This is a genomic window from Streptomyces mayonensis (assembly GCF_018982965.1).
Taxonomy (GTDB): domain Bacteria; phylum Actinomycetota; class Actinomycetes; order Streptomycetales; family Streptomycetaceae; genus Streptomyces; species Streptomyces mayonensis.
The window spans coordinates 1-45,324 of sequence record NZ_JACBYP010000065.1 but is presented as its reverse complement, the minus strand read 5'-3'; the positions used below and the strand labels follow the sequence as shown (position 1 = coordinate 45,324).

The following is a 45,324-nucleotide window of genomic DNA, read 5'->3' as shown; positions in this document are numbered from 1 at the left end:
GGGATCGGGGGGACATGCGGGGCCTCCCGGTGGGGGTCGGTGAGGTGTTGTAGGCATGACAGTGATCTGGTCCAGACCTTTCGTCAAGAGGTCCGTACCTGAAAGGCCGTCGGGATGAGTGCCCGAGGTGCGGGAACCCGGCGGAATGCGGAAGGTGAGGTTCCCAGGGTTTCCACCGCACGGACAGGGCGAGGACGAACAGTCATGGCTGAGCAGAAGTCGGCGCAGACACTCCCGAGGCCGTTGCACGCGGCGGCCTCCGCACTGCGGAAGGTGCCGGGTGCCGGGACGGTCGGCAGGGCCGCCGAGGGCGCGTTGGACCGGATCGGGGCGGTGTCGCCGCGCGGGCGGCGCGTGATCGTGTACACGGGGGCCGGGGTGCTGGGGGTGGCCGGGCTGGTGGAGTGGCCCGTCGCGGCCACCGGAGCGGCGGTGGCCTGGCTGACACAGCAGCGGGGGAAGGGGCAGGCGGGCGGCGCCTCTTCGCGGGCGAACGGTGCCGCTTCGGCTGCCAACGGCGCCTCGTCCTCGTCCCGGGGAAGCGGTGCCTCTTCGGCGGGGGCGGGCGGCGAGTCGGCTGCCGCCCGGTCGACGCCGCCGAAGCCGGCCGCCGCCAAGTCAGCCGCCGCCAAGCCGGCCGCCGCCAAGCCGGCCGCCGCCAAGTCGGTCACTGCGCGGAAGGGCACTGCCAAGTCGCCCGCCGCGAAGAAGGCGACGGCGAAGAGGGCGACCGCGAAGAAGACGGCGGCGAAGAAGACGGCGGCGAAGAAAACGGCGAAGAAGGCGACCGGGGCGAACGCGACCGCGACTGCGAAGAGGGCAGCCTCGACGAGCACCGCCGCGAAGAAGAGCACCGCTGCGAAGAAGGGCACCACCGCCAAGTCCGCCGCCAAGAAGACGGCGTCACCCGCCCGGACCAAGAGCCGGTCGGCGGCCAAGGCGTCATCCAGTCGGCCTTCCCGGAGCAGGAGCCGCACGGCGGCCTCCGCCTCCCGCACCCGAACGGCGGGCTGAGGGGCGAGCGATGGTCGGTGTGCTTCTGACGCGGTCCCAGGACGCCGTCTCCGGGTTCGTGCTGGCCGGACCCCGCCTGCTCGCGCGCGGCACCGCCCCCACCGTGGGCGCCGCGGCCGGCGCGGTCGCGGGCACCGCACGGGCCGGTGTGCGCGGTGCCGACTTCGCCGCGCGGGCCGCCCGGGTCGCCCGCGCCGCGCTGCCGGGCGGCAGCCGGGAGTGGCGGGCCGGAACGCGGGCCCACCTGGCGCTCGGGCCCGCCCCGGTGGACGGGGTGCGCCGGGCGGGCGGCACCGAGCAGGCGGCGCGGCGGGTGGCGGAGGAGCTGGCCGAGCACCCGGACGTCCTGCTCGCCTACTGGGACACCGGCCTCGCCAGGCTGGTGGTGACCGCCACCGAGGACGCGCTCACGGATCGCGTCGTGGACCGCGCCACCGCCATCGCCGAGCGCCACGGACTCACCCGGCCGGAGCAACAGGGGCAGCAGAGGCAGCAGGGGCAGGTGGAGGGTGGCGCGGGCGACGAGCCGGACCATCCCGGTGACCCGGTCTCCGTGCGGGTCGCGGCGGCCGCGCTGGGGGCAGACGCGCTGGGCGTCGCCGCCGCCGTGACCGGCGCGCGCCTGCGGCTGCCCGCGTCGCCGCGTCTGGTCACCGCCGTGTCGACGCTGCTGCGCGAGAACCCGGCCTTCCGCGCCTGGCTCCGCGAGCGGCTCGGCGACCACCGCATGGAAGTGGCCCTGGCCGCCGCCAACGCCGCCGTGCACGGTGCCGGACAGAGCCCCACCTCGCTGGTGCTCGACGGGGCGTTGCGCGCCTGCCAGTTGGCGGAGGCCGTGGCGCGGGCGGCGGCCTTCGAGGCCGTGCACGACCGGCTCTGCGTACCCGGTCGCGGCAGCCTGCCCGCCGGAGGCGCGCTGCGTCCGCCGCCGCGCACCTCCCCGGCCCAGGACTACGCCACCCACGCCTCGGCCGGCAGTGTCGCGGGTGCCGTGGCGACCCTGCTGGTCAAGCACGACCTGGCCGAGGCGGCGGAGGCGGTGCTGTCCGGTTCGCCCAAGGCGGCGCGTTACGGGCCCGCCGCCTTCCACGCCGTACTGGGCGCCGCGCTGTCCCGTACCGGCGTGCTGGTGCGCGATCCCGCCCGGCTGCGGCAGCTGGAGATGGCCCGCACGGTCGTCCTGCACCCCAGCGCGCTGCGGGCGCCGGGCGCGGGCGCGGACCCGTGGACCGAGGACGTGCTGGACGCGGCGCGCCGCGCGGGCCTGCGCGTGGTGATGGTCGAGGACCCGGCGCTCGCCGACTTCACCGGCCTCGCGGACCAGGTAGTCGACGCCCGGCGCCCGCTCGCCGAGGTCGTCGCCGGCCTCCGCGCCGAAGGCGGCGGTGTCGGCGGCGGTGGCGACAGTGGTGTCGGCGGCGGTGGCGGTGTCGTCACCGTCGTACGGCCGCAGGCCGGGGACGGCCCGGAGGTGTCGGCCGGGCTGCTCGCCGGGGACGTGGCGGTCGCGCTGGCCGACGGCGACGGCCCGGTGGCGTGGCGTGCGGACGTGATCGCCCCGCAGGGGCTCGCCGACGTGTGGCGGCTGCTGCGGTCGGTGCCGGCGGCCCGCGCGATCGGGCGCCGGTCGCAGACGCTGGCCCGGTCCGGGGCCGCGCTGTCCGGGCTGCTCGTGGCGGTCGGCGAGGCCCGCGGCAGGCGCCGGGGCGGCGTCTCGGCGCTGCTGGGAATGCGCCACGCGCCGGTGGACGCGAGCGCGGCGGTGGCCCTGCTGTCCGGGACGCGTGCGGCGCTCGGCGTGGCGATGGCCCGCGCCCCGCACCCGCGGCCCCGGGTGGCGTGGCACGCGCTGGAACCGGACGCGGTTCGGGACCGGCTGGAGCGGGAGGGCACGCCCGAGCCGACCGCCACCGAGCAGGCCGCGGCGCGGTTGAGAGCGGCCGCGGACCGGGCGGGCCGGGTGCGGGTGCTGGCCCCGGCACGCTGGTCGTGGCAGCTGGGCCGGGCCGTGCGCGGGGAGTTGGACGACCCGCTCACCCCGGTCCTGGCGGTCGGCTCGGCCGCCTCCGCGATCCTCGGGTCGGTCGTGGACGCGCTGCTGGTGGTCGGCGCGCTCGACCTCAACGCGCTGGTCGGCGGCTTCCAGCGGCTGCGGGCCGAGCGGGCGCTGTCCGGGCTGCTCGCCGAGCAGAAGCAGAAGGCCCGGGTCACCGGGGAGCCCTCGCGGGAGACCGGCGAACTCTTCGGCCAGAACGAGGAGTCCGGGCCGGAGGGCGAGCCGCGGATCATGGACGCGGCCAAGCTGCACCCGGGGCACGTGATCGAACTGCAGGCGGACGACGTGGTGCCCGCCGACGCGCGGCTGCTGTGGGAGGACGGTCTGGAGGTCGACGAGTCCGCGCTGACCGGTGAGTCGCTGCCGGTGGACAAGTGCGTGGACCCGGTGCCCCGTGCTCCGGTGGCCGAGCGGTACTGCATGGTCTTCGAGGGCACGACCGTGGTGGCGGGGCGGGCCCGGGCCGTCGTCGTCGACACCGGCGACCACACCGAGGCGGCGCGGGCGGTCGCGCTGGCCGCCCGGACCCCCTCGGCGGCCGGGGTGCAGGCCCGGCTCCAGGAACTGACCCGCAAGGCGCTGCCGCTCACCCTGGCGGGCGGCGCGGCGGTGACCGGTCTGTCGCTGCTGCGCGGGGCGCCGGTCCGGCAGGCGGTCGCGGGCGGCGTGTCGGTGGCCGTGGCCGCCGTGCCGGAGGGGCTGCCGCTGGTCGCGACGGTGGCGCAGCTCGCGGCGGCCCGCCGGCTGAGCCGCCACGGCGTGCTCGTCCGCACCCCGCGCACCCTGGAGGCGCTGGGCCGCATGGACACCGTCTGCTTCGACAAGACCGGCACGCTCACCGAGAACCGGCTGCGGCTGACGCGGGTCGCGGGCCCCGACGGCACGGTGCGCAGGGTGGGGGACCCGGACACCGCCGAGGCCGTACGCGTCGCCGCGCGCGCCTGCCCCCGGCTGAACGGCGACGGCGCCCGGCCCACCCACGCCACCGACGAGGCGGTCCTGGACGCGGCCGGGGACGACCCGGAGTGGACGCAGGAGGAGGGCCTGCCCTTCGAGACCTCCCGCGGCTACGCGGCCGCCGTCGGACGCGCCGGTAGCGCCGGTAGTGGTGGCAACAGTGGCAACGGTGGCAGTGGTGGTAGCGCAGGCAGTGGTGGCAGCGGCGGACCCGCGGTGCTGGTGGTCAAGGGTGCCCCGGAGACGGTGCTGCCCGCCTGCGCCGGGCTGCCCGCGGGCACCGCCGAGGTCGCGCAGCGGCTGGCCGGTGCCGGGCTGCGCATCATCGCGGTGGCGCGGCGCACCCTGGCCGACGGCGAGAAGGCGGCCGACGTCATCGAACGGCCGCCGTCGGGGCTGGAGTTCACAGGACTGCTGGCCCTCGCCGACGTGCCCCGCGAGACCTCCCCCGCCCTGGTGCGCGGGCTGCGCGAGGCAGGCGTACGGCCCGTGGTGCTGACCGGCGACCATCCGCAGACCGCGCGTGCCATCGCCGTGGACCTGGGCTGGCCCGAGGACGCCGTCGTGGTCACCGGCGACGAACTCGCCGCCGCCGACCGCACCTCGCGCTCCCGGCTGCTGCGCGACGCGGACGTCGTGGCCCGGGTGGCGCCCGAGCAGAAACTCCAGGTCGTCGAGTCGCTGCGGGACGCCGGGCGGGTCGTCGGCATGGTCGGCGACGGCGCCAACGACGCCGCCGCGATCCGGGCCGCCGACATCGGCGTCGGGATCAGCGCCCGCGGCTCGGCCGCCGCCCGCAACGCCGCCGACCTGGTCGTCACCGGTGACGACCTGCTGGTCCTGGTGGAGGCGGTCCGGGAGGGCCGGGCCCTGTGGCACAGCGTCGCCGACGCCATCGCCATCCTGATCGGCGGCAACGCGGGCGAGGTCGGCTTCGGGATCCTCGGCACGGTGCTGGGCGGTGCGTCGCCGCTGTCGACCCGGCAGATGCTGCTGGTCAACCTGTTCACCGACCTGTTCCCGGCGATGGCGGTCGCGGTGACACGGACGGGCGACCCGGAGCAGGAGGCCGCCGACGCGGGCGCGCCGCTCGGGGCGGCGGTCCTGGGCGAGCCGCTGCTCCGGGAGATCCGGCACCGGGCCCTGACGACGGCGCTCGGCGCGACCGCAGCCTGGCTGTTCGGCCGCTTCACGCCGGGCACCCGGCGCCGCTCCACGACGATGGCGCTGTGCGCGGTCGTCGGCACCCAGCTCGCCCAGACCCTCGCCGACCGCCGCGAGAGCCGCCTGGTGCAGGTGACGTGTCTGGGCTCCGCCGCCGCGCTGGTCGCCCTCGTGATGACGCCGGGCGCCAGCCGCCTCTTCGGGTGCACGCCGCTGGGTCCGGTGGCCTGGACGGGCGTGGCCGCGGCGATCGTCCTGGCGCTGGCGGGCCAGCGGGCGCTGCCGGGAGTGGAGGGGGCGGTGATGCGCTACTGGCCGAAGGTGGCGGAGCGACTGCCGGGCGCGGTGCGCTGACGCACCTCTCTCCGCCCCGCCCGGGGGTGCCGGGGGTGGCGGAGGTGGCAGGGGCGCCGGGAGTGCCGGGAGTGCCGCTCATGGTCCCGTGCCTACCAGCCGCGGTTGGCGTAGCGCTCGGTCTCGGGGAGGGTGTCGCAGTTGATGCCGACCATGGCCTCGCCGAGGTTGCGGGAGGCGTCCGCGACGATCTTCGGGTCGTCGTAGAAGGTGGTCGCCTTCACGATGGCGGCGGCGCGCCTGGCCGGGTCGCCGGACTTGAAGATGCCGGAGCCGACGAAGACGCCCTCGGCGCCGAGCTGGCGCATCAGCGCGGCGTCGGCCGGGGTGGCGACACCGCCGGCGGAGAACAGCACGACCGGCAGCCTGCCCAGCTGGGAGACCTCCTTGACCAGCTCGTAGGGGGCGCGCAGCTCCTTGGCGGCGGCGTACAGCTCGTTGTTGTCGCAGCCGCGCAGCCGGGCGATCTCGTTCTTGATCTGGCGCAGGTGGCGGACGGCCTCGACGACGTTTCCGGTGCCGGCCTCGCCCTTGGAGCGGATCATCGCGGCGCCCTCGGCGATGCGGCGCAGGGCCTCACCGAGGTTGGTGGCACCGCAGACGAAGGGGGTGGTGAAGGCGAACTTGTCGCTGTGGTTGACCTCGTCGGCGGGGGTGAGGACCTCGGACTCGTCGATGTAGTCGACGCCGAGGGACTGCAGGACCTGCGCCTCCACGAAGTGGCCGATGCGGGACTTGGCCATCACGGGGATGGAGACGGCGCCGATGATGCCCTCGATCATCTCCGGGTCGGACATCCGGGCCACACCGCCGTCCTTGCGGATGTCGGCCGGGACCCGTTCCAGGGCCATGACGGCGACGGCGCCCGCGTCCTCGGCGATCTTCGCCTGCTCCGGGGTGACGACGTCCATGATCACGCCGCCCTTGAGCTGCTCGGCCATGCCGCGCTTCACACGGGCGGTGCCGGTCTCGGTGACCTGGGTTTCGGAGAGCGTGCTGGACACGGGTACCTCGCTTGCGGGGAAGGGGTTCCTGCCGCTTTCTGCGGCTTTCTGCAGCAACGAGGAAACGTGAGTCGAGCAGGCCACAGCAAGGGCCAATGCGAAGGCGGTGGATCGTTTTCCGCGCGGGATGCGCTAAGCGGCACGCTCGACCAGGGCGGCCGGCGACTCGTCGTCCATCTCGAAGGCCAGCGGGAAGGGCGCGTGCCCGGCCAGGCGGAACCAGCGGACCTTGCGGTGCTCGCGCAGCCTGCGGGCGGCTCCCACGGCGTCGTTGTGGAAGCGCCGGGCCATCGGCACCCTCCGTACCGCCTCGGCCAGTTCGTCGGCGGCCGCCTCACCCCCGGGCGCCTCGCGCAGGGCGTCCACCTGCTGCGCGTCGGCGAACACGGCGCGCAGGGCCTGGCTCAGCTCGCTCTCGGCGACCTCCCGCAGCTCCTCCTCGGCCTGCCGTGCGGCGTGCGCGGCCTCGTACAGCACGATGGAGGCGGCGGGGTCGAGCACGCCGGAGGTGGCCAGTTCCTGGGCCACGGACGCCCGGCGCAGCAACTGCGCGTCGAGGGCGGCACGGGCGGCATCGATCCGCGCGTGCAGCCGGTCAAGACGGCCGGCCGTCCAGCTGAGGTACAGGCCCACGGCCACGAGGACGGCCAGGATCCAGATGAGGGTTGCGGTCACGGGCCGAAACCCTATTCCAGAGTTCCTCCGCGATCAGCGCCGCTGCCCGGCATCGCTCGCCCAGCCGCTTCCTCGGGCACCTCCGGCACTGCTGAAGTGACGACGACGCTCCGGCGGTCCCGTGCCGTCGAGCGCCCGTTCAGCCGGAGGCCGCGACCGGGACCCGCAGTCCGAGCCACTGCTCGGCGTCCCAGGCACGGAACCGCTCCACCTCGGTGAATCCCAGCCTCGCCGCGAGGCGCATCGAACCGACATTGGCCACCTGGGTGGCGAGCACCACCGGCTCACCGGGAAGGACACCGTCGAACCAGTCGAGTGCCGCCGCGCACGCCTCGGCGGCGTACCCGAAGCCCCACGCCCGCGGCAGGAACAGGTAGCCGAGGTCGGCCTTCCCGACGGCGGCGGGGCGGTGCCGCTCCGAAGCCCTCCTGAGCAGGATCTGGCCGATCATCGTCCCGTCGAGCTCGACGACGAAACTCCCCGGCCACCGCTCGGGCACCTCGGGCAACTCGCGCTCGAGCCCGTCCCGCGGCCGGGGCCCTCCGAGATGGGTGTGCACCTCTGCCGACGCCAGCAGCTCGATGAACACCGCGCGGTCCCGGGCCTCCGGCTCACGGAGCACGAGCCGCTCGGTCCTGATCGGGGCAGGCGGCCAGGCGACGGCTCCCAGATCGGTCATACCGGGAGCCAATCAGGAGGCAGGGAGGCAATCAAGGCCTCCCGGAGCACCGCCGGTTCACCGGTCCCCCGGGCACGGACGCCGGAGACCCGCATGGCTGCTCGGCCCTCCGAGACGTCCGTCGACGCGCGTGCCGGGCCCGGACTGTCCCCGTGCGGGGCGGTGCGATGCGACGGATCGACGGATCAGTCCCTGGCGAGGCCGAAGCGGGCCCGCAGGCGGGTCGCCCGGTCGTCCGTGGCCACTGCCGCCGCTCCGGCCGTGACCGTCTCGTAGACGGAGAGGATGTCCGCACCGACCGTGGACCAGTCGAAACGCCGTACGTGGGCGCTGCCCCGCTCCCGCAGCACCGCCCGGCGCTCCGGGTCGGCCAGCAGGCGTACGGCCGCCGCGGCGAGGGCGTCCGCGTCCTCGTTGGGGAAGAGTTCCCCGGCCGCCCCCTGGTCGAGGACCTGGGCGAAGGCGTCGAGGTCGGAGGCGAGGACGGGGGCCCCCGCCGACATGGCCTCGACGAGGATGATGCCGAAGCTCTCGCCGCCGGTGTTGGGCGCCACGTACAGGTCGACGCTGCGCAGGAGGCGGGCCTTGTCCTCGTCGCTGATCATGCCGAGGAACTCCACGCGGGAGCGCAGCTCCTTCGGCAGACTCTCGACGGCCTCCTCCTCGTCGCCCCGGCCGGCGACCAGCAGCCGGGTCTGCGGGCGGGCGGCGAGGACGGTGGGCAGGGCCCGCATCAGCACCGGGAGGCCCTTGCGTGGTTCGTCGATGCGCCCTATGAAGCCGATCGTGTCCCCCTGCCACTCGGGCCTCGGCGCGGCGTCGGCGAAGAAGCCGACGTCGACTCCGTTGGGGATGACGACGGCGTCCCCGCCCAGGTGCTCGACGAGGGTGCGGCGGGCGTACTCGCTCACCGCGATCCGGGCGCTGATCTTCTCCAGGGCCGCCTGGAGGATCGAGTACGCGGCGATCATCGCGCGGGAGCGCGGGTTGGAGGTGTGGAAGGTGGCCACGATCGGGCCCTGCGCCGCCCAGCAGGTGAGCAGGCCGAGCGAGGGCGAGGTCGGCTCGTGGATGTGGATGACGTCGAAGGCGCCCTCGTGCAGCCAGCGCCGGACCCGGGCCGCCGACAGGAACCCGAAGTTCAGCCGGGCCACCGAGCCGTTGTACGGCACCGGCACCGCGCGGCCCGCGGAGACGACGTACGGGGGCAGCGGTGTGTCGTCGTCGGCCGGGGCGAGCACGGACACCTCGTGGCCGAGGCGGACGAAGTACTCGGCGAGGTCGCGGATGTGGAACTGGACGCCGCCCGGCACGTCCCACGAGTACGGGCAGACGATGCCGATCCTCACGACGCGCCGCCCTGTCCGGCGGCCGTTCCCGGCGTCGTCCCGGGCGCCTTGGCGGGGTCGAGGTCCTTGAGCCACAAGCGCTGCAGCATGTGCCAGTCCTCCGGGTGCTCGGCGATCCCCGTGGCGAAGGCGTCAGCCAGCGCCTGCGTCATGACAGACGTCTTTTCGGCCCGGGTGCCTGACTCGGGCACCGCGACCGCCGGGTGCACCCGTCCCTGCATGACGGGCGAGTCGTCGTACCAGAGGGTCACCGGCAGCAGCAGCGCGCCGGTCTGCTGGGCGAGCAGGGCGGGGCCGGCCGGCATCCGGGCCGTCTCGCCGAAGAAGCCGACCTCCACGCCCGAGGCGGACAGGTCGCGGTCGGCGACCAGGCAGACCAGGCCGCCGTCGCGCAGCCGCCGGGCCAGCGTGCCGAAGGCGCTTCCGCCGCTGTGCGGCAGGACCTCCATGCCGAGTCCCTCGCGGTAGGCGACAAAACGGTCGTAGAGGGTCTCCGGCCTGAGGCGCTCGGCGACCGTGGTGAACGGGATGCCGAGCCTGGTGGTGACCCAGGCTCCCGCCAGGTCCCAGTTGGCCAGGTGCGGCAGGGCGAGGACCACGCCCCTGCCCGCGTCCATGCCGTCCGTGAGGTGGTGCAGGTCCTTCGGGGCGAAGCCGCCCTTGATCCGCTCCGTGCTCCACGCGGGGAGCCGGAAGGACTCCATCCAGTAGCGCAGGTACGAACGCATGCCCGCGCGCGAGAGGGCGGCCAGCCGCTCGGGACCCGCGCCGGGCACCACGCGCGCGTAGTTGCTCTCCAGCCGGCGCACCCCCGCGCCGCGCCGCTTCCAGGCGAGGTCCGCGACGGTACGGCCGAGGCGCACGGCGGCGGGCTCGGGGAGCTTCTTCACGGTGCCCCAGCCGGCGCCGTACAGACCGTCGGTCAGCCGGTCCCGTGCGCTCACTTGGCCGCCTCGGTGCCCTGGTTCTCCTGGGCGGCGTCGGCCTCGGCGGCCTCGCGGCGGACCGTGACCACACGCTGGACCAGCGTGACGAGGCTGCCGACGGCGACGGCCCACAGGGCGACCGGCAGCAGGTACTGGATGCCGGGCACGCCGAACTTGTGCAGCCCGGCGAATCCGGCGGCGACCAGCGAGACGACGAGGCGTTCGGCACGCTCGACCAGCCCGTTGACCGCGACCGGCAGCCCGATCGCCTCGCCGCGCGCCTTGGTGTACGACACCACCTGGCCGCTGGCCAGGCAGAAGATCGAGACCGCGCACAGGATGTTGTCGTCGCCCGACCCCGCGTACCAGAGGGCGAGGCCGCCGAAGATCGCTCCGTCGGCGACCCGGTCCAGGGTCGAGTCCAGGAAGGCGCCCCAGCGGCTGGAGCGGCCCAGCTGGCGGGCCATGTTCCCGTCGACCAGGTCGGAGAAGACGAAGAGCGTGATCACCACCGTGCCCCAGAAGAACTCACCCATGGGGTAGAAGACCAGCGCACCCGCGACCACACCGGCGGTGCCGAGGAGGGTGACCGTGTCCGGGCTGACGCCCCGGCGGATGAGAAACGCGGCGAACGGTGTGAGGACACGCGTGAAGAATGCACGCGCGTACTTGTTCAGCATGGCCTTCCCGACGGTCGGTGTGGCGCCGCGGCCCCTGCTGGCCACCGGCTGGCCCATCGTAGTCACGCGCGCGCGTGGGCGAGGGACGGGCACCCTCGGCCACGGACGGGCGGCGGCCGGGCGGCGGGATCGGGCCTCTCGTATGGACGTGGCGTGACGGGAGTGGAAAGCTCGAAGGACCGCGGGCGTCGCCGGAGCCGCCAGTGCACGCGGTCCCGCGTCCGCGCCCCCGACGACCTCACCGTGCACGGGAGGCAAGGACATGGGCGACAAGGCACACACCCATACCGGAGCCGCCGGAAGGGCAACGGCGGCCGACCACCCCGCGTCCGTACGGAACGTGGTGCTGGTCGGCCACTCCGGTTCGGGCAAGACGACTCTGGTGGAGGCTCTCGCGCAGACCGCGGGAGCGGTGAACCGGGCCGGCCGCGTGGAGGACGGCGGCTGCGTCTCGGACTACGACGACATGGAGCACCGGCAGCAGCGCTCCGTACAGCTCTCCCTGGTGCCGGTCGAATGGGACGGCATCAAGATCAACCTCTTGGACACTCCCGGGTACGCCGACTTCGTCGGTGAGCTGAGGGCCGGTCTGCGCGCGGCGGACGCGGCCCTCTTCGTCGTCTCGGCCGCCGACGGGGTGGACGGCTCGACCCGCATGGTCTGGGAGGAGTGCGCCGCCGTCGGCATGCCCCGGGCCATCGTGATCACGCACCTGGAGGCGGCCCGCGCGGACTTCGAGGAGATGACGCGGATCTGCGCGGAGGCCTTCGGCGGGGACGACCCCGACGCCGTGCTGCCGCTGTACCTGCCGCTGCACGGCGCGCCCGCCCCCGACGGCCACGCGCCCGTGACGGGGCTCGTGGGGCTGTTGTCGCGGAAGCTGTTCGACTACGGCGCGGGCGAGCGGGTGGCCGCCGAACCCGGCGAGGCGGAGCTGCCGCAGCTCGACGAGGCCCGCTCCCTGCTGATCGAGGGGATCATCTCGGAGAGCGAGGACGAGACCCTCATGGAGCGCTACCTGGGCGGCGAACCGGTCGACGTCAAGACGCTGATCGAGGACCTCGAGCGGGCCGTCGCGCGCGGGGTGTTCTTTCCCGTGCTGGCCGCCGCCCCCGCCGCCGAGGGCGCCCGGCAGGGCCTGGGCACCGTCGAGCTCCTGGAGCTGATCACGCGCGGCTTCCCCACCCCCCTGGAGCGCGCGGCGCCCAGGGTCACCACGCCCGGGGGCACCGCGCGGGAGCTGCGGATGTGCGACCCCGGGGAGTCGCTCGTCGCGGAGGTCGTCAAGACGTCCTCCGACCCGTACGTCGGCCGGATCTCCATGGTGCGTGTCTTCTCCGGCACCCTGCGCGCCGACCAGACGGTGCACGTCTCCGGCCACGGGCTGGCCGACCGCGGCCATGAAGACCATGACGTCGACGAGCGGATCGGCGCCCTGTCGACGCCGTTCGGCAAGCAGCAGCGGCCGGTCAGCCACGTGATCGCGGGCGACCTCGCCTGCGTGGCCAAGCTGAGCCGCGCGGAGACCGGGGACACGCTCTCGGCCAAGGACGACCCGCTGCTGATGGCCCCCTGGGAGATGCCCGACCCGCTGCTGCCGCTCGCCATCGAGGCCCACAGCAAACCCGACGAGGACAAGCTCTCCCAGGGGCTGGCCCGGCTCGTCGCCGAGGACCCGACGATGCGCCTGGAGCACAACCGGGACACCCACCAGGTGGTCCTGTGGTGCCTGGGCGAGGCGCACGCGGACGTGGCGCTGGAGAGGCTGCGCAGCCGCTACGGCGTCCAGGTCGACGTCGTACCCCACCGGGTCTCCCTGCGCGAGACGTTCGGCGGCCGGGCGGCCGGGCGCGGGCGGCACGTGAAGCAGTCCGGCGGGCACGGCCAGTACGCCGTCTGCGAGATCGAGGTGGAACCGCTGCCCGGCGGCTCGGGCATCGAGTTCGTGGACAAGGTCGTCGGCGGCGCGGTGCCCCGCCAGTTCATCCCGTCCGTCGAGAAGGGCGTGCGCGCCCAGGCCGCCAAGGGCGTCGCCGCGGGCCACCCGCTGATCGACGTACGGGTCACCCTGCTCGACGGCAAGGCGCACTCCGTGGACTCCTCCGACGCCGCCTTCCAGACGGCGGGCGCGCTGGCGCTCAGGGAGGCGGCGGCGGACGCCCGGATCCATCTGCTGGAGCCGGTCGCCGAGGTGAGCGTGCTGGTCGGCGACGACTACGTGGGCGCGGTGATGAGCGACCTGTCCGGACGGCGCGGCAAGGTGCTGGGCACCGAGCAGACCAGTGGCGGCCGGACCCTGATCAGGGCCGAGGTGCCCGAGATCGAGATCGGCCGCTACGCCGTGGACCTGCGCTCCCTCTCGCACGGCACCGCCCGCTTCGACCGCCGCTACGCCCGGCACGAACCGATGCCGACGCAGATCGCGGACCGGCTGCGCGAGGAACTGCGCGCGGCGTCGTAGCGGCCCCGCACCGGAAGTGGCGCCTCCCCGTGCGCCGCCGTGGCCGCCACCCGGCGCACGACGGCGCACCCGGCGGACGGCCCCGCGCACGGCGGCGCCTTTCGGTGTCCCGTGACGCATGCCGCCGCCGGCCGATACGCTGATGACCAGATCAACAGGTGTGCGGGGCAGGGAAGTCGGGAAGGCCGCAGGAGCGACAGTGGTGGCGATCGGGGGCGGGAATGACCGTTGACGGCGGTTACGCGGACTTCTTCGGACCGCAGGTGCCGCGGACGGACGACGGCGGCCAGACGGCCACCTTCGCGCTGGCCTCGGCCGCCTACCGGGACAGCGAGGCCGACGAGATACTCAAGGCCAACAGCGAATGGCACAAGTCGGCCGTGAGCAAACCCAAGATCAAGCTGTTCCGGCCCAATCTGGGCGAGGCGTTCTCCCGGGCCATCATCGACCGGATGCTGGGTTCCGGCCGGGCCCCGCTGATCCAGTCCTTCGGCGCGCAGCCGCAGGTGGTCGTGGAGCACAGCCTCGCGGCGCACCGCATCCGCAGGGACCGGGACAACTGGCTCAGTGCCGTCATGGTGATCTGCGGGCTGCTGTTCCTGCCGGGCCTGCTGATCTGGCTGCTGGTCTTCCAGATCCGCACCACCATGGCCAGGCGCGAGGACAAGCGGGCCGGCGCGCTCGCCACCGCGCTCCTGCTCGGGATCGGTGTCCTCGCCGTCCTCTTCCTGCTCAGGATGCCCTTCAGCGGCTTCTGGGCCTGGTACGCGCGTGCCTGCGTCGTCGCTCCGGTGATCGGCTGGTTCTGGGCCAAGCGGATCTGCGAGCGTACGGCCCACGACCTGAGGGAGCGCTGGAGCGGCCTCCTGTCCGGCTCCGGCGTCGGTGCCAAGGTGCCCGAGGCGGTGCCGAGCAACCCCGGGGAGAAGGCCGCCGAGGAACTGCGGCAGTCACTGGCCCGGCTCGGCGCCGAGCAGCAGTCCAACTCCGTCTTCTACGCCGGTCCCAAGGGGATACTCGGCATGGGCACCCGCTGGGGCAGCTGGCAGCTCGCGGAGGAGCTGATCCCCGTCGACCCGGACCGGGAGATCAACCCCTTCCGCAGCTGGGACGTCATCAAGGCCGTCCACGACCGGCTGCGCATGCTGGAGCGCGGCCCTCTGCACACCGGCGGCTTCCCCAAGCCCACCGTGAAGCACTGGGTCGTCACCCCGATCGGTGAGAACGCCGGCTCGGTCTCCCGGCCCGACGGCACCGACGTCGAGGAGTACCAGGTCAAGCAGCACGCCATACAGGAGATCTGCGACAAGCAGCAGTTCGGCGCGGGCGACCGGCACTATCTCGGTGTGCAGTGGACGCTGTGGGACGGCCAGTTGGTCATCTCCATGCTGATCACGGTGACGGTGCTGCACGAGACGCTGCGCATCGAGGTCACCGGGCATGCGCTGGGCCCGGTGCACAGCCTGTTCACCAGCAAGCCCGCCGCCAAGGAGAAGCAGGTCCAGAAGTCGGTCAAGTTCTGGGAGACCCGCACGGTGAAGCTCCCGCTGGTCGACGCCGACGAGGTGGTGCGCCTGACCGCGCGGGCCCCGCTGACCTGGTATCCCCCGCTGCTCTACTGGCTGGGCGGCAAGCTCTCGCTGCCCGAGCCCTTCGGCCTGCGGCACGCCTGGGCGGACCGGCCGTGGCGGCACCGCTTCATGGCCGACGACGCGCTGCGTGCTGCCACGCCGGTCCTCCGGGCGGTGCACTCCGCCGCGATCAAGGTGCTGAAGGAGAACGGCGTGGACACGGAGAAGTTCGGTGCCCGCGCGGGTGGCCTGAGCGGAGCCGTCCAGGAGGCGGCGCCGAAGAAGGCGGACGTCTACGACGCGTAAGCCTCCGGCGGTGGGGCGGGGATGCCGGGGTGACCGGTCTCCCCGGGGGCTGCGCCCCCGGGCCCCCGCTTCGGCCTGGACGGCCTTGTCCTCAAACGCCGGACGGGCTGTTTCGCCCGGCCGGCGTCAGGACGCCGGCGTCGGCCAGGCGTCGGCCAGCATCTTGCGGGTGTCGCCGAGGAGCTGGGGCAGGACCCTGGTGTGGCCGATCACGGGGAGGAAATTGGTGTCGCCTCCCCAGCGGGGCACCACGTGCTGGTGCAGGTGGGCGGCGATCCCCGCGCCTGCCACGGAGCCCTGGTTCATGCCGATGTTGAAGCCGTGGGCGCCGGAGGCGGTGCGCAACGCCGTCATCGCCTGCTTGGTCAGCTCGGCCAGCTCCGCGGTCTCCACGGCATCCAGCTCGGTGTAGTCGGCGACGTGGCGGTACGGGACCGTCATCAGGTGGCCGCCGTTGTAGGGGTACAGATTGAGCACCGCGTACACGTGCTCCCCGCGCCGGACGACGAGCCCGTCCTCGTCGGACTTGGCCGGGATCGAGCAGAAGGGGCAGCCGTCGTCGGCGCCCGGGCCGCTCGGCTTGTTCTCGCCCTGGATGTACGCCATCCGGTGGGGCGTCCACAGACGCTGGAACGCGTCCGGCGTCCCCACTCCCAGCTGCTGCTCCGGCTCACTCGTCATGCGTGCAGCATATGGCGTCGCGTCCGACCCGTGGAAAGGCCCCCGGATCTTAACCGGGGGCCGATCCCCGCGTGTGCGGGGAACAATCGCGGCGACGCCACGAGGATGAGCGCTACGACGGACCATCCCCGCACCGGCGGGGACCGCTTCACACCTGGACGCGGCGCTCCACCACATCAACGATCTTGGCCAGCGCCTGGTCACGGGGGATGCCATTTTCCTGAGACCCATCGCGGTACCGGAACGACACCGTGCCCCCGTGCATGTCCTCATCACCGACGATGATCATGAACGGGACCTTCTGCTTCTGCTGGGTGCGGATCTTCTTCTGCATCCGGTCCGAGGAGGAGTCCACGTCGACACGCAGCCCCTTGCGCCGCGCCTCCGCCGCGAACTCCTCCAGGTACTGCACGTGCGCGTCCCCCACCGGGATGCCTACCGCCTGGACCGGGGCGAGCCACGCCGGGAAGGCTCCCGCGTAGTGCTCAAGCAGCACACCGAAGAATCGCTCGATGGAGCCGAACAATGCCCGGTGGATCATGACGGGCTGCTGGCGGGAGCCGTCGGCGGCGGTGTACTCGAGACCGAACCGCTTGGGCTGGTTGAAGTCGACCTGGACCGTCGACATCTGCCAGGACCGGCCGATGGCGTCGCGTGCCTGAACGGAAATCTTCGGGCCGTAGTACGCAGCGCCGCCCGGGTCCGGAACCAGCGGCAGGTTCTGCTTCTCGGCGGCTTGGCGCAGCGCCTCCGTGGCCTCGACCCAGTCCTCGTCGGAGCCGATGAACTTGTCGGAGTCGTCGCGGGTGGACAGCTCCAGCTCGAACTCGTTCAGGCCGTAGTCCCGCAGCAGATCGAGGACGAAGGTCAGGAGCGTGTCCAGCTCCTGGGGCATCTGCTCCTTGGTGCAGTAGATGTGAGAGTCGTCCTGAGTGAAGCCGCGCGAGCGAGTCAGACCGTGCACGACGCCGGACTTCTCGTAGCGGTAGACGGTCCCGAACTCGAACAACCTGAGCGGCAGCTCGCGGTAGGAACGGCCACGCGACTTGAAGACCAGGTTGTGCATCGGGCAGTTCATCGCCTTGAGGCGATAGTTCTGCTCGTCGAACTGGATGGGCGGGAACATGCCCTCCGCGTAGTGCGGCAGGTGCCCGGAGATCTCGAAGAGGTGCTCCTTCGAGATGTGCGGGGTGTTCACGAACTCGTAGCCGGAGACCTCGTGCCGACGGCGCGAGTAGTCCTCCATGACCTTGCGGATGACACCCCCCTTGGGGTGAAACACCGCGAGACCGGGGCCCAGCTCGTCGGGGAAGGAGAACAGGTCCAGTTCCGAACCGAGCTTGCGGTGGTCCCGCTTCTCCGCCTCGGCCAGGAAGTCCAAGTGGGCCTTCAGCTCGTCCTTGGACGGCCAGGCGGTGCCGTAGATCCGCTGGAGCTGCGGGTTCTTCTCGCTGCCGCGCCAGTAGGCAGCGGCCGAGCGCATCAGTTTGAAGGCCGGAATGTTGCGCGTGGTCGGCAGGTGAGGACCACGGCACAAGTCCTTCCAACACAGCTCGCCCGTCTTGGCGTCGAGGTTGTCGTAGATGGTCAGCTCACCGCTGCCCACCTCCGCGTCGGCGCCGTCGGCAGCCTGTGCGGCGTTGCCCTTGAGGCCGATCAGCTCGAGCTTGTACGGCTCGTCGGCGAGCTCCTCTCGAGCGGCGTCGTCACTGGTCACGCGGCGCGAGAAGCGCTGTCCGCGCTTCTGGATCTCCTGCATCCGCTTCTCGACACGCTTGAGGTCCTCGGGAGTGAAGGGCTCCTTGACATCGAAGTCGTAGTAGAAGCCGTCCCGGATGGGCGGGCCGATGCCCAGCTTCGCCTCGGGAAACAGCTCCTGCACGGCCTGCGCCATCACGTGCGCGGTGGAGTGGCGCAGGATGTTCAGACCGTCCTCGGAGGAGATCTCGACGCCTTCGACGGTCTCGCCGTCCCGGACCTCGTACGCGAGGTCCTTCAGCTCGCCGGCCACGCGGGCGGCGATGACCGAGCGCTCGCCGGCGAAGAGCTCGGCGGCCGTAGTGCCCGTCGTCACCACGCGTTCTTCCCGCTCGGAATCGCGTTGGATGATCACACGGACGTCTGACACCGGTCTCTCCTGACTGAAGGTGGGGCTGCGGCGCCATACCGGAGCGCACGCATGAGCCGATCGTACCGACCCGACCCCTCCCACCGCGAAACCAGTTTCCGGGGCCCCTCCCTGCCGGTTGCCTCCCGTTCCCTTCCGTCCGTCCTCGTCAGCCCTCCGTGGGGGGTGTGGTCCGTACCGGCACGTCGATGCGTCGTCCGGCCGTGGGGATTCGTCCCGTCCCGGCCAGAGGTCCGCGAACCGCAATCAGGGGGTCTGCGAACCGCAAAGAACGGCATCGCAGTCGGGTCATTCCGGCGTACGTCGCAAACAGCCCGGGTATCACCGGACCGGGGCAGTGGGCGGCGCGTCAGCTGCCGTGTGCGGACGAGGAGTTGAGTGCCCTATGACGAGCTGGTTCGAGGGGCCGCTGGCCGCCTTCGACACGGAGACCACGGGTGGGGACGTCGAGACCGACCGGATCGTGTCGGCGGCCCTCGTCGTCCAGGACGCGTCGGGGCTGCGGCCTCGTACGACGCGGTGGCTGGTGAATCCGGGGGTGCCGGTGCCGCCGGCGGCGACCGCGGTGCACGGGCTGACCGAGGAGCACGTACAGCGCCACGGGCGCTGGCCCGCGCCGGTGATGTACGAGTTGGCCGAGGCACTGGCCGAGCAGGCGCGCGCCGGGCGCCCGCTCGTGGTGATGAACGCGCCCTTCGATCTCACCCTGCTGGACCGCGAGTTGCGCCGGCACCGCGCCTCGTCGTTCGGCCGCTGGCTGGAGCGGACGTCGTTGCACGTGCTGGACCCGTATGTGCTCGACACGCGACTGGACCGCTACCGCAAGGGCCGCCGCGCCCTCACCGACCTGTGCACGCACTACGGGGTGGAGCCGGCGGACGCGCACGGCGCCGCGGCCGACGCACAGGCCGCGCTGGAGGTCGTACGGGCGCTCGGGCGCCGGTTCTCGGCGCGGTTGGAGCGACTCTCCCCCGCCGAACTGCACACGCTCCAGGCGGTGTGGCATGCGGGGCAGGCGCGGGGCCCGCAGGCCTGGTTCGCACTGAACGGCCCGGAGGAAACGGTGGACCCGGCCTGGCCGTTGCGGCCGGACCTGCCGGCGGTGGCCTGAGCACATGGAGGACATGAAGAGGCCGGTCCGTCTTGCGGCGGACCGGCCTTTCCCGAGTGGGCGATACTGGGTTCGAACCAGTGACCTCTTCGGTGTGAACGAAGCGCTCTCCCACTGAGCTAATCGCCCGGGAACGCACTGAACCATACAGGGCGCCGCGCGTTTCCATCAAACCGCTCGGGGACCGCCCGTGAGGTGCTCGGCCAGGCCCCGCCGCCCCGCCCGCATCATCAGCCGGTGGTTGGCCCTGAAGAGGGGCCGGCCCGGTACGGCGAGGCGGCGCAGCAGCGGCTTGTGCACCTCGACCTCCTGGTCGTAGCGGGCCAGTGTGCCGGAGCCTCGCGGGACCACGGTCCAGCGGGCCCAGCCCTCCATGTCACCGCTCATCTCGACCTCCAGCACCCCGGCCACGGGGTCCCGGCGGCCCTCCCGGAGCGTCGCGGTCAGGCCGTACGGGAGGAGGGACCGGAACCGGAGGAGTCCGCTGGTGTCGTCGAGCCGGGTGACCTCGCGCACCTGCGGCCACCAACGGGGGTAGTCCTCGATCCGTTCCAGTGCCCGGTAGACGTCCGGGGCGGGTGCGGGCAGCTGCCACAGGCTGCGGAAGCGGTAATGGTTCCAGTCCACCTCCGCAGTGTGCCCGGGCCGGCGCCCGGCACATGTCGGCCGGCGTCATCTGTCCCCCGGGAGTGGGAGGTTCGCGGCCGCGGCCGCCGTCTGCTCCCCGTATCCCGTCGGTGTATCCCGTCGGTGTATCCCGTCGGTTCGAACCCGAGGCCCTCGTCGACGGGCCGGCCGTCGTGGTCCGCTCCGACCACGGGGAGTTCGCCGCCTGTCTCGCCCGACTTCTCCAGGCGAGATCGGTCAGCACTTTCTTCGCGTCGAATGTGTCGTATGTACGGAGGAATCCAATCGCATTCCGGAAGACGTCCGTCGGGCGAAGACGTCCGTCGCACGTACGGCTGAAAGTCGGCCTTGATTGCGACCTTCGGGCACTTCTCCCCGAGAGCGCGATGCTCTTGATTGACGCGCTCGGCCCGGTCCCCGGCATCACACCGGGAGTAACGGATCGTCACCGTGCGGTTCTCCGAGCCGTTGCCGCCGCTGCGGGCGGTGGTCGTGGCACCGGGTCCCGCGGTGGGTGAATCGTTTCGAGCAAGCGCTTGCCGGCACAAGGCACCGGCCGGCACGGCATCCCGGACGCACCCGCACACCACAGCGGCCCGGCTCACGATCGTGAGCCGGGCCGCCGATGATCCGGTGGGCGATACTGGGTTCGAACCAGTGACCTCTTCGGTGTGAACGAAGCGCTCTCCCACTGAGCTAATCGCCCGGGCGCAGGAAGAACATTACCCCATGTCAGGGGCGCCCGTGACCAACGGGGAGCCGCGACGCCGCGCCTCCGCCGGCACTCACTGGTCCTTGATCTTCCAGGGCATCTCGAGGCCGAACTTCCACAGGTAGATCCCGGCCAGCACGGCGATGATCACCACACCGATCGAGGTCAGGATGATGTTCCGGCGCCGCACCTTGGGGTCGAGGGCCCGCTGCGCGGCCTCGGTGACCTTGCGCTTGGTCCAGCGCAGGACCAGCTGGGCCCAGACGAACTCGGTCGCCCAGATCGCCATGCCGCCGAAGATCACGACCCAGCCCGGTCCGGGCAGTGGCAGCATGATGATGCCGGTCACCACGACCGCGAGCCCGACGATGAAGACGCCGACCTGCCAGCTCAGGTGCAGCGCGCGGCGCGCCTTGACGAATTCCGGCGCACGCGAGCCGAGCGCGCGCTCCGCCTCGGCCTCGTCCGTCCCCGAACGGTCGTCCGCCACGGCTGCCTCGCCGGGCTTGTTACTCCCCGTGTTCATACGGCCAAACACTACCGGAGCGAATCCTGTCACCGGAATGGGCGCAGGACCCGAACGAGCACTCGGCCGGAAGAGTTACGTAAACGCACGCAAAACACTCAGAGGGGTTTACAACGGCACCGTAGGTGGCATGTCGATTTCGCCGACGTGCGAATCCCCGAGCGCACACTGAGCGAAAGGCCCTGGCGCTTATGAACACCACGGTCAGCTGCGAGCTGCACCTGCGCCTCGTTGTGTCGAGCGAGTCCTCCCTGCCTGTCCCCGCAGGCCTGCGGTACGACACGGCCGACCCCTACGCCGTGCACGCCACCTTCCACACCGGAGCCGAGGAAACCGTCGAGTGGGTGTTCGCCCGCGACCTCCTCGCCGAAGGTCTCCACCGTCCCACCGGGACCGGCGACGTCCGGGTCTGGCCGTCCCGCAGTCACGGCCAGGGCGTCGTCTGCATCGCTCTCAGCTCCCCGGAGGGCGAGGCACTGCTCGAGGCCCCGGCGCGGGCTCTGGAGTCCTTCCTGAAGCGCACAGACGCCGCCGTGCCTCCCGGCACGGAACACCGGCACTTCGATCTCGATCAGGAGCTCTCGCACATCCTGGCGGAAAGCTAGGGCGGGGCCCCGCAGAAGCCGCCCGTCGCCGTCGACTCGGGGTGACGGCACGGGCCAGGACAACCGCATACGGCACACACCGGCGTCGTCGCCGCGGTCTCCCGCGGGGCGGCGCCGGTGCGTGTACGCGGGACGACCGCGACGGCAGCTGTACGAGTCGCGGGGCGGGGCCGTATGGCCGCTCGGGGCGGCGGGAGAGGCACGGGCGCTCGGAGCGACGGGCGGGCACGGGCGCTCGGCTGAGGCAGGGCGAGGGCCGGGGGCAGAGCAAGGGCAGGGCGGGGGCGGTCGGCAGCGGGGCTTGTCCAGTGGCAGGCAAGGGGGCAGGAGCAGGCCCCAGGGGCGGTTGCGCTTGGTGTGCGACGGCCGGACCGGGCGGCCCGGTTCGCCGGGAACCAACGCGGGCCGGCTGCCGTTGTAGGGGCAACCGGCGGCCGGACCGCTGTCGCGGCCGGTTCTGCCCGCCGCGGATGGCACTACCATCGGCCAGCATCGACGGGCGCCCGCCCGACGCATGGCCAGGGAGCGAAGTGTGCTGATCACCCACGACACCCGGTGTGCCCTCGACACCGTGGTGGATCTGGTGAACACCGTGCCGGAGGACGAGTCGGCGGCGGACGGGCTGCCGGACGTCGCGGCTCTCCAGGAGTTCGTGGCGACCCACGAGGTCAGCGACATCGGCATGCTCTCGGAGCTCGACCTCTCGGCGGTGCGCAAGATCCGCGGCCGGTTCGCGGCGGTCTTCGCCACCCCCGACGCACGGGCGGCCGCAGGACTGATCAACGATCTGGTGGCGGCCGCGGGCACCACCCCGCGGCTGACCGACCACGACGGCTACGACTGGCACATCCACTACTTCGCGCCCGGCGCCTCCGTCGCCGACCACCTGGCCGCCGACTGCGGGATGGCCCTGGCCTTCTTCGTCGTCGCCGGGGAGCAGGAACGGCTGAGACGCTGCGAGGCCCCCGACTGCCGGCGTGCCTTCGTCGATCTCTCCCGCAACCGCTCGCGGCGGTACTGCGACAGCCGTACGTGCGGAAACCGCTTGCACGTGGCGGCGTACCGCGCCCGGCGCAAGGAGGCGGCGGGCTGATCCGTGCCCGTGGACGGCCGCGGGCCCCTGGGACGGCGCGGGTGGGATGCCTCGACGGGCGACGCGGCCCCCGGCGGGTGGCGCCGGGGAGCGCGGGTACGGCTCACAGCAACAGCAGATCGTGCAACGAAGCCATGAGCAGCAGGCACCCGATCACCGCAAGGAAGATCATGAGCGGTGGCTGGGATAGGGCGAAGAGGCAGCCGCGCGGTTCACTCTGTGTCCGCCCGGTTTCGCTCTGTCTCGTGTCCAGCTGGGGATCCAGCTGAGTGGTGTCCGGCATCTCGCGGCGATCATGACGCAGCGAGCAGGGCCTACGCGATCAGCACGCCCGTAACGACCGGGAGTTCGTTGAATGTCGCAAAGTCCGTTCGGATCGTGATCACTACGGAGCGCACACTGTCGGCCTCGGACCACTGTGTCGTTTCAGTCAGGTGCGCCGGGTCATATCCCGTGCTTCTTGAGGATGGCCTCGATGTCGCTGAAGTCGTCCTCACCGCGGGGCGCGTTTGCCGGCCGGGACGCGGGCTTCGCGGCTGGACGGCTGCCGGAGCCGAGCGAGGGCGCCGAGGCCCCCGGCGCGGAGGCCGGCGGCGCCACGGCCTCCCGCCGCGCCGCCGCGCGGGCTTCCTTGCGCTCCTTGCGGGTGCCGCCCCGGCGCCGCTCCACGGTGCGCGTGATCATGAAGAGGACCCAGGCCAGGCCCAGCACTCCGAAGCCCGCCCAGGCCACCGGACTGAAGGCCGTGTCGGCCAGCCACTCGACGACGCCGGTCATCACCAGGCCGATCGGGACCAGGGAGTAGGCGGCGACGCGCACCGCGGTGAGGAAGCGCCTGCGGTACGCGGTGACCGCCGCGATGCCCAGGCCGGCCGCGGACACCGCGGAGCAAACGGTCTCGGCAATCATCCGGTCCTCCATGGCTGGCTCGGGTCGGGCGTGAGTACTTCGTCCCTTCCATCCTGCACCGTCCGGACGCTGCGGGGCCATGCCATGGGCACGAGATCAGGGAGATCTCGGGGTCCGCTCCTCCGCAGGTGCCGGTGGGCGCAGTACCCCACCGCGGTCGGGACGCGGCCGCCCGGGCTGGGAGAATGAAGGCATGAGCGACTCCTCCCCCGCCCGTCCCACGCCCGTCCTCGACGTCTGGTGCGAGCTCCAGTGCCCGGACTGCCACGCCGCCCTGGACGATCTGCGCGCCCTGCGCGCCCGCTACGGCGACCGTCTGGAGGTGCGTCTGCGGCACTTCCCGCTGGAGAAGCACAAGCACGCCTTCGCCGCCGCTCAGGCCGCCGAGGAGGCGTTCGCGCAGGGCCGGGGCTGGCCGTATGTCGAGGCCGTGCTGGAGCGGGTCGCCGAGCTGGACCGCAGGGGAGATCCCCTCCTGGTCGAGGTGGCCCGGGAACTCGGGGTGGACGCCGAGGAGGTCGACACGGCCCTCGTCGACGGCCGGCACATCCTGATCGTCGACGCCGACCACGCCGAGGGCAAGGCGATCGGCGTGACCGGCACCCCGACGTACGTCATCGGCGGCGAACGCCTCGACGGCGGCAAGAGCCAGGAGGGCCTGCGCGAGCGCGTCGAGGAGATCGCGGACCGGCTCCTGGCCGGACAGGCCGGGCTGGAGGAGCAGGAGGGTCAGGCCTGACCCCGGGCCCGAACCGACGTTTCCCGGACGGCTCCGTACCCCGGCCGGCCGTCACGGCGGTGACAGCCGGTCAGCCGTCACAGCAGTGACTTGCAGTAGCTGAACCGGGTGGTGGTGTAGCCGAGCGACTCGTAGAGCCGCTCGGCCGGGGTGTTGCCGGCGAAGACGTTGAGGCCGATCAGTGGCCGACCCGCCGTGATCGCACGGGTCTCGGCCAGCAGCATCAGTGAGCGGCCGTGGCCCCGGCCCCGGTGGGCGGCGTCTGCCTCGACGGCGAAGACGAAGGCCCGGTCCTCGTGCAGCGCCAGCCACAGCACACCGACCCGCGTCCCGTCGTGTTCCAGCACGTCGAAGCACGTGTTCTCGGTGTCCCGGCCGTCCGGCAGGAGCGTCTCGTGATCGCGGCCCGCCTTCGCGTGGGCGTCGGCCTCCGGCACCCCGCGCCCGATCCAGCTGCGGGCGTACTGCTCCTTCTCGCGGGCCTGCCAGGCACCGAACTCGTCGTGCGTCATGGGCCGTCCCCGGCTGCCGGCGGGCAGGGCGGGCGGGCTGTCGGCCAGCGGTTTGGTCATCGTCCGGTTGCGCAGGGCGTAGCCGAGGGCCTGTGCGAGCAGCTGTCCCGCCTCGCCGTCGGCGGGGACGCTCGCCTCGATCTGCCGGCAGCCCCAGCCGCGGGCGACCTCCTCGGCGGCCAGGGCGGCCACCGTGCCCCGGCCCCGCCCGCGGTCCGGCTCGTCGATGCGCAGCTCGCGGATCACGGCGACCGAGTCGCCGAGGGCGGACGAGGTGCCGAGGTGGACCGCGCCGACGGGGCGGCTGTTCACGCACACCTGGTAGCGGCGCGAGCGCGTTCCGTCGGCGGCGCGCTGGAGCGGCTCGGTCGGCCGCAGGGTCGTGGTCATCACGGCCTTTCTACCCACCGTGCGCCCCGGGGGCAGCCGAATTTCCGGGACATGTCCCGCCGCGGACGCCGGACACGCCCGGTACCGATACCCGGACCGGTGCCGGCACCCGTTCCGATGTGCGGTACCGATGCCGGTCCCCGTACCGATGTGCCGGACCGATGCCGGCCCCCGTACCGATACCGGACGCATGCCGGTCCCCGTGCCGAGTCGCCCGGGGCGGGCCGGTCACGGGCCTTACGGGTCCAGGTCGTCCGCGGAGCGCTCCTCGAAGATCCGCATGGCCTTCGCGGTCACCGGTCCGGGCGCGCCCGCCGGTGCGCGGTCGTCGACGCGGTGCACGGCCTGTACGTCCCGCAGGGTCGAGGTGAGGAAGACCTCGTCGGCGCGGTCGAGGACGTCCATCGGGAGGTCGGTCTCGCGGGCGCCGGTCCACTCGACGGCCAGGGCGCGGGTGATGCCGGCGAGGCATCCGGAGGCGACGGGCGGGGTGTGGATCTCGCCGTCGAGGACGACGAAGACGTTGGACCCGGTGCCCTCGCACAGCCGCCCCACCGTGTTGCCGAACAGGGCCTCGGACGCGCCCCGTTCGCGGGCGCGGGCGAGGGCGACGACGTTCTCGGCGTAGGACGTGGTCTTCAGGCCGGTGAGCGCGCCGCGTTCGTTGCGGGTCCAGGGCACCGTGATCACGGCGGTCGAGTCGGGGCGGCGGGAGGTCTCGCCGAGGGCGACGACGAGGGTCGGGCCGTGCTCGCCTCGGTCGGAGCCGAGGGGGCCGTGGCCGCCGGTGTAGGTGATGCGCAGCCGGCCCAGGGGCACCGGGTCGGCCTCCAGCACGGCGGCGCAGGCGCGGCGGACCTCGTCGAGGTCGGGGGCGGGCAGCCCGAGGCCGCGGGCGGAGCGGGTCAGCCGGTCCAGGTGCCGGGTCAGTGCGAACGGCCTGCCGTCCACCGCCTTCACCGTCTCGAAGATGCCGTCGCCCACGGTCAGCCCGTGGTCGAGGACGGAGACGCGGGCGGACTCGGTGTCCTGCAGTCCGCCGTCGAGCCAGATCTTCACGTCACCAGCGCCTCTCCACTCACGTTCACTTCGTACGCCCCCGACGCTACCGCGAGCAGCCGGGACGCCTTCAGTTCGGTCTCGCGCCACTCACCCTCCGGGTCGGAGCCCCAGGTGATGCCCGCGCCGGTGCCGAAGCGCAGCAGTCCCGCGCCGCGGTCGATCCAGAAGGTGCGGATGCCGACGGCCAGCTCGCCGGTGCCCCGGTCGGCGTCGACCCAGCCGACGCCCCCGCAGTACGGTCCCCGGGGCGCCCTCTCCAGCGCGTCGATGATCCGCAGGGCGCTGGTCTTGGGCGCGCCGGTGACGGAACCGGGCGGGAACGCGGCGCCGAGCAGCTCCGGCCAGCCGGTGCCGGGGGCCAGTTCGCCGCGGACGGTGGAGACCAGGTGGACGAGGCCCGGGTGCTTCTCGACGGCGCACAGGTCGGGAACCGTGACACTGCCCGTCGCGCAGACCCGCCCCATGTCGTTGCGGACCAGGTCCACGATCATGACGTTCTCTGCGTAGTCCTTCTGCAGCAGGTCGGCCTCGGTCCGGCCGGTCCCCTTGATCGGCCCGGACTCGACGGTGCGGCCGTCCCGGCGCAGGAACAGCTCGGGGGACGCGGTGGCGATCTCGACGCCGTGCCCGGGCAGCCGGATCGTTCCGCCGTACGGCGCCGGGTTGCCCCGGGCCAGCAGGGCGGTGAGGGCGTCCACGTCGGCGTCCGGGCCCACGGGCGCCGAGAGCACCCGGCAGAGGTTGGCCTGGTAGACCTCGCCGGTCGCGATGTGCTCGCGTATGCGCTGCACGGCCGCCGTGTACGCGGCGTGGTCGAGGGAGGACGCCCAGTCGTCGACCGCCGGGCCGCGCCACCGTCCCGGCGCGGGCGCCGGGACCGGCTCGGTCCGTACGTCCGCGAAGCGCGCGCAGGTCACGCGGCCCTCGAAGTCGGCGCAGACGGCCCAGAAGCCCTTGGACTCCAGGGCCGCGGGATCGCTCGTGACATCGAGGAGTCCGGTGGCGAGACGGTCGCCGAAGCGGGCGAGAGGCGCGAGGTCGGGCACGTGACCGAGTCTAGGCCGGTGTCCCCGAGGTGACCCGAACGTGTCCTTCCGGCGGTCCTGACCAGGTACGCCGGCAAGCGCACCGCAGCACGCTGCACAAACGCGTTTTTGTACTGGCCCCGGAATCCGCTAGAGTTCATGACGTCGCCGGGACGCGCAAGCGGACCGCATCGACAGGCGGACGTAGCTCAGTTGGTAGAGCGCAACCTTGCCAAGGTTGAGGTCGCGAGTTCGAGCCTCGTCGTCCGCTCGCAGGAACAGGGGGCCTCCCGGGTCCCCTACACTCCTGGTGGAGTGGCCGAGAGGCGAGGCAACGGCCTGCAAAGCCGTCTACACGGGTTCAAATCCCGTCTCCACCTCCAAGGACGATTAGCTCAGCGGGAGAGCGCTTCCCTGACACGGAAGAGGTCACTGGTTCAATCCCAGTATCGTCCACTGGTCCGCGGGGATCATCGATCCTCACGGGTCACCGATCCCCAGGATCTGCGCGCGATTAGCTCAGCGGGAGAGCGCTTCCCTGACACGGAAGAGGTCACTGGTTCAATCCCAGTATCGCGCACGCAGCACTCGCACCATCCCGGACGATTAGCTCAGCGGGAGAGCGCTTCCCTGACACGGAAGAGGTCACTGGTTCAATCCCAGTATCGTCCACACCGCCCGGAGCCCCCGGCCGTCTCGTACGGCAGGGGGCTTCGTCGTGCAGGGAGCCTCGTCGGGTGCGGGCCCGTCCGGGAGGCGGGCCCGCACCTGCCGGATCAGCTGGAGAAGAGCATGCGGCCGAAGCCCTTCTGGCGGTGGTGGCCGTAGTGACCGTGGTGACCGCCGTGCGGGGCTCCCCAGGCCGGGGCCGGTGCGGCAGGGTACGCCTGCGGGGCGGCGGGCGGGGGCGGCGGAGCGGGCTGGGACCACTGGGCCTCCAGGCGGGTCAGCGACTCCAGCTCGCCGTAGTCGAGAAAGATCCCGCGGCAGCCGCTGCACTGCTCGATCTGAACGCCGTTGCGGTTGTAGGTGTGCATCGGTGCGTGACACTTGGGGCACTGCATGCTCGGCTCAACTCCTCGCCGGTCGGGTCTGCTTCGCGTATCGCCAGGACAGACTCTGTCCGGCCGCGGGTCGGTTGCACACTACTTCGCCCAACTCCGGCTCAACAGTGCGGGCCTTGGGGTGCGGCGGAGGCCATGCGCGCGCAGGCGTCGACCAGGGACAGGTCCACCTCGTCCAGCGGCCGGTCCGTCGCGGCCGCCCTCGCTATGGCCCGCGCGGCGGTCTGCGCGGTGAGGGCGCGGGCCGGGACGTCCAGCACCGGCCAGGGGTCGCCGTCGGAGGGGACGGCGGGACCTTCGGAGGCCCGGTAGGCGGTGAGGAAGCGCTGCCACTCGTCGGGCGGGAGCAGGCCGCAGGCGTACCAGGCCGCCGGACGTGCCAGGTCCCAGGCCGGGACGCCGGTGCCGAGGTCGTCGACGTCGATCAGCAGCCAGGGGCCCGCGGGCGCCGGATGGCGGACGAGCTGGCCGAGGTGGAGGTCGCCGTGGCAGAGCCTGGCCGGGCCCGGCATGGGAGCCTCGCCGCGGGCCCAGGCGGGAAGCGCCGACCAGGCCGCCAGGACGGGGGCGGTGGCGGGGTGGTGGGGCGCGGTGTCCAGGAGGCGGCCGACGGCCCTGGCCGCCTTCACGGGACCGCGCATGGCGGGCACGGGCGAGGGTGGCGGCGTGCGGTGCAGGCGGGCGAGGAGCGCGGCGGCGGCTTCCCAGGGCGCGGCGTCCGGATCCTCCGGGTCCACGGGCTCGCCGTAGGGCCAGTAGGTCACGAGCCGTCCGTGCAGCACGAAGGGCGCCTCGGCGAGGGGAGGCAGGAGTACGCCGGTGAGCCGGGCGGCCGCGGTGACGCGGAGGGCCAGTTCGGCGGGGCCGGTGTCCACCGCGTGAGCCTTGGCGACGGTGCCGGCGTGCCGGACGACGGTGGTGTCCGGGCGGTCGGCGAGGGTGGCGGTGCCGCAGGGGCAGGCCGACGGGCCGGCGTGGGCCCTCGCCCTGACGCGGGCTTCCAGGGCGGGGAGGAGGGCGTCGTCCGTGGTCACGGGGGCGAGCGTACGCACCGCCGTCGCACCGCTGCGGCGGTGTCCCCGCCCTCGGCCCGTTCTCGTCCTCCCCTCGCTCTCGCTCTCGCCCTCGGCGGGGCGTACGGCGTGGGGTTCGAGGCAGGCACTGAGGATGGACGCGGGTGGCTGCGGTCCTGCGGGCGGGCGGTACTGGAGGGGCGGGCGGCCACCGCGGCGAGTACGACGACGTCCGCAGTGGTGACAGCGGGAGGAGCGGCGGCGATTGCGGTGCCGGTGCGACGCCGGACGCCGCAGGGGCGGTGATCGTGCGGGTCCCGGGTGTGGCCGTGGACAGAGCAATGCCGGCGCAGCTCCCCAGCTGCGCCGGCATTTTGCCGTCCGCCGCACCCCCGTCCCCACGGGGTTTCATGGGTGGATGTCCCCGCCCGGACCGCTCTTCCGGGCCTGGGGTCGCCGCTCAGCGCCCCAGCACCACACCCACGGACGACGCTTGTGTGGCCACTGTCTCCCACCCGTCGAAGACGAGGAGGAGCAGGACCGCCAGGGGCAGGGCCATGAGTGTCGCCACCGCGGGGTGGCGACGGCCCTGACGGCGGTTCTCCCGCGTGCGGACCAGCGTCCGCGGCATCGTCTGGGCCATGGTCCCTCTCCTGACCGTTTCCGTTGTCCGGCAGCGGCGAGTGTCTGACCTCGGGGGACGAGCGCTGCACCCGCCGCTTGACCTCAAATCTAGGTGTCCGGCGCCTGCCGGGCGTCATGCCCTCGTACCGATTGCCGGGCCTCCCGGAGGATGAGCCACTACCTGCGGTGTACTCCCCTGGGTGGAGACCGGGTCATGGGTCTCGTCGCGGGTCTCGGGGTCTTCCCCCACGGGGTGTCCCGCGTGCCCCGGTATCGCCGTACTGTCCGGTGACTTCGATCACTCCGGGCGGCCCGACACGCGGCCTCCTCGCCCCCGGCGGCCCGGCCCGGTAACGGCCGCGCCACCTGCACGGGACCGCGTTCCCCTGTCGTCCGCCGCGCCCCGACCGCCTCCCTCCCCCACTCCAATACCCCCTCGGCGCCGAGGCATTGGGATCGCGGGTGGTCCGGTCCCCCGGACCGCTCAGGTCTTCCTGACCGGTTCTCAACTCTCGCGCCCTGCACTGACAATCCGTCGCCCCGGGAGGGCGCGGCCTCTGCGCGCGGGCGGCCGTGGAAACGTAAGCTGTGGCTCGTCACAGGGACCGGGCAGCGGGGATGAACATGGCGATGATGCGCCTGAGGCGCGAGGACCCGCGCGTCGTCGGCTCGTTCAGGCTTCACAGGCGGCTCGGCGCGGGTGGAATGGGCGTGGTCTACCTGGGCTCCGACAAGAAGGGGCAGCGGGTCGCGCTGAAGGTCATCCGGCCGGACCTGGCCGAGGACCAGGAGTTCCGGTCGCGGTTCGCGCGCGAGGTGTCGGCGGCCCGGCGCATCCGGGGCGGCTGTACCGCCCGCCTGGTCGCCGCGGACCTGGAGGCGGACCGCCCCTGGTTCGCCACGCAGTACGTTCCCGGCCCCTCACTGCACGACAAGGTCGCCGACGGGGGCCCGCTCGTCGCGGCCGACGTCGCCGCCGTGGGCGCCGCACTGTCCGAAGGTCTGGTCGCCGTCCACGAGGCCGGGGTCGTGCACCGGGACCTGAAGCCGTCCAACATCCTGCTGTCCCCGAAGGGGCCGCGGATCATCGACTTCGGAATCGCCTGGGCGACGGGCGCCTCCACCCTCACGCACGTCGGGACCGCCGTCGGCTCCCCCGGATTCCTCGCGCCCGAGCAGGTGCGCGGTGCCGCGGTCACACCGGCCACGGACGTGTTCTCCCTCGGGGCCACGCTGGCGTACGCCTCGATGGGCGATTCGCCCTTCGGACACGGCAGTTCCGAGGTGATGCTGTACCGCGTGGTGCACGAGGAGGCGCAGTTGCACGGCGTCCCCGACGCCCTCGCGCCACTGGTGCGGGCGTGCCTGGCGAAGGATCCCGACGAACGCCCCAGCACCCTGCAGCTGTCGCTGCGCCTCAAGGAGATCGCCGCCCGGGAGGCCCAGGGGCTGGCCGACGCCCGGCCGCCCGCACCGCGCTCCGCGGAGGCGGATCTGCCGACGGGACCGCTGGCCGACACCTATCCGGAGCGGGCACCGCGGCGTTCGCAGGGCAGGCCGGGTGCTCAGGGCACTCCGGCACCGCGCGGCACACAGGGGTCGCGCGGGCCGGCCGCCTCCAGGGGCTCGGCTCCGTCGCGGGGCTCGGCCCCTTCCCGCAGTTCCACGCCGCCGCCCCGCGGCTCGGCTCCCTCGCGCGGCGGCTCCGGCTCGCGCGGTGGGGCCGCGTCCCGGGGCGGCGGCAGTGCGGGGGCCCGGTCGGCGTCCCGGCCCGCATCCGCGTCCCGGGACACGTCCGGCCGGAACCCGTCCCGCACCGAGGGGGGCAGGTCCGCGCCGCGCGGCGGGACAGGCCGTACGGCGCCCAGGACCAAGGGGACCGGTTGGCGGCGGCCCGCCAATCCGCGGCTGCTGCGGCAGCGGCTGTTCGTGTTCGTGGTGGTGACGCTGCTGGTGGCACTGGGTATCGCTGCCGCGCAGGGCTGCCAGGGGCCGTCGCGCGGGCTCGGCGACGACCACGGCGGCGTACGGGCGGCGCAGCAGGAGCAGAGGTACGAGCAGGTGTCGGTGCCCGGGGGTCTGCCGGGCGGCCTGCCCGGTGGCGGGTAGAGCTGACGGCGCGCCGCGGGGTCCACGGCCCCCGGCCGCGCCCCGCGCCCCCGCTTGCCGTGGGCAGTCGCGTCGTACACCGGTCCGCGCCGGGGCACGGACCGAGGACGGTTCCGTGCCGGGCAGCGGCCTACGCCGAGGGGCGGCCCGTCGTCACCGCGTAGAAGGCGACCGCGGCCGCCGCTCCCACGTTCAGGGAGTCGACGCCGTGGGACATCGGGATGCGGACCCACGCGTCGGACGCCGCCAGGGCCCGCCGGGTCAGTCCGTCGCCCTCCGCGCCCAGCATGAGGGCCACCCGGTCCATGCGGTGCGGGGCGACCTCGTCGAGGGGCTCGGCACGCTCGTCCGGGGTGAGGGCGAGGAGGGTGAAGCCCGCGTCCCGGACCGTTTCCAGATCGGCCGGCCAGGTGGTGAGGCGGGCGTAGGGCACGGAGAAGACGGCGCCCATCGAGACTTTGACGCTGCGCCGGTAGAGGGGGTCCGCGCAGTCCGGGGAGAGCAGGACGGCGTCCAGTCCGAGCGCGGCGGCGGAACGGAAGATCGCCCCGATGTTGGTGTGGTCGTTGACGGACTCCATGACGACGACGCGGCGGGCGGCCGTCAGCAGGCCGGCCGCGGTGGGCAGCGGCTTGCGCTGCATCGAGGCGAGCGCGCCGCGGTGCACGTGGTAGCCGGTGACGCGTTCGGCGAGCGCCGGGTCGACGACGTACACCGGGGCCGGGGCCTCGTCGATGATGTCGCGCATGGTGTCGACCCACTTGGCGGACAGCAGCATCGAGCGCATCGCGTAGCCCGCCTCGCCGGCCCGTCTGATGACCTTGGCGCCCTCGGCGATGAAGACGCCCTCGGCGGGTTCGCGGCGGCGGCGCAGCTCGACGTCGGTCAGGCCCGTGTAGTCGTGCAGGCGCGGGTCGTCGGGGTCGTCGATCGTGATGAGGCCGGCCACGTCAGGCCGTCCCGTGCGGGCCCACGGCGACGACCTCGCCGACGACGATGACGGCGGGCGGCCTGACCTCCTGTGCGACGGCCACCTCGGCGACGGTCGCGAGGGTGGCGTCCACCCGGCGCTGGGCGGCCGTCGTGCCCTCCTGGACGAGGGCGACCGGGGTGTCGGGGGACTTGCCGTGCGCCACGAGGGTCTCGGCGATCTTGCCGATCTTGTCGACGCCCATCAGGATCACGAGCGTGCCGGTCAGTCCGGCGAGGGACGGCCAGTCGACCAGGGAGCGCTCGTCGTCGGGGGCGACGTGGCCGCTGACCACGGTGAACTCGTGGGCGACGCCGCGGTGGGTGACCGGGATGCCGGCGGCACCGGGCACCGAGACGGAGCTGGAGATGCCGGGGACGACGGTGCAGGCGATGCCCGCCTCCGCCAGCGCCTGTGCCTCCTCCATGCCCCGGCCGAAGACGAAGGGGTCGCCGCCCTTGAGCCGTACGACGGACTTGCCCTGCTCGGCGTGCTCGACGAGGGCGTTGTTGATGGCCTCCTGGGCCATGAAGCGGCCGTAGGGGATCTTCGCGGCGTCGATGACCTCGACGTGCGGCGGCAGTTCGGCGAGCAGATCGCGCGGGCCGAGCCGGTCGGCGATGACGACGTCGGCCTCGGCGAGCAGCCGGCGGCCGCGGACGGTGATCAGGTCGGGGTCGCCCGGGCCGCCGCCGACCAGGGCGACACCTGCGGTGCGGGTGCGCCGGTGCGGGGCGACGAGGGTGCCGTCGCGCAGTCCCTCGACCACGGCGTCGCGGATGGCGGCGGTGTGGCGCGGGTCGCGGTGGCGCGCGTCGGTGGTGAGGACGGCGACGGTGACTCCCTCGCTGTGTCCGGTGGCCGGGGTCCACGCCGTGGCACGGTCGGCGTCGTCGGAGCGTACGCACCACACCCGGTGCCGCTCGGCCTCGGCGGAGGCGGCGGCGTTGGCCTCGGTGTCGCTGGTGGCGATCAGGGCGTACCAGGCGTCGGCGAGGTCGCCCTCCGCGTACGGGCGCCGCTGCCAGGCGATCTCGCCCGCGTCCGCCATCGCCTCGACGGACGGGGTCGCCTCCGGGGAGACGAGGTGGATGTCGGCGCCCGCAGCGATGAGCGCGGGCAGGCGGCGCTGGGCGACCTGCCCGCCGCCGAGGACGACCACGCGACGGCCGGTGAGGCGGAGGCCTACGGGGTAGGCGGGATGTTCGGCCATGAGGGTGGGCTCCTCGTCCTGGCTGTGCGGTGGGCGCTGCGGCTCTGGAGCGGCCCTGACGTGGCTGACGGGTCTGACGGGTCTGACCGTCCCGATGGGCATGACGGTCCGGCGGGTGTGGCGGGTGTGGCAGGTGTGGCGGTTCCGAAGGGTCTGACGTGGGGATACGTGCGGATTCTAGGAGACGTGCGGGGACGGCACGAGACGCGTCCGGCATCCGGCGGGACGGCCCGTGGGCGCTGGGGCGGCCCGGCGGCCGAGGGCGCGTCCTGCGCGGGGCCGGAAGGTGAATCGCATCCGGTGAACCGGCGCGGGCGGGCGGTCGCGGATCCGTGCCGCGGCCGCCCGCCCCGCCGGGTGCCGCCTACTTCTCGGTGACACCCGCCGAGTCGAACGTCGCCACCTCGTGCATCGCCCGCGCCGTACTCTGCACCATCGGCAACGCGAGCAGCGCGCCGGTGCCCTCGCCGAGGCGGAGGTCGAGGTCGACCAGCGGGCGCAGGCCCAGCTTGTTGAGGGCGGCGACATGGCCGGGCTCCGCGCTGCGGTGCCCGGCGATGCAGGCGGCCAGCACCTCGGGGGCGATCGCGCGGGCCACCAGGGCGGCGGCACCGGCGCTGACGCCGTCCAGGATCACCGGCGTGCGCAGGGAGGCGCCGCCGAGCAGCAGGCCGACCATGGCCGCGTGCTCGAAACCGCCGACCGCGGCGAGGACACCGACGGGGTCGGCGGGGTCCGGCTGGTGGAGTTCGAGGGCGCGGCGGACGACCTCGGTCTTGCGGGCCAGCGTCTCGTCGTTGATGCCGGTGCCGCGGCCGGTGACCTCGGCCGGGTCGGCTCCGGTGAAGACGGAGATGAGCGCGGCGGACGCGGTGGTGTTCGCGATGCCCATCTCGCCGGTGAGCAGCGCCTTGTTGCCGGCCGCGACCAGGTCGCGGGCGGTCTCGATGCCGACCTCGACGGCCTGCTTGGCCTCCTCGCGGGTCATCGCGGCACCCGTGGTCATGTCGGAGGTGCCCCCGCGGATCTTGCGGGGCAGCAGCCCCGGCGTGGCGGGCAGGTCGGTGGCGACACCGACGTCCACGACGCAGACCTCGGCGCCGACCTGGGCGGCGAAGGCGTTGCAGACCGCTCCGCCGCCCAGGAAGTTGGCGACCATCTGGGCGGTGACCTCCTGCGGCCAGGGAGTGACGCCCTGGGCGTGGACTCCGTGGTCGCCGGCGAAGACCGCGACGGCCGCGGGCTCCGGGACGGGCGGCGGGCACTGCCGGGACAGGCCGGACAGCTGGGCGGAGATGATCTCCAGCATGCCGAGCGCGCCGGCCGGCTTGGTCATGCGCTTCTGCCGTTCCCAGGCCTCGCCGAGCGCCTTGGCGTCCAGCGGGCGGATCTGCGCGACGGTCTCGGCGAGCAGGTCGTGCGGCGCCTCGCCGGGCAGGGCGCGACGGCCGTACGTCTCCTCGTGGACCACCCAGGACAGCGGGCGCCGCTTGGACCAGCCGGCCTGCATCAGCTCGGGTTCGTCCGGGAACTCGTCGACGTACCCGACGCACAGGTACGCGACGATGTCCAGGTGTTCGGGCAGGCCGAGGGCCCGGACCATCTCGCGCTCGTCGAAGAAGCTGACCCAGCCGACGCCGAGGCCCTCGGCGCGGGCGGCGAGCCAGAGGTTCTCGACGGCGAGCGCGGAGGAATACGGCGCCATCTGCGGCTGCGTGTGGCGGCCCAGGGTGTGGCGGCCGCCGCGCGTCGGGTCGGCCGTGACGACGATGTTGACCGGTGTGTCGAGGATGGCCTCGATCTTCAGTTCCTTGAACTGCTTCGCCCGGCCCTTGGGCAGCGACTTGGCGTACGCGTCGCGCTGGCGCATCGCCAGTTCGTGCATCGCGCGGCGGGTGTCCTCGGAGCGGATGACGACGAAGTCCCAGGGCTGCGAGTGGCCCACGGAGGGCGCGGTGTGGGCGGCCTCCAGGACGCGGAGCAGTACCTCGTGCGGGATGGGGTCGCTGCGGAAGCCGTTGCGGATGTCCCGGCGTTCACGCATGACCTTCAGGACGGCCTCGCGCTCGGCGTCGTCGTAGGCGGGAGCCGCCGGGCCGGTGGGCCGGGACGCCTCCGGTACGTCGTCGGCGGTCCGGTCCGCCCGGTCCTCCAGGGCCTCCAGGCCCTCCCGGTCCTCCTGGTCGGCGGCGCGGGTGGCCAGGTCGTCGGCGTTCTGGGCGAGTTCGGAGTCGGCCTCGCGCCGGGCGGGGAGCTCTGCGGCGGCCGGTCCGGCTGCGAGCTCCTCGGGGGCGACGAGGACAGCCTCGGGCGGGGTCGGGGCGGTGTGCGGCGGCCCGGGCGGCGTCTCCTGCCCGGCGGCGGGCACCGGAGCCGTGGCTGGCTCCGCGGGTTCGGACGTGCTGGGGGCCACGGCCACTTCCTGCGGTACGTCGGGTGTGTCGGGGCCCACGAGGGCCTGGGGGCCCTGTGCGGACTGCGGGACGTCCGGGGCCGCGGGGTGTTCCGCGGTGCGGGGCGCGTCCGGGTGGGGACCCGGGGCGGGCTCGGGAGCGGACCCGGATGTCCCGCCGGCGGTCGGGGTGTCGGGGGCGGATTCGTCTTCGGCTTCGGCGGACACCTCGAAGCCGTCGGCGTCCGCGGCGACCGCGACGGCCTCGGGGTCCGCGACGGCCGGGGCTTCCGTGGCGTCCGTCTGCGGCGCGGCTTCCTGCGGGGTGGTTGCCAGAGGAACGGCTTCCTGCCGGGCGGCCTCCTGCGCGTCCCCCTGAGCGACCGGTCGGCCGGGAGCGTGCTGGTCGGCAACGGCCTGGTCGGCGGGCGCGTGGTCCGCGACCGGCTGGCCGGCGCCCGGCCGGGCGTCAGGGCGGGTGGCGGCGGCGTCGGACGAGGACGGAGAGCCCGGCTGGGCCACCGCCGTCTCCTGCGGCGCGGACGGCCCGTCCGGATGCGGGTGCGCCGCTTCCTGCGGTGCGGTCGGCACCGGCGGCTGGGGCTGCCCCTGTGCGTCCGCGACCACCACCGGTTCGGGCAGGTCGGCGACCGCCTGTGCCCCGGGCTCCGAGGACTGCTCGGATCCGACGGGCTCGGATCCGACGGTCTGGAGACCAGCGGCTTGGGGATCGGCCGGCTGGGGCTGGGCGGACGGGGTGGCAGCGGAATCGGCTTCGTCGGCCTCGTACTCAACGGCCTCCGGCGCGACGGCCTGGGCGGCAACGGCATCCGGCGCGACGGCTCCCGAAGCCGGAGCGCCGGCCTCCGGAGCACCGGCCGCGAGGCCAACGGCTCCTGGGGCAACGGTTCCTGGGCCAACGGCATCCGGAGCCGGCGGCTCAACACCCGCCGTGGCCTGCCCGGCCTCCGGGGTCTCCGTGCCCCCCGGGGTCTCCGGGGCCTCCGTGACCTCCGTGACCTCCGTGACCTCCGTGCCCTCCGTGCCGACGGTGCCCGGCGCCACCGCACCCGCGGTATCCACGGGCTCCGCAGTATCCACGGTGCCCGGCGTCGCAGAGCCGACGGCGGTGCCCGGTGCCGTGGCCTCGGGGGCCGGGGTGTCCGCGGGGGTGGCCATCGGCTCGACGCGACCGGGCGCGCCGGCCACCTGGCCGTCCTGGGCCACGCGCGGCTCGGGAAGCGGGACCTCCGGCGACGCGTGCGGAGCCGGGGTCTCACCCTCCTGCGACGCGGGGGTTTCCCTCGCCGGAGCCGGCTGCGGGGCTGCGTCCGCGGCGACTTGTGCGCTCACGCCCTCCTCGGCGCCGTCCGTTCCGTCCGCGGCCGCCTGCTGCTCGGGGAACTCCCGCGCCCCCGGCGCCTCGTGACCGCCCCCGGCCGCGGGCTCCGCAGCCTCTCCCCCGGCTGCGCCGGTCTGCTCGCCGGACCCGTCGGCCTCCCCGGGGCCTGCGGGCTGCCCGGGCTGTCCGGCCTCCCCCGCGGCACCGCCGGTCGCCGCCCCGGCCTCCGTGGCCACGCGCGTCACGAGGGCCTGGGCCGCGCCCGCCGGTTCCGGCTCCCGGCCGGGTACCGGAACAACCGTTTCCGCATCCCCCGCCCCGGCGCTCACCGGGGCCTGCGCGGGGACGGCCTGCGGTGCCGCCTGTGCTCCCCAGGGCGCCGCCGGCTGCGGAGGCGTCGCGGCGGCCTCGGGGACGTCGAGGTATTCGGGGCCGGCGGTCGCCGGGGCCGGGTGCCGCACCGGTACGGCGGCGGGTCCGCGGTCGGCGAGGGAGCGCACCGGGCTCGCGGAGGCGTCCGGGATCGGCGGACCGAGATGGAGGGGTCTGCGCGGCGCAGCCGGGGCGGAAGCGGGGTCGGGCAGGCGGACGCCACCGAGGTCGACCGAACCGCTGTCACGGCCGGACAGTTCATGCGGGCCCGGCTGGTGCACGGTCTCGACGACCGGCTCCGGCGCGGGCGGCGCGACCTCGTTGCCCCAAGCACTCTGGGCTCCCGGCAGCAACAGCAGGTCCTCGTCCTCGGCGTCGGCCTCGGAGAGGTAGGTGTACGCGCCGGGTGCGGGGACGCCCGGCTGCTCCACCATGCCTGCGTTCTCCGGCAGCCCCTCGCCCGGGATCTGGCCGGTGTCGGTCATGCGTAACCCCTCGCCCATCGGTTAGTGCTTCTACGACCAGCTCGCCCGGGACGGCGCACCGACCGCCCCACAGTGAGAACGAGCGTGCGTGCCCTGCGGCACGAACGACCCGCGGGAAAAGACGACAAAGCCATTGAGTGGCATTGTCGCGGCCGCTCCCCCGCCACGACAGCTCGATCCGCGACGGCCCGCTGTGGACTGCGCCACGTTGCGCGTCCTTCGGTTCTGCCGTACCACATGCCGCCCACAACTGACCGGTTTTCAGGACATTGGACGACGAAGCCCCAGGTGCCCCCATGCGGTACAACAATCCGCCAGCCTACCCCGGCAGTACGACAACCCGATCACGGGGCGCGGTCCGGGAGGACCCCGCTGAGCAGGAACGCGACGCTCCGCTCCGTCTCCGTCCAGGCCCGGGTGTCGAGTCCGACGGACTGCAGCAGCGCGCACTCGACCCGGTAGCCGTGCTCCGTCAGGTTTCTGCCCACGAGTTCGGCCGCGTCGCGGGTAGCGGCGTGCGCGACGATGCGCTCGGGCCGGCGGTCGGCGACCGCCAGGACCACGGCCGCTCCCCCGCCGCCGACCCGGACGACGTCCGGTTCGGGCAGGTTTTCCAGGACGTGCGGGGCGCTTCCGTGGACGGTCTGCACCTGGACGCCGAAGTGCCGTGCGGCGGCTTCGGTCCGGGCGCAGGCGTCCGGGTCGCGGTCGACCGCGATGACGGCGGCACCCGCGCGGGCGGCCTCGGCGGCGAAGGCGCCGCCGCCGCAGCCGATGTCCCACACGAGGTCGCCCGGCCGGGGCCCGAGCCGGGCGAGTTGGGCGGTGCGCAGCAGGTCGGTCTCGCCCTCGCCCAGCTCACCGCCGTACGCCTCGGCGGGCAGCGACCAGCCGCGCGGTCCGGCGGCGGGGGTGCGGCCGGCGATCCAGCCGGCTCCGTCGGGCGCGGCGCCCGGCCCGGTGTTCCCGCCGGCCACGATGACGACGTTGGGGTCGCGCCAGGTGTGGTCGGCGGCCTTGTCGGAGGTGACGACGGTGACCCGCTCACGGGTGGTGCCGAGTTCCTCGCAGATGACGAAGGTGCGGTGGACGCCCTCCATCAGCAGGCCGAGTTCGGCGGGTCCCGCGCCGGGCGAGGTGAGGACCGCGACCTTGGTGTGGGCCCGGCACACGTTCACCGCGCGTCGCAGGGTGCGGGGGTGGGCGACGACCACGTGGGCGTCGTCCCAGGGCATTCCGGCGCGGGCGAAGGCGGCGGCCACCGAGGAGACGGCGGGGACCACTTCCACCTCCAGGCCGTACTCGGGGGCCCGGAGGGTGCGTACGACGCCGAAGAAGCCGGGGTCGCCGTCGGCGAGGACGACGGTGGTGCCGCGATGGGCGGCGATGCGGCGGGCGGCGAGGGCGACGCTGCCGAGGCGGATGCGCTCGGCGGCGGGCGGGACCTCGGGAAGCGCCAGGTGGTGGGCGGCTCCGGCCACCAGGGTCGCGGCGCCCAGTGCGGAGCGCGCCGCGGCGGTCAGCGGCGAACCGTCCCAGCCGATCACCGTGACCCGGTCGGCCATCGTCGTAAGTCTCCAGGGTTTTCGCAGGTCGTGGTCGCGGATCCGTCGCGGGTGCGCCCCGTGAGGGTACCCGGTGCGGCCCGGGCACGCGGCGGCGAGGCCGGTGGGGCCCCGGGGAATCAGTTCCAGTCGGTGAAGGTGGTGAAACCGCCGTCGCCGACCGGTTGCCCGGCCGCCCCCTCCAGGTCCTCGGGCAGCAGGCTCCAGACGATGAAGTCGGTGCGTACGTCCGTCCAGGTGCCGTCGTCGGTGCGGACCCGTGCGATGCACGCGCCGCGCAGCACGCCCTCGCTGATGCAGCCGATCTTCTGGGCGACCTGCTGGGAGGCGGTGTTGTCGGCCGCGGTGCGCAGTTCGACGCGTTCGAACTTCTGGTCGCCGAAGAGCCACTGGGCGGTGGCGAGCGCCGCCTCGGAGGCGTATCCCTCGCCGCGGGCCCAGGGCGCGACTATGTAGGACAGTTCGGTGGACCGTACGTGCCAGTTGGTCCGGGTCAGCCGGACGAGGCCGACGAGCCGCTGGGTGAGGAACTCCGTGACGGCGAGGTCGAGTCCGCGTCCGGCGGCGCGTTCGGCCGGTGCGTGGTCGCCGATCCACCGGCCGGCGTCCTTCTCGGTGAAGGGCTGGGGGACGTGGGTCCAGGCGGCGACCTGCTCGTCGTTCATCATCGCGGCCAGGGCGGGGACGTCGTCCTCGTCGAGGGGGCGCAGCACCAACCGCTCCGTGCTGATGGAGATGTTGGGGAAGGTGCTCGTCATGCGCCGCTCCGTAACCTGGGTAACCGTCAGGGCCTGCTCGAACTGCCCAGCATGCAGCATGAAAGCACGCAACCGCACCACCGGGTCCGCCCCGTGGGCACGGAGCGGACCCGGTGGGTGACGCGGGGTTCGGCTCGAAAGGATGTTCCGAGGGGTGTTCGGCGGAGGTGTTCAGAAGGAGGGCAGGACGGCGCCCGCGTACTTGTCCTCGATGAACTTCTTCACCTCGGGCGAGTTCAGGAGCTTCGCGAGCTTCTTGACGCGCGGGTCGTCCTCCTGGCCCTCCTTGACGGCGAGGAGGTTGCTGTTCGGGTTGCCCTTGGCGCTCTCCAGGACGAGGGCGTCCTGGGCGGGCTTCAGGTCGGCCTCGATGGCGTAGTTGCCGTTGACGACCGCCGCGTCCACGTCGTCCAGGGAGCGCGGGGTCTGGGCCGCCTCCAGCTCCTTGAACTCGAGCTTCTTCGGGTTGTCGGTGATGTCCGCGGGGGTCGCCGCGGTCCCGACGCCGTCCTTGAGGGTGATGATCTTGTTGGCGGCCAGCAGCTGCAGGGCCCGGCCCTCGTTGACGGTGTCGTTGGGGACGGCGACGGTCGCGCCGCTCTTCAGGTCGTCGGCCTTCTTCACCTTGTGGGAGTAGAGGCCGAGGGGCTCCAGGTGCACGTCGACGACGGACACGATGTGGGTGCCGTTCTTCTTGTTGAAGTCGTCGAGGTAGGGCTGGGTCTGGAAGTAGTTGGCCCCCACGGAGCCGTCCTCCGTCGCCGTGTTCGGCGTGACGTAGTCGGTGAACTCCTTCACCTCGAGGTCGAGTCCCGCGTCCTTCGCCAGGTTGTCCTTGACGTAGTCGAGGATCTCGGCGTGCGGGGTGGGGCTCGCGGCGACGACCAGCGGGCCGGAGGTGTCGGAGGCGGCGTCCTGGTCCGAGCCGCAGGCGGAGAGCCCGAGGGTGAGGGCTCCGGCGGCGAGGACGGCGGTCGTGATCTTGGCGGTGTTACGCACGAAAAGTGCCTTTCCTGAGGTGATGCGGCCCCGGCCGGGGTAACGGCGGGGAGTCTTGGGGGGGGAACCGGTCAGGCGACCTTGCCGACGTCGGCCGCCGCGGGCTCCTTGGCCCTGAGCAGCCGGAGCCTGGGGCCTGCACCGCCGCGTCCGCCACGGCGGTGCAGGGTGCGGGCCGCGTAGTCGCCGGCGAACTGGATGAGTGAGATGGCGACGGCGAGGAGTGCGACGGTGATCCACATGAAGCCGGGTTCGAAGCGCTGGTAGCCGTAGCGCACGGCGAGGTCGCCGAGGCCGCCGCCGCCCACGGTGCCCGCCATGGCGGAGTAGCCTATGAGGGCGATGACCGTGGTGGTGGTCGAGGCGATCAGGGACGGCAGCGCCTCGGGGACCAGCACCTTGCGGACGATGGTCCAGGTGTTGCCGCCCATGGACTGCACGGCCTCGACGAGCCCTCCGTCGACCTCGCGCACGGCGGTCTCGACGAGCCGCGCGAAGAACGGGATGCCGCCGATGGCGAGCGGCACGATCGCGGCCTCGCTGCCGATGGTGGTGCCGGTGACCCAGCGGGTGAAGCTCATCAGCGCGACCATCAGGATGATGAAGGGCATCGAGCGGCCGATGTTCACGATCTGGCCGATGACCTTGTTCACCACGACGTTCTGCAGCAGGCCGCCCCGGTCGGTGAGGACGAGGAGCACGCCGAGCGGCAGGCCGACGACGACGGCGATCAGGGTGGACCAGCCGACCATGATCAGGGTCTCCCAGGAGGCCTGCTCGAGCAGCGGCTGCATCTGCGACCAGGTCACTTGGCGCCCTCCTTCACCAGCGAGTCCGGCGTACCGGGTGCGTCGGGGGCGTCGGGGGCGTGCGGGGCGTCCGGCGCCTCGTTCACCACGTCGATCTGCAGGCCCTGTTCGCGCAGGAAGCCGACGGGCACGACGTTGTCCTCGTAGCGGCCGGGCAGTTCGATGCGCATCCGGCCGACCTGGAGTCCGCCGACGGTGTCGATGGCGGCGCCGAGGATCGAGATGTCGATGTTGTAGGTGCGCGAGAGCTGGGAGATGACGGGCTGGGTGGCGGCCTCGCCCTGGAAGGTGACGTCGAGGACGGTGCGGTCGTCGCCGGAGGCGTCGCCGCCGACCGGGAAGAGCGCGGCGGCCAGTTCGGAGCCCGGGGTGGCGAGGAGTTCGCCGACCGTGCCGGATTCGACGATGCGGCCCTGGTCCATGAGGGCGGCCGAGTCGCAGATGCTCTTGACGACGTCCATCTCGTGGGTGATGAGCAGGACGGTCAGTCCCAGCTGCCGGTTCAGGTCGCGCAGCAACTGGAGGATGGAGCGGGTGGTGTCCGGGTCGAGGGCGCTGGTGGCCTCGTCGGAGAGCAGCACCTTGGGGTCGCCCGCGAGGGCGCGGGCGATGCCGACGCGCTGCTTCTGTCCGCCGGAGAGCTGGGCCGGGTAGGACTTGGCCTTGTCGGCGAGGCCGACGAGGTCGAGCAGTTCCAGCGCCTTGCGGGAACGTTCCTTTCCGGACTTGCCGAGGATTTCCAGCGGCAGTTCGACGTTGTCCTGCACGGTCCGGGCGGAGAGCAGGTTGAAGTGCTGGAAGACCATGCCGATGCGGCTGCGCGCCTGCCGCAGTTCGCGGCCCGCGCGGGGACCCCGGCCCGCCAGCGCGGTGAGATCCTGGCCGGCGACGGTGACCGTGCCGGCGGTGGGACGCTCCAGGAGGTTGACGCAGCGGATGAGTGAGGACTTGCCGGCGCCGGACTGGCCGATGACGCCGTACACCTCGCCCTCGCGCACGTGCAGGTCGACGCCGTCCAGGGCGGTGACCTCGCGGCCGCGCGAGCGGTAGACCTTGGTGAGGCCCGATGTGGTGATCACGTGGGTTTCCGTCACTGTCGAGTGCGCGGCGCGGTGGTGGGCGCCGGGCACGGGGCGTTGTTCTTCGGGGGCGTGGGTCCTTCGCGGCGCGGCACGGTTCTCGCGGTGGCGGGTAGCGACCGGGAACCCCGAGGGGGAGCCCCGAGGGGCGAAGACGTGCGCGCGGGACGTGGCTCAGCCGGTGGCGCGGGCGTGAGCGGGCGCTCGCTTCGGGGCGCGAGGCTCAGGTGCTGCAGGGGCCCTCTAGAAGGCGCACATTCGACACGCACAAGGAGACATACAACGAGCACCGGGCGTGGTCGTCGCCTCGGTCGCAGCGGTGCGGTCGCTCGTCGTGCTCATGCGTTCAGTAAAGCAGACGTATGCTCGGGCCCGGGCGCCGCTGTCCGCATGATGGACACCTTGCTGGACAGCGGCGGGCGGCGGCCGGGCGGGCCCGCGGGCGTCAGCCCCGTACGGAGATCTCGACGCCCGCGTCGGTGACCAGCGCGGACAGGGCCGACAGGTCGGTGACCACCAGGTCGGCGTCAAGTTCGCCGGGCCGGTGGGTTGTGGCCAACGCCACGGTCCGCATCCCGGCGGCGCGACCGGCCTGGAGACCCGCGGGGGCGTCCTCGAAGACGACGCAGTCGGCCGGGTCGACGCCCAGGGCCCGGGCGCCCAGGAGGTAGGGCTCGGGGTCGGGCTTGCCGCGGGTGATGTCGTCGGCGGCGACGAGGGTCTTGGGGAGGATGCCGACGGCGTCGAGGCGGGCCTCGGCGAGGCGGCGGGTCGCGGAGGTGACGACGGCCCAGCGGTCGGCGGGGAGGGCGTCGAGGAACCCGCGGGTGCCGGGCAGCAGGTGCACGCCGCCGTTCGGCACGTCCTCGACCTCGAGTTGCTCGATGCGCGCGACGGCCTGCGGGACCACGGCGGCGGGCAGCAGGTCGGCGGCTATCTCCGCGGCCGGACGCCCGTGGAGTTCGACCCGCGCGAACTGTTCGGCGGTGATCCCGTACTCACCGGCCCACCGCGTCCAGCAGCGCTGCACGGAGTCGAGGGAGGAGACGAGGGTTCCGTCGTTGTCGAACAGGAGGGCCTGTGCGTGGAGCTTCATGCCCTCGACCCTACGGGGCCGCAGCCCCCCGCCCGGACCACCGGACGCCGAGCCCGGACCACCGCACCGGCCGGCCCGGGGCACACCGGCCGGCCCGGGGTGGCGGGCCGGCCGGTGT

At 73.3% G+C, this 45,324-nt stretch carries 36 protein-coding genes and 7 tRNA genes; 13 read left to right on the top strand and 30 right to left on the bottom strand.

The window, feature by feature from the left end; translation table 11 throughout:
• Positions 1–83: 83 nt before the first annotated feature.
• Positions 84–977, bottom strand: coding sequence for a hypothetical protein (locus HZS56_RS23155; RefSeq protein WP_216722695.1), 894 nt, complete (start codon positions 975–977; stop codon positions 84–86).
• A 47-nt stretch (positions 978–1,024) separates the two neighbouring features.
• Here HZS56_RS23155 and HZS56_RS23150 point away from each other — a divergent pair, with 47 nt between their 5' ends.
• Positions 1,025–5,545 carry a cation-translocating P-type ATPase gene (locus tag HZS56_RS23150; protein WP_216722694.1) on the top strand — a complete coding sequence of 1,507 codons (4,521 nt, stop codon included), beginning with the start codon at positions 1,025–1,027 and terminating at the stop codon, positions 5,543–5,545.
• Between the two features lie 92 nt (positions 5,546–5,637).
• On the opposite strand, the gene pdxS is transcribed toward HZS56_RS23150, so the two are convergent.
• The 6 genes from pdxS to pgsA all read right to left on the bottom strand — a co-directional run bounded on the left by pdxS (position 5,638) and on the right by pgsA (position 10,915).
• Positions 5,638–6,549 (bottom strand): pyridoxal 5'-phosphate synthase lyase subunit PdxS, encoded by a 912-nt coding sequence (gene pdxS, locus HZS56_RS23145; protein WP_216722693.1) that lies wholly within the window; start codon positions 6,547–6,549, stop codon positions 5,638–5,640.
• A gap of 132 nt (positions 6,550–6,681) precedes the next feature.
• Positions 6,682–7,224, bottom strand: a complete 543-nt coding sequence (locus HZS56_RS23140; RefSeq protein WP_216722692.1) for a LemA family protein — start codon at positions 7,222–7,224, stop codon at positions 6,682–6,684.
• Between the two features lie 139 nt (positions 7,225–7,363).
• Positions 7,364–7,903: a GNAT family N-acetyltransferase gene (locus HZS56_RS23135; protein WP_216722691.1), complete on the bottom strand. Its 540-nt coding sequence runs from the start codon at positions 7,901–7,903 to the stop codon at positions 7,364–7,366.
• A 185-nt stretch (positions 7,904–8,088) separates the two neighbouring features.
• Complete coding sequence (locus HZS56_RS23130; RefSeq protein WP_216722690.1) at positions 8,089–9,252, bottom strand: glycosyltransferase family 4 protein; 1,164 nt, start codon at positions 9,250–9,252, stop codon at positions 8,089–8,091.
• Positions 9,249–10,196, bottom strand: coding sequence for a phosphatidylinositol mannoside acyltransferase (locus HZS56_RS23125; RefSeq protein WP_216722689.1), 948 nt, complete (start codon positions 10,194–10,196; stop codon positions 9,249–9,251). Before HZS56_RS23125 ends, HZS56_RS23130 begins: the two co-directional genes overlap by 4 nt.
• Positions 10,193–10,915: a phosphatidylinositol phosphate synthase gene (gene pgsA, locus HZS56_RS23120; protein WP_216722696.1), complete on the bottom strand. Its 723-nt coding sequence runs from the start codon at positions 10,913–10,915 to the stop codon at positions 10,193–10,195. The genes HZS56_RS23125 and pgsA overlap by 4 nt, the downstream gene beginning before the upstream one ends.
• A gap of 205 nt (positions 10,916–11,120) precedes the next feature.
• On the opposite strand from pgsA, the gene HZS56_RS23115 reads away from it, so the two are divergent.
• Both HZS56_RS23115 and HZS56_RS23110 read left to right on the top strand, forming a co-directional pair.
• Positions 11,121–13,319, top strand: coding sequence for an elongation factor G-like protein EF-G2 (locus HZS56_RS23115; protein WP_216722688.1), 2,199 nt, complete (start codon positions 11,121–11,123; stop codon positions 13,317–13,319).
• A gap of 221 nt (positions 13,320–13,540) precedes the next feature.
• The gene (locus HZS56_RS23110; RefSeq protein ID WP_216722687.1) at positions 13,541–15,196 is read left to right on the top strand and encodes an AbeC-like domain-containing protein; all 1,656 of its coding nucleotides are present in this window, start codon (positions 13,541–13,543) and stop codon (positions 15,194–15,196) included.
• Positions 15,197–15,322: 126 nt separating this feature from the next.
• Here HZS56_RS23110 and HZS56_RS23105 read toward each other — a convergent pair whose 3' ends face one another.
• Positions 15,323–15,877 carry an HIT family protein gene (locus tag HZS56_RS23105; RefSeq protein WP_216722686.1) on the bottom strand — a complete coding sequence of 185 codons (555 nt, stop codon included), beginning with the start codon at positions 15,875–15,877 and terminating at the stop codon, positions 15,323–15,325.
• A gap of 148 nt (positions 15,878–16,025) precedes the next feature.
• Complete coding sequence (thrS, locus tag HZS56_RS23100; RefSeq protein ID WP_216722685.1) at positions 16,026–18,005, bottom strand: threonine--tRNA ligase; 1,980 nt, start codon at positions 18,003–18,005, stop codon at positions 16,026–16,028.
• Between the two features lie 385 nt (positions 18,006–18,390).
• Here thrS and HZS56_RS23095 point away from each other — a divergent pair, with 385 nt between their 5' ends.
• Positions 18,391–19,116: a 3'-5' exonuclease gene (locus tag HZS56_RS23095; RefSeq protein WP_216722684.1), complete on the top strand. Its 726-nt coding sequence runs from the start codon at positions 18,391–18,393 to the stop codon at positions 19,114–19,116.
• A gap of 57 nt (positions 19,117–19,173) precedes the next feature.
• On the opposite strand, the gene HZS56_RS23090 is transcribed toward HZS56_RS23095, so the two are convergent.
• The 4 genes from HZS56_RS23090 to HZS56_RS23075 form a co-directional block, all read right to left on the bottom strand.
• Positions 19,174–19,245, bottom strand: a tRNA-Val gene (locus HZS56_RS23090).
• A 39-nt stretch (positions 19,246–19,284) separates the two neighbouring features.
• Positions 19,285–19,743 (bottom strand): SRPBCC family protein, encoded by a 459-nt coding sequence (locus HZS56_RS23085; RefSeq protein WP_216722683.1) that lies wholly within the window; start codon positions 19,741–19,743, stop codon positions 19,285–19,287.
• Between the two features lie 634 nt (positions 19,744–20,377).
• Positions 20,378–20,449: transfer RNA gene (locus tag HZS56_RS23080), tRNA-Val, on the bottom strand.
• 79 nt (positions 20,450–20,528) lie between these two features.
• Positions 20,529–20,981, bottom strand: a complete 453-nt coding sequence (locus tag HZS56_RS23075; RefSeq protein WP_216722682.1) for a TIGR02611 family protein — start codon at positions 20,979–20,981, stop codon at positions 20,529–20,531.
• Between the two features lie 191 nt (positions 20,982–21,172).
• Between HZS56_RS23075 and HZS56_RS23070 the strand changes: the two genes are divergently transcribed.
• Together HZS56_RS23070 and HZS56_RS23065 are read left to right on the top strand one after the other, a co-directional pair.
• Positions 21,173–21,586: an SsgA family sporulation/cell division regulator gene (locus HZS56_RS23070; RefSeq protein ID WP_004002642.1), complete on the top strand. Its 414-nt coding sequence runs from the start codon at positions 21,173–21,175 to the stop codon at positions 21,584–21,586.
• A gap of 532 nt (positions 21,587–22,118) precedes the next feature.
• Positions 22,119–22,679: a CGNR zinc finger domain-containing protein gene (locus tag HZS56_RS23065; protein ID WP_216722681.1), complete on the top strand. Its 561-nt coding sequence runs from the start codon at positions 22,119–22,121 to the stop codon at positions 22,677–22,679.
• 103 nt (positions 22,680–22,782) lie between these two features.
• Here the strand turns inward: HZS56_RS23065 and HZS56_RS23060 are convergent, their stop codons facing one another.
• Complete coding sequence (locus tag HZS56_RS23060; protein WP_037765165.1) at positions 22,783–22,962, bottom strand: hypothetical protein; 180 nt, start codon at positions 22,960–22,962, stop codon at positions 22,783–22,785.
• Between the two features lie 161 nt (positions 22,963–23,123).
• Entirely contained in the window at positions 23,124–23,588 is a 465-nt protein-coding gene (locus tag HZS56_RS23055; protein WP_216722680.1) for a hypothetical protein, read from the bottom strand.
• 193 nt (positions 23,589–23,781) lie between these two features.
• Between HZS56_RS23055 and HZS56_RS23050 the strand changes: the two genes are divergently transcribed.
• Entirely contained in the window at positions 23,782–24,327 is a 546-nt protein-coding gene (locus HZS56_RS23050) for a DsbA family protein (protein WP_216722679.1), read from the top strand.
• Positions 24,328–24,404: 77 nt separating this feature from the next.
• On the opposite strand, the gene HZS56_RS23045 is transcribed toward HZS56_RS23050, so the two are convergent.
• The 3 genes from HZS56_RS23045 to HZS56_RS23035 all read right to left on the bottom strand — a co-directional run bounded on the left by HZS56_RS23045 (position 24,405) and on the right by HZS56_RS23035 (position 27,337).
• Positions 24,405–25,229 (bottom strand): GNAT family N-acetyltransferase, encoded by an 825-nt coding sequence (locus tag HZS56_RS23045; RefSeq protein WP_216722678.1) that lies wholly within the window; start codon positions 25,227–25,229, stop codon positions 24,405–24,407.
• A 237-nt stretch (positions 25,230–25,466) separates the two neighbouring features.
• Positions 25,467–26,288 (bottom strand): aminotransferase class IV, encoded by an 822-nt coding sequence (locus HZS56_RS23040; protein WP_216722677.1) that lies wholly within the window; start codon positions 26,286–26,288, stop codon positions 25,467–25,469.
• The gene (locus tag HZS56_RS23035; RefSeq protein ID WP_216722676.1) at positions 26,285–27,337 is read right to left on the bottom strand and encodes a chorismate-binding protein; all 1,053 of its coding nucleotides are present in this window, start codon (positions 27,335–27,337) and stop codon (positions 26,285–26,287) included. The genes HZS56_RS23040 and HZS56_RS23035 overlap by 4 nt, the downstream gene beginning before the upstream one ends.
• A gap of 177 nt (positions 27,338–27,514) precedes the next feature.
• On the opposite strand from HZS56_RS23035, the gene HZS56_RS23030 reads away from it, so the two are divergent.
• The 5 genes from HZS56_RS23030 (at position 27,515) to HZS56_RS23010 (ending at position 27,988) form a co-directional block, all read left to right on the top strand.
• Positions 27,515–27,587: transfer RNA gene (locus tag HZS56_RS23030), tRNA-Gly, on the top strand.
• A 38-nt stretch (positions 27,588–27,625) separates the two neighbouring features.
• Positions 27,626–27,699: transfer RNA gene (locus tag HZS56_RS23025), tRNA-Cys, on the top strand.
• Position 27,700: 1 nt separating this feature from the next.
• Positions 27,701–27,772 (top strand) — tRNA-Val (locus tag HZS56_RS23020).
• Positions 27,773–27,824: 52 nt separating this feature from the next.
• Positions 27,825–27,896, top strand: a tRNA-Val gene (locus tag HZS56_RS23015).
• 20 nt (positions 27,897–27,916) lie between these two features.
• Positions 27,917–27,988 (top strand) — tRNA-Val (locus tag HZS56_RS23010).
• A gap of 104 nt (positions 27,989–28,092) precedes the next feature.
• Here HZS56_RS23010 and HZS56_RS23005 read toward each other — a convergent pair.
• From HZS56_RS23005 to HZS56_RS22995, 3 genes are all read right to left on the bottom strand, one after another.
• Entirely contained in the window at positions 28,093–28,380 is a 288-nt protein-coding gene (locus HZS56_RS23005; protein WP_216722675.1) for a TFIIB-type zinc ribbon-containing protein, read from the bottom strand.
• 101 nt (positions 28,381–28,481) lie between these two features.
• The gene (locus tag HZS56_RS23000; RefSeq protein ID WP_216722674.1) at positions 28,482–29,414 is read right to left on the bottom strand and encodes a phosphotransferase family protein; all 933 of its coding nucleotides are present in this window, start codon (positions 29,412–29,414) and stop codon (positions 28,482–28,484) included.
• Between the two features lie 439 nt (positions 29,415–29,853).
• On the bottom strand, positions 29,854–30,036 hold the full coding sequence (locus tag HZS56_RS22995; RefSeq protein WP_216722673.1) for a hypothetical protein: 183 nt from the start codon (positions 30,034–30,036) through the stop codon (positions 29,854–29,856).
• A gap of 599 nt (positions 30,037–30,635) precedes the next feature.
• On the opposite strand from HZS56_RS22995, the gene HZS56_RS22990 reads away from it, so the two are divergent.
• Positions 30,636–32,126: a serine/threonine-protein kinase gene (locus tag HZS56_RS22990; RefSeq protein ID WP_216722672.1), complete on the top strand. Its 1,491-nt coding sequence runs from the start codon at positions 30,636–30,638 to the stop codon at positions 32,124–32,126.
• 130 nt (positions 32,127–32,256) lie between these two features.
• Here the strand turns inward: HZS56_RS22990 and HZS56_RS22985 are convergent, their stop codons facing one another.
• The 9 genes from HZS56_RS22985 to HZS56_RS22945 all read right to left on the bottom strand — a co-directional run bounded on the left by HZS56_RS22985 (position 32,257) and on the right by HZS56_RS22945 (position 45,206).
• Positions 32,257–33,075 carry a TrmH family RNA methyltransferase gene (locus tag HZS56_RS22985; protein WP_216722671.1) on the bottom strand — a complete coding sequence of 273 codons (819 nt, stop codon included), beginning with the start codon at positions 33,073–33,075 and terminating at the stop codon, positions 32,257–32,259.
• Between the two features lies 1 nt (position 33,076).
• Positions 33,077–34,309, bottom strand: a complete 1,233-nt coding sequence (gene cobA / locus HZS56_RS22980) for a uroporphyrinogen-III C-methyltransferase (RefSeq protein WP_216722670.1) — start codon at positions 34,307–34,309, stop codon at positions 33,077–33,079.
• A 364-nt stretch (positions 34,310–34,673) separates the two neighbouring features.
• Entirely contained in the window at positions 34,674–38,900 is a 4,227-nt protein-coding gene (cobT, locus tag HZS56_RS22975) for a nicotinate-nucleotide--dimethylbenzimidazole phosphoribosyltransferase (RefSeq protein WP_216722669.1), read from the bottom strand.
• Positions 38,901–39,244: 344 nt separating this feature from the next.
• A complete protein-coding gene (cbiE, locus tag HZS56_RS22970) occupies positions 39,245–40,465 on the bottom strand; it encodes a precorrin-6y C5,15-methyltransferase (decarboxylating) subunit CbiE (RefSeq protein WP_216722668.1) in 1,221 nt (406 codons plus the stop codon).
• A 119-nt stretch (positions 40,466–40,584) separates the two neighbouring features.
• Complete coding sequence (locus HZS56_RS22965; RefSeq protein WP_216722667.1) at positions 40,585–41,223, bottom strand: GNAT family N-acetyltransferase; 639 nt, start codon at positions 41,221–41,223, stop codon at positions 40,585–40,587.
• Between the two features lie 171 nt (positions 41,224–41,394).
• The gene (locus tag HZS56_RS22960; protein ID WP_216722666.1) at positions 41,395–42,222 is read right to left on the bottom strand and encodes a MetQ/NlpA family ABC transporter substrate-binding protein; all 828 of its coding nucleotides are present in this window, start codon (positions 42,220–42,222) and stop codon (positions 41,395–41,397) included.
• 71 nt (positions 42,223–42,293) lie between these two features.
• Positions 42,294–43,031, bottom strand: coding sequence for a methionine ABC transporter permease (locus HZS56_RS22955; RefSeq protein WP_216722665.1), 738 nt, complete (start codon positions 43,029–43,031; stop codon positions 42,294–42,296).
• Positions 43,028–44,110 carry a methionine ABC transporter ATP-binding protein gene (locus tag HZS56_RS22950; RefSeq protein ID WP_216722664.1) on the bottom strand — a complete coding sequence of 361 codons (1,083 nt, stop codon included), beginning with the start codon at positions 44,108–44,110 and terminating at the stop codon, positions 43,028–43,030. The genes HZS56_RS22955 and HZS56_RS22950 overlap by 4 nt, the downstream gene beginning before the upstream one ends.
• 445 nt (positions 44,111–44,555) lie before the next feature.
• The gene (locus HZS56_RS22945; RefSeq protein ID WP_216722663.1) at positions 44,556–45,206 is read right to left on the bottom strand and encodes an HAD family hydrolase; all 651 of its coding nucleotides are present in this window, start codon (positions 45,204–45,206) and stop codon (positions 44,556–44,558) included.
• Between the last annotated feature and the right edge of the window lie 118 nt (positions 45,207–45,324).

Bases quoted from the DNA above. Each gene is read 5' to 3' on its own strand.
- HZS56_RS23060 (WP_037765165.1), bottom strand. From the start codon at position 22,962: ATGCCGGACACCACTCAGCTGGATCCCCAGCTGGACACGAGACAGAGC.
- cobT (WP_216722669.1), bottom strand. From the start codon at position 38,900: ATGACCGACACCGGCCAGATCCCGGGCGAGGGGCTGCCGGAGAACGCA.
- pgsA (WP_216722696.1), bottom strand. From the start codon at position 10,915: ATGGGCCAGCCGGTGGCCAGCAGGGGCCGCGGCGCCACACCGACCGTC.
- HZS56_RS22990 (WP_216722672.1), top strand. From the start codon at position 30,636: ATGAACATGGCGATGATGCGCCTGAGGCGCGAGGACCCGCGCGTCGTC.
- HZS56_RS23105 (WP_216722686.1), bottom strand. From the start codon at position 15,877: ATGACGAGTGAGCCGGAGCAGCAGCTGGGAGTGGGGACGCCGGACGCG.
- HZS56_RS23005 (WP_216722675.1), bottom strand. From the start codon at position 28,380: ATGCAGTGCCCCAAGTGTCACGCACCGATGCACACCTACAACCGCAAC.
- HZS56_RS23070 (WP_004002642.1), top strand. From the start codon at position 21,173: ATGAACACCACGGTCAGCTGCGAGCTGCACCTGCGCCTCGTTGTGTCG.
- HZS56_RS23135 (WP_216722691.1), bottom strand. From the start codon at position 7,903: ATGACCGATCTGGGAGCCGTCGCCTGGCCGCCTGCCCCGATCAGGACC.
- HZS56_RS23095 (WP_216722684.1), top strand. From the start codon at position 18,391: ATGACGAGCTGGTTCGAGGGGCCGCTGGCCGCCTTCGACACGGAGACC.
- HZS56_RS23045 (WP_216722678.1), bottom strand. From the start codon at position 25,229: ATGACCACGACCCTGCGGCCGACCGAGCCGCTCCAGCGCGCCGCCGAC.
- cobA (WP_216722670.1), bottom strand. From the start codon at position 34,309: ATGGCCGAACATCCCGCCTACCCCGTAGGCCTCCGCCTCACCGGCCGT.
- HZS56_RS23115 (WP_216722688.1), top strand. From the start codon at position 11,121: ATGGGCGACAAGGCACACACCCATACCGGAGCCGCCGGAAGGGCAACG.
- HZS56_RS23050 (WP_216722679.1), top strand. From the start codon at position 23,782: ATGAGCGACTCCTCCCCCGCCCGTCCCACGCCCGTCCTCGACGTCTGG.
- HZS56_RS23055 (WP_216722680.1), bottom strand. From the start codon at position 23,588: ATGATTGCCGAGACCGTTTGCTCCGCGGTGTCCGCGGCCGGCCTGGGC.
- cbiE (WP_216722668.1), bottom strand. From the start codon at position 40,465: ATGGCCGACCGGGTCACGGTGATCGGCTGGGACGGTTCGCCGCTGACC.
- HZS56_RS22965 (WP_216722667.1), bottom strand. From the start codon at position 41,223: ATGACGAGCACCTTCCCCAACATCTCCATCAGCACGGAGCGGTTGGTG.
- HZS56_RS22945 (WP_216722663.1), bottom strand. From the start codon at position 45,206: ATGAAGCTCCACGCACAGGCCCTCCTGTTCGACAACGACGGAACCCTC.
- HZS56_RS23075 (WP_216722682.1), bottom strand. From the start codon at position 20,981: ATGAACACGGGGAGTAACAAGCCCGGCGAGGCAGCCGTGGCGGACGAC.
- HZS56_RS23150 (WP_216722694.1), top strand. From the start codon at position 1,025: ATGGTCGGTGTGCTTCTGACGCGGTCCCAGGACGCCGTCTCCGGGTTC.
- HZS56_RS23110 (WP_216722687.1), top strand. From the start codon at position 13,541: ATGACCGTTGACGGCGGTTACGCGGACTTCTTCGGACCGCAGGTGCCG.
- HZS56_RS22995 (WP_216722673.1), bottom strand. From the start codon at position 30,036: ATGGCCCAGACGATGCCGCGGACGCTGGTCCGCACGCGGGAGAACCGC.